This is a genomic window from Parasphingorhabdus sp. (genome assembly GCF_039982415.1).
In the GTDB taxonomy this organism is placed as follows: Bacteria; Pseudomonadota; Alphaproteobacteria; order Sphingomonadales; family Sphingomonadaceae; genus Parasphingorhabdus.
This window is the reverse complement of record NZ_JBDWYL010000002.1, coordinates 115,344-173,014: the sequence shown is the minus strand read 5'-3', so window position 1 is coordinate 173,014 and position 57,671 is coordinate 115,344. Positions and strand designations below refer to the sequence as shown.

Here is a 57,671-nt window from a genome sequence, read left to right as displayed (position 1 = left end):
CATGGCTGTGGTAACTTTACTCATCAATGCCCTTCCACAATTTTCTGTTGTCTTATCGCTGCCGGTATATTCTCATCGAACCATTGCGCCACGGGTGCAAGATCGGGATGCGCCAGATCTTTTTCCAAAAGGCGCCACATTCGCGGAAGAAAATCGAGATAACGAGGCTTTTTGTCGCGCAGACATAGTCGCGTAAAAATCCCGATAATCTTAGTGTTCCGCTGAGCCCCTAAAATCGCATAATGGCTACGAAACAAATCCGCTTGATCATCAGCGAAGTCAGCAAGATAATGCGTCAGCATAGCCGCTTCCAAATCATCGGAAACATCGCGGCGGGCATCTTGCAGCATCGACACCAGATCATAAGCCGCATGACCGGCTAAGGCATCCTGGAAATCCAGCAATCCCAATCGCTGGTTATCGAGCAACATGATATTTTCGGCATGATAATCGCGCAGCACAGTGACCGGCACGGTTTGCGCCGCAAGCACCGGCGCGAGGACGGTTTGCCAAGCCTGCTCAAACGCGTCTTGCGCCACGGTCAATTTTTGCGCCGGGCAATACCATTGCGGCAATAAATTCACTTCGCGCAAATATTGCTCCCAATCATATGGTGGGACGTTAGCAGCGGGTTTCTCATGCAATGTCTTTATCAAATCGACAGTCTGCCGATAGATTGGGATTTCCTCTTCAGGATGCGCATCGAGATGTTCGCGCATCCGATGGTCACCAAAATCTTCCAGCAAGACCAATCCATGTTCGAGATCTTCCCCAAATATCTCGGGCGCGGCAAATTGCTGTGCCTTGAGATGACGCGCAATTTGAATGAACGGACGGGGATCTTCATGCGGTGGTGGCGCATCCATCAAAATGGCTTGGCGGTCTTTAGCGACAACGCGAAAATATCTACGAAATGAGGCATCGCCAGCAACAGGCAATATGTCTGCGCCCGTCCAGCCAAGGCGATCAAGAAACGCCTGTGCGGCGGCGGGCGGTATCATGTTCTGGGCCATCTGTCTTTCCAAGCCGGGCCAGCGGACCAAGTCAACCGGCGAGTGTGATCATTTTCAATCTCAAGCGAAATTTGTAGCGCATCATGCCAGAAGGACGCAGGCATGCGATCGGGCCATTCGGCGACAAGCGCACCGTAACCGAGTATCTCATCGAGGCCCAATTCTGGAATTTCCTCGGCCGCTTCGATGCGATAAAAATCGACATGGGCCAGTGACGACCGCACATCTGGCGGATCATAATGCTGGACGATAGCAAAGCTGGGACTGGGCACATCATCAACAAATCCTAAGCCGCGGATAATGCCGCGGGCAAAAGTTGTTTTTCCCGCCCCCAATGTTCCGGTCAGTGCAACTTTGTCGCCAGGCTTGAGCACGTCAGCGAGCGTCTTGCCCAAAGCCAAGGTTGCGGCTTCATCTTCCAACAGGATCACATTGTTCATATTGCCACCCGCCTATTGCCGCGGAAGGTGAATAGTGACCAGCGTCCCTTGTCCGGGTTCCGAAGTCAATGTCAGTTCCCCGCCATGAGCCAGCAATAATTGCCGCGCCAAGGGTAGTCCCAATCCCCCCACATATTCACCCGATTTTTTGCGGGATCGCGCAAAACTGTCAAAAGCTTTTGATTGCTGTCCCGCGCTCATGCCCGGGCCATTGTCAGAGATGTGAATAACCGCCTGTTTGACATTACCGCTTCCGTTGATCAGCAAGCGGCCGCCCTTGCCGGTATAGCGCAGACTATTGTCAACTACTTGGGTAATGGCTTGTGACAGCCGCTTTTTGTCCGCCAGAGCTGAACCAAGAGTTTCATCCAGCTGCAATTCCATATCAATATTTTTGGATTGCGCTTCCTCAACAAATTGCGCGCTGACATCTTCAACCAGTTTGTTCAGATTCACTTTTTCTTTGGCTATGGGCAATGCCCCAGCTTCGCTTTGACTGAGGTCCAGAACATTATCTATCTGCATGCCCAATCGCTTGACAGATTGCAAAATAGCGCGGGCATATTCGTGGCCTTGCTCGGTCAAAGGTCCGGCGACTTCATTGTCCAACAATTCGGCAAACCCGCCAATTGATGTCAAAGGTGTTCTAAACTCATAACTCATGTTGGACAGGAACGTCGCTTTGATGGAATCCGCCTCGACCAAGGCTTCATTGCGTTCGCGCAAGGCCAGTTCGATCCGGCGACTGTCCGATATATCCAGCATCGTGAACAACGCATTGCCATCTGGTAGCGGAATAGCCGCAAATTCGAAGCGGCGACCATCAGCAAAAGATATCTGACCGCTTTGTTGCTCTCGTTCCGATGTCGCGGTGCGGACCATGGCCCGGACTTCAGAAATACGCGCAGGCTGCTTGAGCTGCGTTGCCATTTTTTGCATGAGCGAATCCACCCGGGGATGTTTGCTCAATTCGTCTTCATCCAAATTCCAATTATTGGCGAATTGGTGATTCCAAATATTGAGTTTGCCATCGGCGGCAAAGACCGCAACCGATTCAAATAAATTATCAAAAGTTGCGGTTCGAACCCGCAACAACGTATCACGGGCACTGGCCAATTGAACCTGTTCGGTGCGATCTTCGATGATGACAAGCAAGCCCCCATCGGGAGTCGGATTGGCGATGACCCGCAAATGCGTTCCATCAGCCAACAGCCAGTTTTCTTCGATCGATCCGGTGGATTGAAACCATTGTGTCCGTTCTTCGCGCCATTCTGGAAAATCACGCACTTCGGGAATGCGATTCATCTCTCGCATCCGATCGAGGACGCGGGGAAATTCTGGTCGTTCTGCAATCCATTGTTGCCGCATCGAAAAAATCCGCTGAAACGGTAGATTGCAAAATTGCAAAGACTTGTCGGCGTCAAACTGAACCACCGCAGCAGATATCTTGTCCAACATATCGCGCTGAGACTCATTGAACCGCCGCTGCTCTTTGCGCGAATCGATCAATTCCTGAATATCAATGGCATAGCCGGCAATGCCTGATTTCCCGAGAGGAACATCAACCACCTGGGTCGTTCGCCTTTGCCCACCTATGGTGGTAGCGACCACGCGCTCAAACGTCTCGCCTTTCTCTTTTGCTTGCGCCGCTGCATCGATGGGACTGACCCCATTGATTGTTTCAATTAATTCAATGCCTTCTTCGACCACTTGAGCCCCGTTTTCAGCATCAACGGCTGAAACATAAGCGCTGTTGACCAAAGTCAGTTTGAGATCAGGAGACCGATGCCACATCGGTACGGGCGCCGCTTCAATCAGTGCAGACAGCGCATCAAATGCAGCTCGTGCCTCTTCATTTTCAGCGCGTAATTTCTCAATCTGCCCTTGGCTATCCGTGGCATCAAATATCCACAATAGCGCACTGCCATTGGGAGCAATTTGCTGATCGGCGAGGCCACCGCGGATAAACAGGGCCTTGTCGGAGCCTGCTACTTTTACCGCTCGTGTAAAACTGCTTCCGGATTTCTGGGCCAGATTGACATCCTGGGTCAGCCCTTCCAAATCTTCGCGACTTATCCCGGCTTGCGGACCATGTAGTTCCGAAATATGCGCCGGTAGATAGTCAAAACCCAGCCAGTGCATGAGCCTTTGGGACGCTTCTAATTTGCCATCAGATCGCACCAATAATGGCAAAGCGGGGGATGTTTCCAACAATCGTCCGAGCCGTCCGGACTGGCGCAATGTCTTTTCAGCCCGGTTTTTCATTGCCATTCCCGACCAGACCGCCCATGCGGACGCCGCCAACCAAGCAGCGAGAATCAAGCCTAATATCACGGCGGTTAAATCAGGAACGTTCGACATTATTACAAGCGATTAGACGGTTACAGCTGCGGCGAAAAGCCCCTATTCTTTATGGCTTAGAAAAGTCCGATAATATGCGCTATAAAGCAGTCGAAATATTAGCGGAGATTATGTATGCCGATCGACGAAAGCCGACCCTTCAAAGCGATAAATATCGCGCTTTTAACCGTATCGGATACGCGGTCGATCAAGGAAGACACATCCGGAGATATTCTTGCAGACCGCATTGCTACAAAGGGGCATATTCTGTTGTACCGCCATCTGATCCGAGATGAAAAATCCAAGATCGTTGCACAGCTACACCAATGGATTGATGATTTATCTGTTGATGCAATCATCACCACAGGCGGAACGGGTTTAACCGGACGGGATATCACACCAGAAGCGTTGGATACGGTTAAAGATAAGGATATTCCTGGCTTTGGTGAACTTTTTCGATGGCTGAGCTATGATAAAATTGGCACATCGACGGTCCAATCTCGCGCCTGCGCGGTGGTATCGCGCGGCACCTATATATTTGCACTACCCGGATCAAATGGGGCAGTTAAAGACGGCTGGGATGGCATTTTGGACACCCAGTTGGACAACCGGCACCGCCCCTGCAATTTTGTTGAATTAATGCCAAGGCTTCTGGAAAAATAATTTTGTTCTTTGTTTGTTCTCATGATAGAGAGAGCAGATGGAACAAGAAAAACCTTCCTCTTTACCACTGCGCAAAGGACGCGGAGCAACATCCAATAGCGACAGTCATCGCTTCAACCATCTTGCCCGTGAAGCTGATGGCGACTGGCTAGACCATTGTGAGAATCTGGATGGAGAATCGCTCCCTCTGCGCACAGAGGTCACCACCGAACATCCAAAATCGATTTTAAGTTTCAACAAGTCACCGGACATTCCATTTGATCGTTCGATCAACGCTTATCGCGGCTGCGAACATGGCTGTGTCTATTGCTATGCCCGGCCAACCCATGCTTATCATGATTTGTCACCGGGATTGGATTTCGAGACCAAACTTTTTGCCAAGCCCAATGCAGCGACATTGTTGAGAAAAACGCTCGCCAAACCCACCTATCGTCCCGAACCGATTGCTATTGGTACCAATACAGATCCTTATCAACCGATTGAGAAACATTATCGGATTACCCGACAAATATTGGAACTAATGCTGGAAACCCGGCATCCCATCGGAATAACAACAAAGTCTAATCGCATCCTGGATGATATCGATCTCTTGTCAGAATTGGCGCGTTATCGGCTGACTGGTGTGGCGATTTCTGTGACTACATTGGATCATCAATTGGCCCGCATTTTGGAACCCAGAGCCCCAACACCTGCCAGACGTCTGGATGCAATTTCTAGGCTGAGAAGCCATAAAATTCCTGTCCATGTCAATATTGCTCCTGTTATCCCTGCCATTACAGATCATGAAATTGAAGCATTGGTCGCCACCGCAGCGGACCATGGTGCGCAAACTGTTTCTGTCATTCCGGTGCGATTGCCTCACGAAGTAGCCCCGTTGTTCGAACAGTGGCTCGAAGCGCATTTTCCCGATCGCAAACAGAAAGTTATGTCGATAATTTCATCCATGCGGCGCGGTAAAAAAAATGACCCGGACTTTTTCAGTCGTATGCGCGGGAAAGGCCCTTGGGCAGAATTACTTCATCACCGCTTAGGCATTGCTGTGCGTAAAAACGGTTTAGATAAGCCGCATTTCCGGCTAAGAACGGATTTGTTCAAACGTCCGGCCGTACGCGGCAGTCAGTTGGAACTCTTCTAAGGCCACCTTCCCAAAGCCTGCCAAGTTGATCCGCTATTCGCTTCCCTTTGTCCAAGGCGGCGGTTACATTCTGGCATGACCAAAAATTCTGATGTGACCTATGCCAGCTATCTGACGCTTGATACGCTACTAAACGCCCAACATCCGCAATCCGACCGCAATGATGAACTGCTTTTTATCATCATTCATCAAACCAAAGAATTGTGGCTCAAACAAATTATCCATGAAATGCATTTTGCGATTGCGCAAATTGCAGAAGATGCCTTGGTGCCTGCCTATAAAGCACTGGCGCGAGTCAGCAGGATACAGGCGGTGATGACGCTGAGCTGGGATGTGTTATCAACGATGACACCCAGCGATTATAGTCGTTTTCGCCATGTTCTTGGCAAGAGTTCCGGATTTCAATCGGATCAGTTTCGTACCGTTGAATATCTGCTCGGCCTCAAGGACAAAAGCTTCTTAAAATATCAAACTGATCGTCCCCACGCGCTTGCTGCTATGGAAACGGCTTTAAATGCTCCAAGCCTGTGGGATCATAGCATCGCCGCTTTGGCACGCCATGGCTTTGAAATTCCACCAGCATTGCTCGAACGTGATTTCAGCGAGAACCATGTCCCCTCTCCCCAAGTCGAGGCGGCTTTTCTTGAAGTTTATCAAGATACGCAACGCTATTGGGAACTCTACCAATTGGCGGAGAAATTGGTGGATCTGGACGACGCAATGGCCACGTGGCGCCATAAGCATGTCATAACGGTCGAGCGCGTTATCGGCGGAAAAATGGGAACTGGCGGCACAGCGGGCGTGTCTTATCTGCAATCGACAATCGCCAAGCGAGCCTTTCCTGAGCTCTGGTCAGTACGAACCGCATTATGACCTGTAAATCACTCTTCTCGAAAAGCCTGACAGCCGATCCCGACCGCCTGCATTTTGCAGCACATAGCCACCATCTTTGGCCCGATGCGGCCTATCATGGCCATATGGCAGCATGTGAAGACGCATTGGCGATGGCCGATCACAAATGGGAAAAAATCATGGGGCCTCTTTGGTCGACGGCCCAGCAGAATATCGCCAACGAGCTGAATCTGCCCGAACCAGACACTGTCGCTTTTGCGCCCAATACGCATGACTTTCTGGTTCGGATCATGTCGGCCATTCCCAAAGCGACCGTTCGTGTCCTGACCACCAATGGCGAATTTCACAGCTTCCGTCGGCAAATGGATCGGTGGATCGAAGATGGGAAGGTAAAATTGGATGCCGTGCACGCTGATACGCTCGCTGCTTCGGCACAGTCGGGCGACTATGATCTAATATTTGCAAGCCAGATATTATTCAATTCCGGCACGATTTTAGGCGACCTTGATGCGCTAGCAGCCCTTGCGCGCCCTGATGGTCCATGGGTTGTAATTGATGGCTATCATGGGTTTATGGCCATCGACACTGATTTATCATCTCTATCGGATCGCATCTTCTACCTGTCGGGCGGCTATAAATATGCGATGTCAGGTGAAGGGGCCTGTTTTTTGCATGCGCCGCCCAGTTTTGCCCCGCGCCCACCGATAACCGGATGGTATGCGGCTTTTGACGATTTGGCGCTCGCCCCGGGCGAAGTCGGTTATGCTCCGGATGGTCGCCGTTTTTTAGGAAGCACATTTGATCCATCAGGCTTGTATCGATTTAACGCGGTACAAGACATGCTGAAAGAGGCGCAACTGACAACAGCAACCATTTCAGATCATGTCGCCATGCTGCAGACTTACTTTCTAGACCAATGTCCACTTGCCGATATGGCTTTGCTCAATCCGCATGATGGTGGGCCCCATGCCCGGTTTCTCGCCTTTCAAGGACAAGCGGCCGCACAGCTCGAATCCCAATTGCGGCAAGCCAATATCGTCACCGATGTCCGCGGTGATGTCATTAGAATAGGCTTTGCGCTCTATCATGACACTGCCGATGTTGATCGGCTGGTTTCTGCCTTGCGGCAATTTTGCACTTAAGGGGCGAAGAAAAAGCCTAGGCGTCTGCCAAGCTTTTCAACTTATAATCCTTATATTCATCGCGCAGTGCCCGCTTCAATATTTTTCCGGTCGCCGTATGAGGCAATTCATCCAGGAAAATCACCTCATCGGGCAACCACCATTTGGCGACTTTATCCCCGAGATAGGCAATGACATCGGCGCCGGACAATTCGGCATCCGGCTTTTTCACGATTAACAATAAGGGGCGCTCGTCCCATTTGGGGTGGTAGACACCAACAGCGGCAGCTTCGGCCACACCCCGACAACCCACGGCAGCATTTTCCAGTTCGATCGAGCTAATCCATTCCCCGCCGGATTTGATGACATCCTTAGCGCGATCGGTAATTTGCATGGTTCCATCAGGATGCAAAACCGCCACGTCGCCAGTATCAAACCACAGATCGTCCTCGACCGCTTCTTCATCTGCACGATAATAGCGTTGAATAATCCAAGGCCCCCGAATCTCTAGGGTTCCGCTTGATTTGCCATCTCGCGGCAGAACATTGCCTTCCTCATCCACTACCCGCAGTTCAACGCCAAATGGCGGTCGACCCTGTTTGCAAATTACATCAACTTGCTCGTCAAAATTCAGTTCATCCCAATTGGCTGGCAAGGAGCCAGCGGTCCCAATTGGAGATGTTTCGGTCATGCCCCAGGCATGGGCCACGCGCATTCCATTTTTCATCAAGCGCTCGATCATCGACCGCGGACAAGCCGATCCACCAATGGTGATTACTCTGAGATCCGCATAATCGCCACCATTGGCATCCATATCTGCGAACATCGAAAGCCAAACCGTCGGCACGCCGGCACTGTGGGTTACCCCTTCTTCGCGGATCAATTTCCACAAAATCGGTGCCTCATTGCTCGCGGAGAAAACCATTTTGGCGCCCACCGCGGCACAAGCGAAAGGCAGCCCCCATGCATTGGCGTGAAACATCGGTACAATCGGAAGCATGACCGACCGCGTTGCCAGGTCCATAATATCTGGCTGGACTTCGGTCAGCGCATGAATGACATTCGACCGATGCTCATATAGAACGCCTTTCGGATTTCCGGTCGTGCCGCTTGTATAGCATAGTCCACACGGGTCATTTTCATCGACGTCGACCCAATCAAAATTACCGTCTTCCGCATCTACCAGTTCCCGAAATGTCGGATAATCGCCTTTTTCACCATCAAACTGAATATAATGTTCCACCGTTTTAAGTTGGGGTTTCAACATTTCGATAATCGGCGTGAACATTTTATCGAACAACAAAATTCGGTCTTCGGCATGGTTGAGAATATAGACGAGCTGCTCTTCAAACAGGCGCGGATTCACAGTGTGGAGAATGCCTCCGATACCAGCTGAGCCGTACCAACTGATCAAATGATGGGTATGATTCATGGCAATGGTGGCGATCCTATCCCCTTTTTTCATTCCCAATCGATGCAAAGCCTGAGAAAATTTCCGCGCTTCTTGACCAATTTCGCCCCAATTGCTGCGTGTAAGTGATCCATCAGCCCAATAGCTGACAATTTCGCGGTCGGTATGCTCGCGCGCCGCATGATCAATTAAATTGGTAATTTTGAGCGCACTGCCCTGCATAGCTCCAGCCATTAAACTCTCCCTATTTTTATGTGCTTGTTTTTCAACCGAAATCGATCAGCTTACAAGCCTTAAATTGGGCGCCCGATGTCGTATCGTTGGTGAGCCGGTTGCTGGTCCCAGTCGAATATTCTCTAATCCGGCAATATGGCTTAAAGATTCGGCGACTTGCGCATCCAATTGAAAATGGCGTCCAAGGCGAACCGGGACGGTTTCACCAACAAAGCTAGGTATAGTTGCGACCAGTTCACTTTTTCCGCCGGATAAGGGGGCGATGAAATTCTTCAATTCCTGAAGAGCGTCTAGATCACGCACCTCCAATTCCATGCGGGTACGGGTTGTTTTCTCAAGACTATTCATCGCTTGAGCTCGGCGAACAGCAACACGCGGACTTTCGTCATCCGAGCGCTGATCCAACTCAACATTCAACAGCGCACAGCTTCCCTCTTTCGCCATTTCTGCCAAAATTTCGCATTGCTCTTCTTCGAAACAACTGCCGGAGAACTGCCCACTGCTATCGGACAGATCAACCAGAACAAAACGTTTCCCACGCTTGCTTTCGCGCCACCGAACGCCTTCAACCAATGCTGCCATGACCGCCGGTTTACGCTGTCCTTCGGCAATGGGGCCTTCTTCACATAAAGATGCGTAAGTCATGGCACCGTGAGACGAGGTGACAGCCTGAAATTGTGTGACCGGATGAGATGCAAAATAAAAGCCGAAAGCGTCTCTTTCTCGCACCATTATTTCGCTGAGGTTCCAGTTGCTATTTGCTGGCAAACGAATGGCTTGCATATCCCCCGAAGCGCCTTCTCCAAACAGCCCCCCCTGCCCGCTATTTCTTGATTCCGCAGCGCTATTGGCGACCGAAAGCAGCATGTCAGAGCCTTCATAAACAGCAGCGCGATTGGATTCTATCGCGTCAAATGCACCGGCAGCGGACAGGCTTTCTATTTGCCGTTTGTTCATGCCCGATGGGTCAACCCGATTGGCAAAATCATCCATCGATTCAAATGGTCCGTTGGCCGTCCTTTCGTCGACCAATGCTTGCATCGCTTTTTCACCGACATTTTTAAGCCCGGCAAGTGCATAGCGTACTGCCAATAACGAGCCTTCCTGTTCTTCTACGGCAAAGGATGGACGGCTTTTGTTGATCGACGGGGGCAATATTGTCACCCCAAGGCGTTTAATATCATCGACAAAAATACTGAGCTTGTCGCTTTGGTGCATGTCAAAGCACATTGACGCAGCATAAAATTCATGCGGGTAATGGGCCTTCAACCATGCGGTTTGATAGGCCAACAAGGCATAAGCAGCCGCGTGGCTTTTGTTAAAACCATAGCCGGCAAATTTATCGATCAGATCAAAAAGCTCATTGGCTTGTTGACTATTCACATTATTTTTAGCCGCGCCTTCGACAAAAATGCTGCGTTGCGCATCCATTTCGGCTTGGATTTTTTTGCCCATGGCCCGGCGCAGCATATCCGCCTCACCAAGAGAATAGCCGGCAATCACCTGCGCGGCCTGCATCACCTGTTCTTGATAAACGATTATCCCGTAAGTTTCTTTGAGAATATCTTCCAACAGTGGATGCGGATAGGCCAGCTGAGCCCGTCCATTTTTGCGATCGCCAAAAAGAGGAATATTATCCATCGGTCCAGGACGATAAAGCGATACCAGTGCTATAATATCGCCAAAATTGGTGGGTTTCACAGCCGCTAGCGTCCGGCGCATACCTTCCGATTCCAGCTGGAACACACCCACAGTATCGCCGCGCTGGAGCAGTTCGAAAACTTTCGGATCGTCCCATGCTAAAGTGGACAGATCGACATGGATATCGCGTTCAGCAAGAAGCTCGACCGCCTTTTTTAGCACGGAGAGCGTTTTTAATCCGAGAAAGTCAAACTTCACCAAACCGGCTTGTTCAACAAATTTCATATCAAACTGTGTGACCGGCAAATCGGAGCGCGGGTCGCGGTAAAGCGGAACCAATTCATCCAATGGCCTGTCACCAATGACCACGCCCGCGGCGTGGGTTGAACTGTGTCGCGGCAATCCTTCCAATTTCATCGCCAAATCGAATAAGCGCTTCACGTCAGCCTGCTTATAATCCTGCGCTAATTCCGAAATGCCGTTGAGCGCTCTTTTTAAATCCCACGGATCAGTCGGATGGTTCGGAACCAATTTGGTCAGGCGATCAACTTGACCATAAGGCATTTGCAATACCCGGCCCACATCGCGCAGCACCGCTCGAGCTTTCAACTTTCCGAATGTAATGATTTGCGCCACTTGTCCGGAGCCGTATTTTTCCTGAACATAGCGAATGACTTCACCGCGCCGGGTCTCACAAAAGTCGATATCAAAATCAGGCATCGACACCCGTTCTGGATTAAGAAAGCGCTCAAACAGCAGACCCAATTTTATCGGATCCAAATCTGTTATTGTTAGCGCCCATGCGACAACCGAACCGGCACCTGATCCGCGCCCCGGTCCGACCGGAATATCCTGATCTTTGGCCCATTTAATAAAATCGGCAACGATTAGAAAATAGCCCGGGAAGCCCATGTTCACGATGACGTTAATTTCAAAATCAAGGCGATCAAAATAAGCTTGTCTTTCTGCGCCTTCTATACCGCCAATATGATCAAGCCGTACTTCCAGACCGGCGACAGAATCGCGCCGTAACTGCTCTGCTTCGCCCGCTAAATCACCCGCAAGACTGGGTAAAATAGGATCACGTCGCGGCGGAGAATAGGCACAGCGTTTCGCAATAACCAACGTATTTTCAATCGCTTCGGGCAAATCGGCGAACAGATCTTCCATGACCATCGCACTTTTGATCCACAAATGCGGCGATGGTTTATCGCGATCATCATTTTCAACATAGGCCGATCCAGCAATACACTTCATCGCATCATGGGCTTCATGAAAATCGGGTTCGGCAAAACAGCTCGGATTGGTCGCAACCAACGGCAGATTTCGTTCCATTGCTACTGCAATAAGCCCGGCCTCAGCTGCGGTTTCAACGGGATCATCGCGGCGCGATAATTCGATATAGAGACGATCCGGAAAATAATCCTGCAGACGGGATAAATAGGCTTCCGCTTCGCTTTGTTGTTCTTCGGCAAGGAGCCGCGCGATAGCCCCTTCGCCACCGCCGGTCAAAGCCAGTAAGCCCTCATTATGCTGAGCCAGCATTTCAATTGGAATATGGGCATCCAGTTCTGCGGGCCGTTCCAAATGCGATGCCGAAACCAATCGGCACAGATTTTGATATCCGGTTTCATTTTGCGCATAAAGCGCTAGCCAATCCAATTGCGGCTGGTCTCCTGACGCGTTCGCAGAGCGCGTGACGCGCAAGAAGCAGCCCGTAATTGGCTGAATACCATTAGCCCGGCATCCATCATCAAAAGCCATGGATGCAAATAGTCCAATCCGGTCGGCCAAAGCGACGGCTGGAAATCCGCGTTCTTTCACAGCGGCGCCAATAGCCTTCGGTTCCATCGCACCATCCAAAATGGTGTAGGCTGAAAAGGAACGGAGATGAACGAAAGGGATTTCCGGCATAGTCTAATGCCTAGCGTGCAGCGAACGAAAACGCCATAAACAGTTGCGCTTTAGCCCAATCTATCGACTGGTTGTCCACAACATCTTATTGATTAGAGCAGCGCCTCAATTTCCTTTGTCAATTGCGCTGGTTTGACGGCTGGCCCATGACGCGCGACGACATTTCCTTCGCGGTCCACGAGAAATTTTGTGAAATTCCATTTGATTCGCGATCCCAAAAGGCCCGATTTTTCGGACTTGAGATAATCCCAAAGCGGATCCGCATCCTTCCCGTTCACGTCAATTTTTGCCATTAACGGAAAGCTGACATCATAGTTTAATGTGCAGAAATTTTTGATTTCTTCAGCATCGCCAGGCTCCTGACTACCGAATTGATTGCAGGGGAAAGCCAATATTTCCAACCCCTTGTCGGCATAATCCTGATGGAGCTTTTCTAGCCCTTCATATTGCGGCGTAAAGCCACATTTCGATGCGGTGTTCACAATAAGAAGCACCTTGCCTTTATATTTCGAAAGCCCTTCTTTCGAACCATCTGCCTGTTCAATTTCAAATTCTGTGATTTGCATAGACTAGCCCCATTCTTTGCAACAATGCCCCCAATTACATATCAAATTGATATTCGCCCGCGAAATGTCAAAGCCTATCTGCATTCCTTTTTGAAAAGGCTAGCTTAATAATCCGTCATGAAGACGGACGACGCGGTCCATTTTGGCCGCCAACCGTTCATTATGGGTCGCGATAAGCGCAGCGCTTCCTTCTTCGCGGACCAACGCCATGAGCTCGGCCAGCACGATATCGGCGGTCGATTCATCCAGATTGCCGGTTGGTTCATCGGCCAAGACCAGCTTTGGTGCATTGGCTAAGGCCCGTGCAACCGCGACCCGTTGCTGTTCGCCGCCGGATAATTTGCTCGGCTTATGATCTAGTCGTTCTGACAGTCCCAGGCTGCACAGCAGGGATTCGGCGCGAATCTCCGCTTCCGATTGGGATGTACCGGCAATTAATTGCGGCATGATAACATTCTCAGCCGCCGAAAAATCCGGCAGTAAATGATGAAATTGATAGACAAACCCGAGCAGCTCACGGCGCACTCTGGTATGCCCGCTAGCAGACATTTGTGCGGTTTCTTCGCCGTTCAGTTTGATCGAACCTTCAAAGCCGCCCTCTAGCAAACCCACAGCCTGCAATAAGGTCGATTTGCCGGAACCGGATGGACCCAACAGCGCCACAATTTCATTGGAACGAATGTCGAGATTGACGCCCTTGAGAACGTCTATCCGAACATCGCCCTGCTTAAAGCTTCGTTTGACATCACGCAATTGGACGACGTTGCTATTCAAATCATTCATAACGCAAGACCTGCACTGGATCGGTGCTCGCCGCCTTAAAAGCCGGATAGAGCGTCGCCAGGAAACTGAAAAGCAAAGCCAGCATGGCAATGCCAAGAACTTCCATAGGATCAGTCCGCGCGGGCAATTCGGTTAGAAAGCGAATAGAAGGATCCCATAAATTTTGTCCGGTTATCGTTTGAACAAAATTGATGACATTTTGTCGAAAATAAATGGCAATCAGTCCCAATATAATTCCAGCGGCAATGCCCAAGGCGCCGATTGATGTGCCCACAGTCACAAAAATCCGCGTCAGCGAGGCCCGTGAAGCGCCCATTGTCCGCAATATCGCAATATCTCGGGTTTTGGCACGAACCAGCATGATCAAAGAGGAGAGAATATTAAACACCGCCACCAATATGATGATCGATAAAATGACGAACATGACCACCCGCTCAACCTGGAGCGTTTCAAACAAAGAGGCGTTCATGGATTTCCAATCGGTTATCACCGCCCGATCCACCACCTTAGGATAAATGGGCGCAATAATTTCATCGACATTGTCCGCATCATTAGTTTTAATTTCGATCATCCCGATCTGATCGCCCAAGAGCATCAAAGTCTGCGCATCCTCCATCGGCATAATCACAAAAGCTTTGTCGTAATCGTAGACCCCCACTTCGAAAACAGCCGCCACTTCGTATGATATTTCGCGCGGCACCGTCCCAAATGGAGTCGATCGTCCTTGCGGATTTATCACCGTTATCCGGCTGCCCACTTGTGCCCCCAATGTGGTTGCAAGACGACTGCCAATCCCTACGCGGCCGGCTCCTGGTTCCAATCGCGCTAAATCGCCGGCGACGGTTTTGCCATCCAAAGTTTCATTCTCGAGAATATCGGGCACGAGCATGCCGCGCACCAAAATAGCTTCCACTCGTCCGTTAAAGGTGGTCAGCAAAGGCTGCTCGATTAGCGGTGATGCTGATACCACCCCTTCGGTATTGCGCGTGTCTTCAAGCAAATCGCGCCAGTCGGGAAGACGCCCACCATAGCCCTGCACCACCGCATGGCCATTTAGTCCGACAATTTTGTCGAATAATTCCGCACGAAAACCGTTCATCACGCTCATCACAACAATCAGAGCGGCCACGCCTAGCATCACTGCGATCAAACTGATGCTCGCAACCAGGAAAATAAACCCTTCTCCCTTGCCGGGAAGCAAATAACGTTTTGCGATGACCCATTCATATCGGGATAGAAGCATAGGCGTTTGATCTTCCTCAAAAACTATTGTGGCTTTAGGGTTGCAAGACCGCGCAGGCAAGAGCGATACTGATCAAAATGCTGTTGCCATTATGACACAAAGCTGAACCAATATTGCACATTTGTGAAAAACTGCATGACAATAGCGGTCATCCCGATCAGAGATAGCGACAGAATCAATTACCGCTAACAGGTCATGGTTCAGGGATCCTTTCTGGTTCCGCCGAATGTTGGGGGACAAACGGCGTTGAATAAGACAGGAAAACAGGGGGACGATATTATCGTCACCATTTTCGCCCGAAGTCAGAAATGGCTTCGGGCGTTTTTGTTGAACACCCATAGGTGGATCTGCAAAAGACTTGAAATCCCAAAATCTGATAATATCTTGGTTAAGTGCGATGCCTCTTTGGATCGTACACCACGGAACCGGACGCCATTTTTGGGTCCATAATTTTAATTGCTCTTATGAGGATAAAGATATGAACCGTTTTGATTTTACCCCCTACCGCCGCTCCACTGTCGGATTTGATCGGCTTTTTGACTTGCTCGAAAATAATGCACGAGCACAACATTCCGAAAATTACCCCCCCTTTAATATCGAACGCAATGGCGAAGATCATTATCGCATCACGGTAGCCGTTGCCGGATTTAAGGATGATGAAATAGAAATTACAGCGCAACAAAATTTGCTGCTCGTCGCTGGCAATAAGGACAGTGATGAAAATGAAGGAAAGCAATTTCTCCACATGGGTATTGCCAACCGAAATTTTGAACGGCGCTTTGAACTGGCGGATTTCGTCCGCGTTGACAATGCCGTGTTAAGCGATGGCTTGCTGGTGATCGATCTGGTTCGCGAGATACCAGATGCCATGAAACCGCAGAAAATTGCGATTAACACCGGTGATAATGTTACAAAAATCGATCATAAACCGGATAGTTCCGAAGATCAGGCGGCGTAAAAGCCACCACCGATTAACAGAAGGCAGCCTGACTTTGGGCTGCTTTTTTTTGCAAAAAAATGGGGCAGCCAGATGAGGATCCGACTGCCCCTGACACCCGCGTGGTGTCACTCTTGACGAAATTAGCCCGGGTCGCAAATGGCCAACTTCGTTCAAGAATCCGCATTGGCAATATTGGAAAGCGTAGCGTGATTTAAAATCCGTACTTTCCCACTTTCAACCGAAACAATGCCATCTTCTGACCAGGTTGAAAGTTGCCTGTTAATATGTTCCCGCGACATCCCGGCATAGTTGCCAAGTTCGCTCTGACTCAAATCCAATTTTAGTCGACCTTCTTCGGCGCCGACTACTGATAATCTCAATAGGTAACGGGCCAATCGAGGGCCTGACGTATACGCACGATCGCCTTCGATCATGGTATTGGCTGTTCTAATCCGGTTTGCCATCACCTTTAGCAGCCGTAATGCCATATTTTTATGGTTTTTCAAAATTTCTTCAAAAGCTATCCGCGTAATGGTTAAGGCCGTTGTCGGTTCAATAGCCGTTACACTTGCCGTGCGCTCGCCACCATCGAGCAAGGCTATCTCGCCAATAACTTGACCGGGTTCTGCATAATCCAAGACAATTTCGTGGCCATTGCTCGCGATCATGCTGGTCCGCGCATTGCCTGACAATAATATCAACAATGAGTTTCCAGGATCGCCTTGCATGATCAATTCATCCCCTTTGTCATATTGCACAAAATGCCCGCGCAATATCAAATCCGCGAGTTCCGCTTCGTCACAGTCAGCAAACAGACTGTGCTCAGCCAATATGCCAGCAAGTTCTTCGGCTTTCACTCGATCTGCTCCATCCCAAATCGCTTGCAACTGTTAACTGGTTGATAACCAATTCTCATTGCTTGGATGTGACAATAGTCACTTTCTGTAAAAAGGATTGGATAAATTAGACAAGTCGGCTTTGTTTTACCGCAGCTGCGATGAATGACGCGAAAAGCGGATGCGGCTCAAATGGTTTGCTTTTGAGCTCAGGATGATATTGCACGCCGACAAACCAGCTGTGATCGGGCCGCTCCACGATTTCTGGAAGCTCCCCGTCCGGTGACATTCCAGAGAAGATCAAACCGGTTTTTTCGAGCCGCTCAACATAGCCCTTATTCACTTCATACCGGTGACGATGCCGTTCGCTTATCATATCCGCACCGTAAATTTCGCCGACTTTGGACCCTTGCTGCAAGCGCGCATCATAAGCGCCAAGTCGCATAGTTCCGCCCAAATCACCGCCAGACTCGCGTTTTTGCAACCCCTCTTCGGTCATCCATTCCGTAATCAAACCAACAATCGGCTCATTAGTCTCGCCAAATTCCGTGGTTGATGCGGCATCAATGCCGGCTTGATTGCGTGCGGCTTCAACACAAGCCATTTGCATTCCCAAACAAATACCGAAAAAGGGCACATTATGTTCCCGGGCAAATTTTACGGAACCAATTTTGCCTTCGCTGCCCCGCTCACCAAATCCGCCGGGAACCAAAATCGCATCAAGCGGCTCCAGATTAGCGGCAAGGTCACTATCATCTTCAAACAGCTCCGCATCCAGCCAGCGGATTTGAACCTTTACCCGATTCGCCAATCCGCCGTGAAAAAGCGCTTCCTGTAGTGACTTATAGGCATCTTGCAGGCCGACATATTTTCCCACGACGCCAACGATCACCTCGCCTTCGGGATTATCGATCCGTTCCATGACATCGGTCCAACGGCTCAGATCCGGATCCGGAGCGTTGATTATCCCAAAGGCATTGAGCACTTCGCGATCCAGGCCTTCTTCATGATATTGCAGCGGAACATTATAGATACTGCTCGCATCCAGAGCAGGAATGACCGCTTCTTTGCGGACGTTGCAAAATTGCGCGATTTTCGCGCGCTCTCCATCAGGCAGATCATGTTCTGTCCGGCACAATAATATGTCCGGCTGAATGCCTAATGACGTGAGCTCGCGCACGCTATGTTGCGTTGGCTTGGTTTTCAGTTCGCCGGCGGCTGCGATATAAGGAACGAGCGTGACATGGACGGAAATCGCATTGGCGCGACCCACCGTGTTGCGCAATTGTCGAATCGCTTCGATAAAGGGCAAGCTTTCAATATCACCGACCGTCCCGCCAATTTCACACAGGACAAAATCTATCCCGTCCAGTTTGTCCTGAGCGAATTCCTGAATCGCGTCGGTGACATGCGGAATGACTTGTACAGTCGCTCCCAAATAATCTCCGCGGCGCTCTTTGGTAATTATCGACTGATAGATTCGTCCCGATGTCACATTGTCGGATTGCATCGACGGAACGCCTGTAAATCTCTCATAATGCCCAAGGTCGAGATCGGTTTCGGCGCCATCATCGGTGACATAGACTTCGCCATGTTGATAAGGAGACATGGTCCCCGGATCGACATTTAAATAAGGATCCAACTTACGGATTCTTACAGAATATCCGCGTGCTTGCAGAAGCGCGCCGAGGCTCGCTGCCATGAGACCTTTGCCAAGTGAGGAGACCACACCGCCGGTAATAAAAATATATCGCGCCATGGGAGGAAAGGCTTAAGACCTATCGAACCGAATTGGCAAGCGTGCGAATCCGAAAAAGCGAAATTTATTTTCATTCGCTACTAAAATTTACGCCAAGTGCGAAAAGAATCCAGCGCCAACTATTGGTCTAGTGGCACGGCCCCATCCGCTGCAGGCTCTTCATTGGACGCGTCGGCTTGCGCCGCTGCTGCGGCCAATGGATCATCCCCCACCAACGGCACAGCATCTGCCGGTGCGGCTGGTGCTGTTGGAATGCTAGTGTCCCGGTCCAAGGATTGATCAATCGTGGATGGCTGACCTTCTGAAGCCGCCAAGAACGCCAGAGAAACTGATAATGCGACAAACAAAACCGCCAAGACCGTCGTGGTTCTTGTAAGCAGGTCGGCGGCGCCGCGCGCAGACATCATGCCGGAGGGGCTTCCTCCGACACCCAATCCGCCGCCTTCAGAGCGCTGCATCAGTATAACGCCCACAAGGGCAGCTGCGACAATCGCTTGAACAACGGTGAGAAATAGGAACATGACTGGATCCGAACATTTTGATTTAACTGTGAGCAGCGCACATAGCGATTGCATCTGAGGAGTTCAAGCGGTGATCCCGTCACAAGAGCGACAATTTTCACTGCAGTTTTTCGCTCAAGCTATGTAATTTCGCGCTGGGACGGACCAATTGCTATCTCGCACAAGAACGGTTGGGGTTTAACTGGTAACCGCCGCTTCAATAATCGGACCAAATTTTTCAGCGGTGAGACTGGCGCCGCCAACAAGGCCGCCGCCGACATTGGCCACAGCGAGCAATTCCGCCGCGTTCGCACCGTTCATTGACCCGCCATAAAGAATTCTCACTGCGTCGGCCCCACTATTCATCAGGGTTTTGAGCTTTTCTCGGATCGCGGCATGCATTTCCTCAACATCTCTGGCCTGCGGTACGCGCCCCGTGCCGATCGCCCAAACCGGTTCATAGGCAATGGTTAGCCAGGAAGGATCGGCATGATCCGGAAAGGATCCAGCCAACTGTCCGCAAACCACTTCAACCGCCTTGCCTGCATCGCGCTCCGCTTCAGTTTCTCCCACGCAGATAATTGCGCCCAGTCCCAACGCATGGACAGCTTCCGCTTTGGCTTTGATTTCTGCATCGGTTTCGTGTTGGTCAGCGCGGCGTTCGCTATGTCCTAAAATCGAAAAACTCGCGCCTGCCTGCTGGATCATGGCAGCAGAAATGCAACCAGTATGCGCACCTTTTTCGTTAAAATGGCAATCTTGCGTTCCGATAGAAAAATCAGGATTTTGAGCCGAAGCGGTCGCAACCAAGGTAAGGGGCGGACAAATAGCGACGTCGACCGAAGAATGAGCAGCAGCGATTTGAGCAATAGCGGCCATGTCGGAAAGCTCGGATTGCAAACCGTTCATTTTCCAGTTTCCGACGATATATTTGCGATTGGCCATAATTTTGTATCCCTCGTTGCTTTGGTTCAACCGCTAACAAATAAGTTCCCGCCTGCCAAACATCTTAACCTGATCGAACAATCCGGCCCGACTGTTGCCTTTTGCTTGAACGAAAAACTGAAGCCGACTAAAGCGACAGCACGTTTATTCGCTCAACAGAAATGCAGTTTTTTCATGATCACATTTTTCCGTAATATTTTCTCATCGAAAATCGGTCTATTTTTCACCATGGCCTTTGTTGCGCTAATTGCGGTGGCTTTTGCATCTGCCGATGTTTCGGGTTCCGGTGCATTTGGCGGTGTCACAGGGTCGGGAACTGCTGCTAAAGTGGGCGACGCAACACTGACAACTTCAGAGCTCAACCAATCGATCAACAATGCTTTTCGGGCAGAACAGCGCGAAAATACTGGCCTCGATCTAAAAACCTATGTGGAAGGTGGCGGTTTCGACGGCATATTGGACCGGCTGATCAATAGCTTTTCGATCGCCGCTTTTGGCAATAAATATGGAATGACCGCCGGCAAACGACTGGTCGACGGTGAAATTGCAGATATCCCGTCCTTTCAAGGCGCAGACGGCCAGTTTAGCGAAGAAAATTTTCGTCGCGCGCTCCAGCAACAGGGCATTAAAGAACAGCAGCTGCGCGATGATTTTACTAGAAATCTTTTGGCAGATCAGCTTTTGACAACAGCAGGTTTTGGTGCGTCCGTTCCCCAGAAACTGGTTACGCCCTATGCTTCACTCTTGCTCGAAGCGCGGCAGGGACAGATTGCGATTGTTCCCTCAGCCGCCTTTGTCCAGAATATCAAACCGGCAGACGCGGCATTGGCAGCTTTTTATAGTCAGAACGGATCGCGTTACACGATACCTGAACGCCGCACTATCAACTATGCGCTCTTTTCGAAAGAACGGTTTGATGATCAAATCAAACCAACTGAAAAGGAAATTGAAGGCCAATATAATCTCGACAAAACCAAATATGCGGCTAGCGAAACCCGCAATATTGATCAGGTAATCTTACCGACAGAAGCCGCAGCCAAAGCACTGGCAGAGAAAATAAGCAGCGGCATGTCGATTGATGCGGCCGCTGAATCGGTGGGTTTATCTGCATCGGAAATGGGTTCGATCACCAAGACAGGAATATCTGGCACGGCATCCCAAGCCGTTGCGGACGCCATATTTGCAACCACATCTGGCGGTGTATCACCTCCTGCACAAAGCGCCTTGGGTTGGCATATTGCGAAGGTAAATGATGTTCAGACAATTCCCGCGCAAAGCCTCGACCAGGTGCGCGCCGAGATTACGGCACAGCTCACTCGTGAGAAAACTGATGAAGCCTTGGCTGAATTGACGGTTGGTATTGAAGATGAATTTGCGGCCGGTTCGTCGCTCGCGGACATAGCCAATGCCGAGGAACTCAAAATAGAATCCACGCCAGCTCTGCTCGCCAACGGCCAAAATCCCGATGATCCAAACTATCGCCCCATTCCAGAAATGCAGCGCATTCTGCCGGTCGCCTTTACATTGGAAGACGATTCCGACCCACAAGTGGTCGAGATAATTCCCGGTCAGCAATATGCAATCATGAGTATTGGCGAAATAACGGCTGCGGCGCCCCCACCTCTTGATGCCATTAAGGACAGAGTGTCGCGCGACTATATTTTGGAAGAAGGTTCCAAAAAGGCAAAAGAAATTGCCGACAAAATCGCCGAACAAATTAGTGGCGGCGCAAGCTTGAGAAAGGCGGTTGCGGATTCAAAAGTGACGCTGCCTCCCATCCAACCCGTGCAAAGCACACGCGCGGACTTAGCGCGCCAAAGCCAGCAAGGACAAGTGCCGCCGCCCTTGACGTTGATGTTCAGCATGGCGGAAGGCACCGCAAAGACCTTGAAGGCGCCGCAAAGCCAAGGCTGGTTTGTGGTCAATCTCAATAAGATTGATCGCGGTGATGCTTCGAAACGCAGTGACTTGATTTCCGCGACATCTGCCCAGTTTAAGCAGGTCTTCGGTAATGAATATACCGAACAGTTTATCAATGCGATGAAAGCTGATGTCGGTGTGGAAAGAAATGAAGACGCCCTCACCGCCCTTCGAAACCAACTTACTGGCCGGAACTAATATGCCTTTGCGCCGCCGCGGTTTAGCTTAATGGCGCATAGTTTTAGCGTCTCTCCCGCAGTTACGGCTTTGCAGAACGGCAAACCGGCGCTGATCTGGCGCAAGCAAGTGGCCGATACCGAGACGCCTGTTTCCGCGGCACTGAAACTGATGGAGGCCGAACGCGGCGATTTTCTGCTCGAATCTGTCGAGGGTGGCGAAACCAGAGGGCGCCATAGCCTTATCGGCCTTGCACCGGATCTTGTTTTCCGAGCCGATAATGACCAGGCCCAGATCAACGCGCAATGGTTGCATGATCGCGAAGCCTTTGTGCCGCAAACGGACCAAAGTTTGAGCGCACTTCGCGCCTTGGTGAAACGTTGCCAAATGGACGTACCAGACGGTTTGCCGAGCGCGCTCGCCTGCCTGGTGGGATATTTCGGTTATGAAACCATCGGTCTGGTTGAAAAGCTGCCCCGTGCGCCTCAATCTCAACTGGACCTGCCCGACATGCTTTTTGTACGTCCCACAGTCATTGTCATTTTTGACCGGTTAGCCGATGAGATGTTCCTGGTCGCGCCCGTATGGCCCGAAACTGACGGTGACATTGATTATAAAATAGCCACGGCTGAAGAACGGCTCGATGAAGTAGAGCGTCAAGTCGCGGCTCCCGTCCCAAGCAGCGCCGAGCTTCCAGCCCACGGGGATCCCGATGATCTCGTCTACCAACCCCAAATCCCCGCCGTGCAATATGAAGATATGGTGCTGCGCGCAAAAAATTACATTGAGGCGGGTGATATTTTTCAGGTGGTATTGGCGCAGCGGTTCACCGCAAAATTTACGTTGCCGCCTGTCGAACTCTACCGTGCGCTGCGCCGCATAAACCCCTCACCCTTTCTTTTCTTTCTGGATTTACCGGAATTTGCCCTTATCGGCTCCAGCCCGGAAATTTTGGTGCGCGCGCGCGATGGTCAAGTGACGATCCGGCCGATTGCAGGCACACGTCCTCGCGGTGCCAATGCGGCCGAAGATATAACCAATCGAGACAGCTTGCTGGCAGATCCCAAAGAACGGGCTGAGCATTTAATGCTCCTCGACCTTGGCCGAAACGATGTGGGCCGGGTTAGCGCGGCGAACAGTATCGAAGTAACCGATAGCTATACGGTCGAATTTTACAGTCACGTCATGCATATAGTGTCCAATGTGGTTGGCGAATTGGCCCCCGACAAAGACGCTCTGGACGCCTTATTTGCTGGTTTTCCGGCTGGCACCGTAAGCGGCGCCCCGAAAGTCAGAGCCTGCGAAATTATCGCCGAACTCGAACCGGAAACCCGCGGCGCTTATGCTGGCGGGGTTGGCTATTTCTCACCCGATGGCAGCATGGACAGCTGCATTGTTTTGCGCACCGGGATTGTCAAAGATGGCATGCTCCACGTTCAAGCAGGCGCAGGCATTGTCGCTGACAGTGACCCCGCTTATGAACAACGCGAATGTGAAGCCAAGTCCGGAGCCTTGCTTGCCGCCGCAAAAGAAGCTGTGAAACTGGCGCAAGATATTGGATTTGGGCAATAACCGGACTGGGTTTTTGCACATGGCTTGGCATGTCTGAAAATTTCCGCCATGATTACTGATCAATTTACGCCTTGATGGACAGAAAGTTAGACATACTTCTGTGGCACCTATTGGGAGTGAATGGATAAAAATTGATAATTTCAATCCCGCCGGGGAGCGCAATACTATTAACCTTCAAACACAAATACGCCCGAACACCAAAACGAGACTGCTTCATGCAGGTATAAAAGTATTTGGCGATCATGGTTATATTGGCGGTTCAGTCCGGAGTATCGCCAAACTTGCCGACGCCAATATTTCGGCTGTCAAATATCACTACAATTCCAAAACCGAACTTTGGAAAGCGGTTGTAAGCTATTTATATCGCGAATTGGGTCAGGAAATTCTCAAAGATGAGGATCGATGGGCGAACATGACCCCGCGAGAACGGGTGGTCAACACAACTGGAAATTACATTAGGTTTTCAGCTGAGAATCCGGAACTCTATCGCATCACATTATTTGAAATGATCCATCAAGGGGAACGGCTTGAATGGCTCAGCAAAAATCACATGCGCGAATTTGCTGAACGCTCCATGGCTTGGATTTCTATCGCCCAGGATAATGGCGTTTATCCACCAGGAATCTCACCGCTCAACATGTTGCATATCACCATGGCGTCTTGTCAGACTATTTTCCTCATGGCACCTCAAATCGATCATAGCTTCGGCGTCAATGTCTTCGACAAAGCAGAGGTTGAAAAACATATTGACGCCGTCATCCGCGTCCTGCTTTCAAATGAAGTTGACAATCCAGACGCTGGATAGCGACTAACGACGCCAATTATACCACCCTGAACCAACGGAAAAATCAAAGATGCGCAGGCGGAAAAAGCCCCGTTTCCATCGGCAGCGCCATCTTATCTTCAATTATGCTGGCAGGAAAAACCCCATTTTTCTAGCCTTTTAGGGTGAAAGTAAAAAATTCAAACGACCGTACTAATTTTGTTAGTTCTCATTGCGAGCCGCCGCGTTAGCTTGTCTTCCCATGGTCGAATTGGTGACAAAAAGTCTCCACGGTTTCAGCGACCCAGCCAAATATGGTGACGCGCTGACACATACGGGCCAATATTTGGGAGGAGGACTATCATGGCAGTTCCGGCGAAGAAATTATCGGGTTCGTTAAAATTTATCCTGTTGGGGGCGACCACTTTATCGGGCTTAGTCGTCGCGAATCCCGCGTTAGCACAAGAAACCTCTGTTGAAGAAGACGGTAATACTATCGTTGTGATTGCCCGTAAACAGGAAGAAACCCTACAAGATGTTCCGGTAGCCGTGACGGTTATAAACAGCGAGGTTCTCGACGATTTTCGGATTGATGAAGCCACTGACCTGGTGAGCCGAGTTCCCGGCCTTACGGTTCAAGTTGGCGGATCCGGAGCGAGCGCGTCCGTCGCCCTTCGCGGCGTCGGTTCTTCCGGCATTTCAAACGCGTTTGATTCTGCGGTTGCGCTAAATATTGATGGTATTGCGGTAAGCACCCAAAGACTCCTCCAAGCCGGCTTTTTCGACGTTGCACAAGTTGAAGTCTTGAAGGGGCCGCAACCGCTTTATTTCGGAAAATCAGCCTCTGCTGGCGTTTTGTCATTACGGTCGGCCAATCCAACCCCCACTTGGGAAGTCGCTGGCAAAGCCTCTTATGAATTTGAAGAAGAAGGCTATACGGTCGGTGGATATATTTCGGGACCTTTGTCAGACACATTAGGCATTCGCGTTGCAGCAGAATATCAGGATATTGAAAAATATTCCCAATTGCAGCCCAATGTACCTGCCCTTGATCGCGACAAAGGACTGACCAATTTTATTGGCCGCGTCACTTTGGCGTGGGAGCCAACCGACAATTTCAATGCCAATTTGAAATTAAACTATAATCGCCAACGATCAGAATCTCTCAACGCCTTTACAGATGTGTTCTGCGGTGGAGACGGAATTGCTGACCCTTCTGTTTTGGCAGTTTTTGGGGTTACCTTCGCAGCAACACATGATTGTAATATTGAAGATAATCTGTTCCCGACTCCCGATGGCGATGCGCGCATCAATACCGTACCGACCGGTTCTCCCGGTGAGGGCCGAGATATTACGCAGGCGTTTAATGACACGGATTTGTTTTTTGCCAGCTTGGCCTTTGACGTTGGCCTTACGGATGACCTGACTCTGTCTTGGATTTCCGGCTATGTAGACATGGAAAATGAATATAATGATTCCTTCAATTCCACGGGCCAAAATCCCGATGGCAGCGCTGCCGGACTGACCGCACCGTTCCGCAATACATTACAACAATTCACTCAAGAAATTCGGCTTGCCAGCGATTTTGACGGGATGTTCAATTTCCAGATTGGCGGCTTTTGGGAAAGCCGCGAAAGCGGTCTTATTACCGCGCAAAATGCCTTTAATCCGGCCATTGTTCTGGGCCCGGATCCGGTGACTGGATTCACTTTTGACTGGTTGGCAGACCGCCCGTTATCGGCTGAAGCCCTGTCCTTTTTTGCCAGCGCATCGATTGATTTTACTGACAGTGTGAACCTGTCCGGCGGTCTGCGCTGGACCGATGAGCAGAAAAGCACAACAATTGCCTTTCCGTTTGTGAATTCATTTGTCACAAATGTACTGGGCGCGGTTCCTTCAGGCTTTTTTGCCGGACCCATCCGATTTAGTGATAGCAACCTCTCACCCGAGCTGGTTTTAAAATATACGCCAAATGACGATTTAAACATTTATGCCGCGTTTAAGACGGGTTTCAAATCTGGTGGTGTCGATAACAACACTCTTCCCACGGGCAGCGTTTCCTTGTTGAACAGCGCCGATCCGGCCTTAGTTGCGGCTGCAGCCGACGCGCTTCGCTTTGAATCAGAAACGTCGATCGGCGGAGAAATTGGGGTCAGATCACAATTGGCCAATCGCACACTGACATTGAACGCTACCGCTTTTTACTATGTGTTTGATGATCAGCAGATCCAGAATTTTGATGTGAATATCTTCAACTTTGACACTACTAATGCCGGTGAGTTGACGACCAAAGGCATTGATATTGATTGGCGGTGGTCAACGCCGGTTGAGGGCCTTTCCTTATCAGGAGCCGTTTCTTATCTTGATGCTGAATTTAGCGATACGTTCATTACGATTTCGGGTTTTGATCTGGATGGCAGAGACGCATCACGGGCGCCCAAATGGTCGGGAAATATCGCCTTTGACTGGAATGTTCCGCTCGGAGATTCCCTGGAATTGGGATTGAATTCGGTGGTGAGCTATACCGATGATTATTTTACCACCAGCACCAATCCAACGGCGTTTAACCCCGCAGATAATAGCGGTGATCTGGTGCAAGATTCCTTTGTTACCATCGACGGATCAATTTCTATCGGCGATCCGGATGGAAAATGGACACTTTCACTCATTGGAACCAATTTGACTGATGAGATTTTCATTACCACATCCGCACCGGCTCCCTTTGGTGCTGGAACGGACGATCGCCTTGTCACGCTTAATCGCGGGCGCCAAGTTTTTGTGGAAGTCGGGTTCAAATTTTGATCGACAGCTCCCGTTGATCATCCTGGGTCGGAACCATAATAATTGGCTCTGACCCTTTTTGTTGTCGGCCTATTTCTTTGCGAAGATTCTGGCCGAACCGACTTATGGAGATAAGTAATGACCCGAATGGAACAACAAGCCCAACCCAAACCCTTTTGGCTGGATGGAAATTTTGCTCCGGTATTTGAAGAGCAAACGGCGTTTGATTTGAAAGTCACGGGTAATATTCCGCCAGAACTCAATGGTCGTTATTTTCGCAATGGGGCCAACCCTCCTTCTGGGAAAAGCCATGATTGGTTCCTGGCCTGTGGGATGATCCACGGGGTGGAGCTCAAACACGGCAAGGCCATTTGGTATCGCAATCGCTATGTCCAAACAGCGTTACTTGAGGAAGACACGCCCAGTCCGGAATCCCGATCAAAACTCGAAAATTCCATCGCCAATACCCATATTATTGGCCATGCTGGCAAGATCTTCGCTTTGGCGGAACTGAGCCTGCCGATTGAAATGTCTTCCGAGTTGGAGACTGTGGGACCCTATCGTTTTGATGGGCATTTGAACGGAAATATGACCGCTCATCCGCGCATCTGTCCAATTACGGGCGAGCTTCTGTTCTTTGGCTACGGCCTTCGGCCTCCATTTTTGACCTATTATCGCGCATCCGCGGACGGTCAATTGGTCCAGCAAGAACAAATCGCCGTCAAAGGCGCAACGATGATGCATGATTTCAATATCACCGAAAATTACGTGATATTCATGGATTTGCCGATGGTTTGGGATTTTGGCGAACGAGAAAGCGGTGGTCTGGGTGTGAAATTTGATCCTGATTATGGCGCCAGATTGGGAATCATGCCAAGAACGGGTAACAATAAGGACGTCATCTGGTTCGATATTGAACCATGCTATGTCTATCACACCATGAATGCCTACGAAGCCGGCGATGAAATCGTCCTCGAGGGATGCCGAATGGTGGGTTACATGGCAGAAGGAATGACCAAACCGCCGTTACCCAAATTGCATCGATGGCGAATGAACCTAGTAACAGGCAGTGTGCGGGAAGAACAGATTGATGATCTTGGCGTCGACTTTCCTCGCGTCCCCGATCATTTGGTAGGCCAAGCCCATCGCTATGGATATACGGCTGAATTCGGACAAGATGCACCCACTGTTGATGCGTTCCATAAATATGACATGCATAGTGGCAACAAGAGCTCACATTATTTGAAAGATGGACGCACCGGCAGTGAAGCGGTCTTTGTGCCTGCCGCAAACGCAAGCAATGAAGATGATGGTTATTTGATGAGCTTTGTCTTCGATCCAGCAGAAAATAAAAGCGAATTGGTGATTTTCGACGCCAGCAACATGGCGAACGAACCGGTTGCACGTATTCATTTGCCAGCGAGAGTACCAGCGGGCTTTCATGGCAGTTGGATCGCCAGTTCAGGCGAGTAAATAACGCTTCTCATTTTGGAACGAAAGTTGCGGCTTTGCGACCGCAACCGCCGCGATTAGACCCACCTATTCCAGCATTTTGGGTGCTTCTTTTTGAAGCTTTTCCTTAAATTTATTTGCAAAAAGCGCGAGCAAAGGTGGCAAATCAAATATGGCATATACTTCGTCTTCACGTACGTGCATCTCACCACCAATGCGCTGCCCCATAGCTTCCAACGTGCAATGCATTATATCGCCATCCCAATGATGGTCAGTGATCGTTGCGCCGGGTACGGATTCCCCCAAACTGTGTACGCCGTTGCCAATACGGCTACGGGCCTCTGCCAACCCTAATTTATGTGCGATTGTAACGGTGACGGGTTGCCCCATATTCCATTCTCCCTCACGCCGACATTATCATTCCTAAGATCGCCGTCAATTCATCTCCCAAAACAGGTGCAGAAAAACTTGGCCTAGCGCCGTTTTATCATTAGGCAGCAACCCATGATCCTGGTTATTGACAATTATGACAGCTTCACTTTCAACCTTGTCCATTATCTCATGGAACTGGGGGCAGATGTTCAAGTGGAACGCAATGATGCGATCAGCGCGGACGAAGCCTTGGCAACCGGTGCCGATGCCTTCTTAATCTCACCAGGTCCATGCACCCCGAATGAAGCCGGTATTTCAATCGATCTTGTCGCTGCTTGTGCGGCAGCCAAAAAACCCTTGCTGGGCGTTTGTTTAGGACACCAGAGCATCGGCCAATATTTTGGCGGTAAAGTCGTTCGCGGCGGTTTGATGCATGGTAAGACATCGCCGATAACCCATGACAATAGCGGTTTATTCGCCGCCTTACCCTCCCCTTATACCGCCACGCGCTATCATTCCCTGATTGTCGAAGAGATACCCGATGTTCTGAAAATCAACGCCACCGCACAAGACGGCTCGGTGATGGGCTTTCGGCACCAGCATCTGCCGATCCACGGGGTACAATTTCATCCTGAGAGCATCGCCACCGAACATGGTCATGCGCTGCTCGCCAATTTCATGCGATTAGCAGAACTTTCCCCAAAGTCGATGCCATGACAGAAAAACTCACCTTCACGCCAAATGAAGATGATCTGCGCGCCGCCTACGGCCTGCATCTCACTCAAATGGGGTGGAAGCGGCTAGGCTATTTGCTCGCATTTGGTTTTTTCATTGGTTTTGCCATGGCCGCCTATGACGGGTTTGAAAATATCAATGCCGCAATTGGTCTGATTGCGGGAATGACGATATGGGCGGGTATTGTGGCGCTGGTCATGCGGATTTTATTGCCGATTTGGTGGGTTCCTCGCTTGGCCAAGAAAATCTACAAGCAGCAAAAAGACTTACGTTTGGAAACAACCAGCTGGTGGGGTGACGAAAAATTGCATTCCACCAATGCGCAAGGTGAAGCCCATTTGAATTTTGCTGATATGGTAAAATGGCGAGCAGACGATAAAGTAATCTTGCTCTATCGGTCCGATCATATGTTCAATTTCTTGCCCGCACGTATATTTGTCGACAGCTCCCACCGAGACGGACTCATCCGCCGTTTGCAGGATGCAGGGGTCCCTGGAGAAGAACAAAAATGATCGATCTGCCCGAGCCCAAGGAAGCGCTGTCCAAAGCCCAAGCGCGTGAAATATTTGCCGCTATTTTGGATGGCAAAACCAAGCCCGATGCCATTCGGCAATTTCTTGTACAATTGGCCGCACGCGGCGAAACGTCCGATGAAATTGCCGCCGCCGCCGAGGAAATGCGCGCGCGTATGATCGTTGTTGCCGCGCCGGAAAATGCAATTGATGTATGTGGTACTGGGGGCGATGGGAGCCATAGCCTCAACATTTCAACTGCAACGGCCCTGGTCGTGGCGGCTTGCGATATTCCCATGGCAAAGCACGGCAACCGCGCCGCTTCAAGCAAATCTGGCGCTGCCGACACGTTAGAAGCATTGGGTCTTGATCTGCAAAAAGCCGCCACCGGCGGTGAAGAAACTCTGCGCGAAATTGGCATAGCCTTTTTCTTCGCGCCTAATCACCATCCGGCCTTGGGCGGCTTGGCCGCCATTCGCAAGGCTATAGGCAGTCGAACCATTTTCAACTTGCTGGGTCCATTGTGCAATCCGGCCCAAGTGAAGCGCCAATTGATCGGCGTCGCATCTCTGGATCTGGTGACCACTTATGCCGAAGCGGCCGCGCAGCTGGATTATACAAAAATTATGATTGTCTCCGGCGAAGAAGGGTTGGATGAGCTCAGCATTTCTGGACCTTCTAAAGTAGCCATAGTTGAAGGTTCAACAATCACCTACAGCCGCATCGCGCCAGAGGATTTCGGCCTGCCGCGCCATGATGCAGAGGCCATTCGCGGCGGAGATGCAGTTTATAATGCAGGCGCCTTAAAGGCTTTGCTCGAAGGAGACACGTCCGCATATCGCGATTCTGTCCTGCTGAACAGTGCCGCTGCTTTAATGGTTGCCGGAGAGGTGGACAATTGGGAAGCGGGTATCGAAGAGGCGGGCGAAGCGCTTGATAAAGGGCTCGCCAATGCGCTTCTCAATTGCTGGATCGCCAATCAATGAAGGATCGCACATGAACAAATTGACCGAAATTTGTGCGGCGAAAAAATTGCATGTGCGCAAGCGGCGCGCGAATATTTCAACGTCGGCCATGCATGATCAAGTGCGCCACCAGGCACCGCCACGCGGCTTCATCAATGCCATCAAGGATAAAGCAGATACCGGTTTTGCGCTAATTGCAGAAATCAAAAAAGCCAGCCCTTCCAAAGGTCTTATCCGCGAGGATTTTGATCCCCCTACCCATGCCCGCGCCTATGAAGCCGGCGGCGCAGCGTGCCTGTCCATTCTCACCGACATGCCCTATTTTCAGGGCGCAGATGAATATCTTGTGGCCGCACAAACGGCCTGCAACCTCCCCTGTTTGCGCAAAGATTTTATGATTGATCCATGGCAGATCGAGGAATCCCGGGCGTTGGGAGCTGACGCGATTTTGATCATCATGGCAGCATTGGATGATAGTCTGGCACAGGAGATCGAAGCGGCTGCTATAGAATTGGGTATGGATTCCTTGATCGAAGTCCATGATGAAATGGAATTGGAGCGGGCGCTCCGACTGAGGTCTCCATTGCTCGGCATCAACAACCGCAATCTCAAAACATTTGAGACCAGCTTGGAGCAAACCGAAACGTTATCACAATTGGTTCCGGATGATCGGATCATGGTCTCGGAAAGCGGGATATTCACGCATCAAGACTGCGAACGGCTGGCGCAATCTGGCGCGCGGACCTTTTTGGTGGGCGAATCTTTGATGCGGCAAGAAAATATTGAGCAGGCAACCCGATTATTGCTGACGGGCGATCAGGAGCAAATATGAGCAAATTGACCCATATTGACGGTGATGGCGCGGCCCATATGGTTGACATATCGGCGAAAGACGACACGGTTCGCGAGGCCCATGCCGAAGGCTTTATTGCGATGAAACCGGAGCTGTTGGAAGCGATAAGAGCCAATAGCATGAAAAAAGGTGATGTCTTGGCCACCGCAAGAATTGCGGGAATCATGGCGGCCAAGAAGACCAGTGACCTAATTCCGCTATGTCATCCGCTGGCGCTCAGCAAAGTTTCGGTTGAATTTGAAATGACTGATTCCGGAATCAAAACCCGAGCGATGGCTCGCTTGACGGGAAAAACAGGCGTAGAAATGGAGGCGTTGACCGCCGTTTCTACCGCTCTCCTCACCATTTATGATATGTCCAAAGCGATGCAAAAAGATATGACCATCAGTGGCATCCGCTTGCTCTCTAAGTCCGGTGGAAAATCAGGAGACTGGAGCAATATATGAAACCGCTTTTGCCCTTGGAAGAAGCGCAAAAACGGCTGATTGCTATGGCCCAGCCCATGGCTGCGGAGACTGTCTCCGTTGATCAGGCTTTCGGCCGTTATATCGCAGAAGATATCATCGCCCAGCGCGATCAACCGGCGGCCAATATGTCGGCCATGGATGGCTATGCAATCCGATTTGAAGACCGCAATGGCCCATGGAAAGTTATCGGTGAATGCAAGGCCGGAAGCCCGCCTTGTTCGGCTATTGCAGCGGGCGAAGCCGCGCGCATTTTCACTGGCGCTTTGCTCCCGGAGGGCGCGGATACCGTCGTGATGCAAGAAAATGTTGATCGCAACGACAATGAGTTAAAATTGATTGACGATCCCTCACCAGTCAAAGGCCGGCATGTTCGATATCAAGGCGGCGATTTTGCTGCGGGATCTGTTGTTTTGAAAGCTGGAACGCTTTTGAACGCGGGGGCTTTAGGGCATATCGTAATTGCCGGACATGGAGAGCTGCGCGTCGGAACCCGTCCCAAAATTGCTATTCTGTCAACCGGCGACGAATTGGTTCCGCCCGGGGCGACCTCACTCCCCCACCAAATTCCGGCTAGCAATGATGTCATGATTGCCGCCATGCTAGCCGCTCTTCCGGCACAATCGCGATCAATAAGCCGCATTCCAGACAATCTTGACAGTCTCTGCGCTGCTCTTGAAAATGCACAAGATTGCGATGTCATTGTGACAATCGGCGGGGCCTCGGTCGGCGATCATGACTTAGTTGCCCCTGCTTTCAAGAAAATGGGCGGTCAAACCGATTTCTGGAAAATAGCGATGAAACCGGGCAAGCCTCTTATGGCCGGAAAATTGAGATCGTCACTGGTAATCGCATTGCCTGGTAATCCCGGTTCAGCCTTTGTCACGGCCACATTGTTTCTTTTGCCGCTTATTCGCTATCTCGCCGGAGCGAACCACTATATGCCCATCTTGCAATCAGCTGTGACCAGCACGCCTTTGCCCGCAACTGGAACACGCGCTGAATTTTTGCGGGCAATGGTTCAGGACGGACAGATTACAGCATTTGACAGTCAGGACAGCGCACAGCTTTCCATATTGGCCGCCGCCAATGCATTGCTCTACCGGCCTGCAGAGAGCGGGCCGCAGCCTACCGGATCAACTGTTTCTTATTTGAGCATTTGAAAATGCTTGACTTGACATGGTTTGTTTCATAATTGTTCCTTATTCGTTCCCGATAAGGACATGAAATATGCTCACACCGAAACAACATGAACTGCTTTGCTTCATCCATAATCGATTGGAAGATTCCGGCGTTTCGCCTTCTTTCGAAGAGATGAAAGATGCATTGGGCCTGAAATCAAAATCTGGTGTTCATCGGTTGATCAGTGCATTGGAAGAGCGTGGTTTTTTGCGGCGGCTCCCAAACAGAGCGCGGGCTTTGGAAGTCACAAAACTGCCGGAAGGCGGCACCGCTAAGCCAACAGCCCCCAATATTGTTAATATTGCACCTGACCCAGAGCCTGCTCCTGCCATGCGGGAAATACCGGTGGCTGCAAATGATGTTATTGAAATCCCCCTTCACGGCAAAATTGCGGCTGGTGTTCCGATTGAAGCGCTTGAAGGGCAATCAGCTCTCAGTGTCCCCGCCGCGCTTTTGGGATCGGGAGAGCATTATGCCTTGGAAGTATCCGGCGATTCCATGATTGATGCTGGTATTTTGGATGGCGATTATGCGCTGATTCAGCGAACCGAAACAGCGCGCAATGGTGAAATTGTTGTGGCCTTGGTTCATGACGAAGAAGCAACCTTGAAATATCTTTTCAAAGATAATGGTCAAGTCCGCCTGGATCCCGCAAATCCCGCCTATGAACCGCAATTATTCGGCGCTGGGGAAGTTCGCATTCAAGGCAAAATGGCCGGTCTGTTGCGGCGTTATAATTGATATAAAAGCCATTTTGTCGGGATCATCGAGACTTTTCCGGCGTCTTGAAGCGCATCCATTTGTGGTTTCCGGAACGACCCAAAACAGTCCTGACTTTTTGCTTAGATAAATCGATGGTTATCCCACCAAAGCGGCCTAAAAATGGCCGGTCCGCTTTCAGCCAGCGCGGCTGACAGCTGGCCGGTAAGCGACGCTCACTTATGACAATATCAGCCCGCTCGCAGGCAGCCGACAAAGCAATAGCGGGAATATAGTAAGAGCTGCGTATGGCGACGATGGTCCAACTTCTTTCCTCCACGGTCATCGTGACCGTACAGCTATCGCCATTGCAGTTTGCCTGAGACCAATGGTCAAAGCTTCGCATATCGCCTGCGATACCTGCGTTTTCCTGTATCATATCACGGACAAATTCACCGCTGCGCTGACGCAGCATGATGAGTTGATCCTGACCATTGCGGATCGCAACATGACGGCCATCACCAGTGATATAAATATCCGGTGCCCGTGCAAGCAGGATCATCGCTACCCCCAGACATATCGGAATCAGCCCCCAAAGGCGCCAGCTTTGGCTCCAAAGCGAAAACCACAGTCCGCCGGCGATAATCATAGCAAAAACACCCATTGCAACTGTTGGCATTAGAGTTACCGAACCTGGGCTGCTCGATACAAAATGGGCCAAGTGCAACAAGCTTTGTAGGGCCTGTTCGCATAACCACCAAATTGGAGCGCCCAGATCAAAAAGATCCAATATCAGCGCCAACGCTTCCAATGGCATGATTACAAATGTCGTTAGTGGAATTGCAATTATATTGGCCAAAGCCCCATAGATTCCGGCTTTGTGAAAGTGAAATAGCGCAATAGGCATTAGGGCCAGTTCGACGATAAGCCCAGTGAGAAACAGGCCGAAAATCAGGCGGCCCACGCGCTTTAAAAATCGCTCATCCCTCCGCGCCAATAGCGACATTATTCTGGGATGCTCATGCATGGCGATAATTGCGGTAACAGCAGCAAAACTGAGTTGAAAGCTAGGGCCAAAAAGCGCTTCGGGCCAAATGATCAATACCATGAGGGCGCCCGCCGCGACCATTCGCAAGGTAATCGCGCTGCGTCCCATTGCCAGCGCCAACAAAATCAACAAAGCCGCAATGCAGGCACGGATGGTCGGCACTTGTGCGCCAGTCATCAGCGTATAGCCCACAGCCGCGAAGGCCGCGCAACCGGCGGCAAACAGTGGCAAACGGAAACGAAGTGCCAATGGCGGGAATAATGCCAACAGGCGCAAGACAAACAAATAGCTAGCCCCCACAATCGCTGTGACGTGTAGTCCGCTAATCGATAGCAAATGGGCCAGACCGCTACGCCGCATCGCTTCGGCATCCGCATCATTAATCGCGCCGCGATCACCCGACGCGAGCGTTGCGCCAATCGCCCCTGCCCCATTTGCCATCTTTGATTGAACATGGCGCGATAATTTTTGCCGAATATCGTCCATCGGCGGGAGCAATATTAATGGTGCTGGAGGAGTTTCGACAATGGCAATTGGTCCGATTGCTTGACCCGTTGCTCCTAAACCCATGAACCAGGCCCGCTGCGAAAAATTATAGACCCCGGGCAGGCTCGGCATAGCAGGCGGCATTAATCGGGCTCGCACGCTTATGATCATGCCTGATTGCAATGCAGTAGGTATTTTGCTGATCGGGACGTTGACACGCACGCGCGGCGGCAAATTTTGTTTGCTGCCCGTCACGAGCGTCAAGCGCACTATCTGACGCGACCGCAATTCTTCCATACCATCGACTTTGGCATAGAAGGATGTGACCACCGGTCTGTCGAGAACCGGCTGGGCCACCGTCAACGCGCGTTGCCACATATTCGCGCAGCCCAATGCTGACAGCAGCATGACGCAAAACACCAGTTGGCAGGACCTGCGCCTGTTGGGGTATAGTTTGACACTTAAGGCCACAGCCCCACAAACGGCGATAAAACCAATCCAGAAGGCTGGTTCCGCAAACAAAAACCACGCGGCGATTCCCGAACCAAACGCGACCGGAACCCATAATGCCAAGCGATCGCTCTCGCGCTCCAACTGATTTTCTAGGCGTAGAATTATTTCTGAATTGGCAAGATATTCAAGCAATTGTCGTGCGCGAAACAGCATGCTAAGGGCCTTGCGACCTGATCCGGAATCGGCGAATTTCCCGATATTTTCGGATTGCGCATTTCGGCTGTTTGGATCCGCGCCACTTTGCATTTTTTTGGCTTAACATGGGGAATTACAAAGCGTGACTTTTAATGAAACCGATCCCGTTGTCACACGGTTCGCGCCATCTCCAACGGGATTTTTGCACATTGGCGGCGCACGGACTGCAATGTTTAACTGGCTATTCGCTCGCCACCATGGCGGCAAAGCCTTGTTGCGGATTGAGGATACCGACAAGGCGCGATCAACCCAGGAAGCCATTGATGCAATTTTGGAAGGCCTCGACTGGCTGGGCCTCAATTGGGATGACACTCCTGTCTTTCAATCGGCACGCGCGGAACGCCATGCCGCCGTAGCCCATGAACTGCTCGCGGCCGGAAATGCCTATAAATGCTTTGCCACACCAGAAGAGCTTGCGGCGATGCGCGAACAGCAAAAGGCTGAAAAAAAACCCATGCGTTATGACGGGCGTTGGAGAGACCGCGATCCGTCCGAAGCTCCGGATGGCGCTCCTTATGTCATTCGGCTGAAAACGCAGACGAGCGGCAAAATGACCATTACCGATGCGGTTCAAGGCGACGTATCGGTTCAAAATAGTGAGATAGATGATTTTATTCTGCTGCGTTCTGATGGCAGTCCAACCTATATGCTCGCTGTCGTTGTCGATGATCATGATATGGGCGTCACACACTTGATCCGCGGTGATGATCATCTCAACAATGCGTTCCGGCAATTGGCCATGATCCAAGCCATGGGTTGGAAAGAACCAGTATATGCGCATATCCCGCTTATCCATGGCAATGACGGCGCTAAATTATCGAAAAGACATGGCGCTTTGGGGGTCGAAGCCTATCGCGATATGGGGATCATGTCAGACGCGATGTTCAATTATCTGCTGCGTCTGGGCTGGGGTCATGGTGATGATGAATTTATCTCGCGGGCGCAAGCCATATCCTGGTTTGGGCTGGACGGTGTAGGAAAATCTCCTTCCCGATTTGATACGAAAAAACTGCAGAATCTCAATGGGCAATATATTCGCGAAGCGCAAGATTCGCAGCTTGTTGGATTGACAACGCCGTCGATTGAACAAGGTTTGGGCAGGAAATTAACCCTAGAAGACAGTGAATTATTGGGCCGCGCCATGCCGGTTTTAAAAAGTCGCGCAAAAAACTTGCTCGAATTGGCCAATAATAGCCTTTTTCTCTATAAAAAACGCCCACTTGACCTCGACGAGAAGGCACAATCTCTGCTAGATGATCCCGCACGGCAGATGCTTGAATCGATTCACGCAAATTTGGCAGTTCTCGACAATTGGACGATCGAGGCTACCGAGGAGGCGGTCAAGGCGATAGCAGACGCCGCCGAATTGGGGTTAGGAAAGCTTGCACAACCTATGCGAGCCGCCCTAACGGGAAGTACCAGTTCACCAGGAATTTTTGACGTGCTGATTCTCTTGGGCAAGGAAGAGTCATTGGACCGTCTTTTAGATCAGACAAAATAACCTGAATTTCTCAGGAGCAGAAAGGACAATATTGTGGGCAACAATAGCGCATCATTCGGCCTCGGCGGCGAAAATTACGAATTTCCCGTCATGCAAGGCACCGAAGGACCGGATGTCGTAGATATTCGCAAACTTTACGGACAGACTGGTGCCTTCACTTATGACCCGGGCTTTAAATCAACAGCAAGCTGTGAATCAGAACTCACCTTCATTGACGGCGGTGAAGGCGTGTTGTTGCACCGCGGTTATCCCATTGGTCAGCTCGCTGAAAAAAGCACGTTCATGGAAGTTGCCCATTTGCTACTGCGCGGCGAGTTGCCATCCGCAGATGAATATGCCGACTTTACCAACACGATCACGCGCCACACGATGTTGCACGATCAATTTGCCACATTCTACAACGGCTTCCGGCGCGATGCCCACCCTATGGCAATTATGTGCGGCGTGGTTGGAGCGCTCTCAGCATTTTATCATGACAGCACGGATATTAGCGATCCCGAACAACGGATGATCGCGAGCCACCGGCTCATCGCCAAAATGCCTACAATTGCAGCCATGGCCTATAAATATGCCGTTGGTCAGCCGTTCATGCACCCAGATAACAGCTTGTCTTATACGGGCAACTTCCTGCGCATGACCTTTGGCGTTCCTGCCGAGCCCTATGAGGTGAATCCGGTTATCGAAAAGGCAATGGATCGGATTTTCATCCTCCACGCTGACCACGAACAAAATGCATCGACGTCAACCGTACGGCTTGCCGGTTCATCTGGTGCCAATCCCTTTGCCTGCATCGCCGCCGGCATAGCCTGCTTATGGGGCCCTGCCCATGGCGGCGCCAATGAAGCGGCTTTGAACATGTTGCATGAAATCGGTCATCCTGATCGTATTCCAGAATATATTGAACGCGCAAAAGACAAAAATGACCCCTTCCGTCTCATGGGCTTTGGCCACCGGGTTTACAAAAACCATGATCCGCGGGCGACAGTAATGGAAAAAACCGTACGCGAAGTTTTTGATGCGCTGAAAGTGTCTGATCCAGTCTTCGAAGTGGCTTTGCAATTGGAAGAAATGGCGCTGAACGATCCATATTTCATCGAGAAGAAGCTATTCCCCAATGTCGATTTCTATTCTGGCATCATTCTATCAGCCATTGGTTTCCCGACATCCATGTTTACCGCGCTCTTCGCCTTGGCAAGAACCGTCGGTTGGGTTGCCCAATGGAACGAAATGATTTCTGACCCCGGTCAGGTTATCGGTCGTCCGCGGCAACTTTATACTGGCCCCTCGCAACGAGACTATGTTGAAATAGGCAAGCGGTAAATTTGCGACAAATTTAGGATTGCAGAAAAGGGGAGCGGTTTGCTCCTCTTTTTTTGTCTATTCGGTGCGGGACGGCAAGCTTAGCTTGAAGGTTGCCCCCTTGCCTATGGCGCTTTCGACAACCAGATTGCCGTCCATCGCATTGGCCAAACGCCGGGATATGAACAGACCTAATCCACTGCCGCCATCACCGGAACGACCCAATCTTTCAAATTTTTCAAAAATCCGTTGCTGGTCGTCCTCCGCAATACCGTCGCCTTGGTCGCGAACCGAAATCACAGAAAAATCCGCACCAGCTTTGACTTGCAATTTGATCACAGAGCCATCGGGTGAATAGCGAATAGCATTACCAATGAGATTGACCAATATCTGTAAAACCCTGCGAAACTCGCCTTTGGTGGGGACTTTTAAATCCTTGTCCGGCAAATCAATTCTCATCTGATGATCCGCGGCTTTGACTGCTAGCAGACCGGCGGCGCGATGCGCCAAGTCGACCAGATCAATATCATCAGCCGCGACCGAGAAGCTGGTCCGTTGAATGGCTTCCAAGTCGGAAAGATCGTTGACCAGATCCATGAGATGACGGCCAGCGGAAGCAATATCTTTGGCATAGTCGGAATAATCGCCTCGCAGCGGTCCTTCCAATCGATTGCCGATTGTTTCCGCATTCGCAATGATTTTACCCAGCGGCTGACGCAAGGCTGGACCCAATTGCGAACCAAATAAGGAGTCGCTGATCAATTCGCCCTTTTCAATCGGCAAAGCCTTGGGATCTGGATTATGCGCGACTTCCTTTTCCTCATCCCGTTCCAGAGAAAAGCGATAGCCAGAAAAAAGTCCATCATTGTCGATCAAAGGCTGTCCCGACATTGTATAATAGGATTTTTTGCCATGTCGCTGCCGAACATGCTGACCGCGAACCGGCTGACGCTCTGAAATATTTTCAACAAGAATGGATTGTTTTGAAGGTGCAACAAAGTCGAATATTTCCAACAAGGATTGCCCGGCATATTGTTCAGCTGCATTGAGATCACCCGGCAAGGACAGAGCCATAACTCTCAATGATGCATCAGTTCGGATCGATCCTCGGCCATTCAGCCGATCAAAGTCACGTTGGCGATCGGGCATCGCATTACTATCTGCCGGTGCGGGGGCTTCCTTCCAATCCACAATGCTGATGGTGATATAGTCTTGATCATCATTTTTTTGCAGACGGATTTCCACCCACATATTGATCAAATTATGATCGTCCGCCGCTTGGACGGGACGGGACAAGTTCATATCCAGCTGACGACTCAATCGGCACAGGCTAGACAATTGAGGGATCGCTAAAGGTCCACCCTCATAGCCGCCGCAATGCAGGTGCAATCGCAACAAGGGTGGATCTGCAGAGACCAATCGCCCTTCGCGATCCACTTGCCCGCGAACCGGTTCGGCAAGGTTGCCAGTTATCGACATTAGTCGGTCAATCCTGCAGCGCTTCTGTTGAGCCGTTGTTGGGCATCTTGAAACAAACTGTTGCTGGAAAGGTCCGAGATAAGATCAACGGCATGATCATAATCTATCTCATTATACGATGCGGGCGTCAGCAATTGGCCGCCGGTTTCCAGCAATCCGAAAATACTCAATGCGCGGTCCATCGGCAAATCGATTGCCCGCATCGCGACAATGAGGCGGACCATATTGGGTTCGGCCGAGAATATCGTCAATTGGTCTGCGGTCAAACCGGTGCGCTGCGCCATGCGCGCAAGGAACAAATCCAATCCATCATGCAACGGATGCATTTGGTTTTCATCGCCAGGATTGGCATCAACCAATTGCGCCAACCGTTGCGCCCGGCTTTGGATCGTAGCACCTTCGTCATGCCGACCCAGCAATTTTTCAGCTGCTGTCTTGAGCGTACCCCCTTCATAACCGGACAATTTTTCGACCGCAGCCGTAATAGGCCAAGTCAAAGCGTATAAAATTTCCGCCGGAAGATTGGTGATGCTCGCGCGGATAGCTGCGGCTCCTGCATTGTCTCGGCTTTGGGCTACGAGCAATGCCATGGCGGCATCGGCAATCTGACTATCGTCATGATCGAGATAGCGGGTCAACACCGATTCAAGATCAGCCTGAGATGCTTTTTGCGACAAACGCCCCTTAAGCTCAACCCGCTGCACATTGGAGAAAATATGCTCCAGCACAGCTTTGCCTTGCAACAGACCGGAATTTTGCAACATCGAGAAACTATGTCCGCGATCGCTATTGCCGATTTCCACAATCATGTCGTGAGACAGTCCAAAATCCTCAACTGCTATGCGGCACAATTCAGTTTCAATTTCCTGCACGATGGATTGCAAATATTGCCGGCCATTGGACAACATCCGATCTGAAAAAAATATATCGGATTTCGGGAATAATACCGCAGCGAGATCATAAGAAATATGCGCACTGGAACCACTTAATGCAGCCGCTTGCTGCACAAGGCTCACACCTGGATTTTGATCCATCAAAAAATCTCGCTTCACCATGACCTTAGCCATAAAACAATGTGGTTAATATCTGGCTAAGTGCAATATGTTCTACGCCACGTCCTGTTGCTCAGAAATCTGCGAAAAACGGTCGCGCGAAACCAAGACCAAATAAGCCATTGCGTAAAGCGTGAGAAGATAGAGACCCACAGCGAAGAAACCAGCGATAGAAAAAAGAAAAAAGAACAATAATATCAATTGCCTATCAGGTTTTATAAGGGTAATTTTTCGACCATCAGGCGCTTTGTCAACAAGCCACAAAATACAACTTAACAAGATTAGCAAGGACTGTTCCGCTCCAAATATTGGTGATGGGGCGTGATGCCAAATCACGACCGCCAAGGTGGCAATCGCGAGTATATTGAACAGCAAATTGCCCCAATCCAATCCTTTCGCGCTGTGTCCGAAAATAGATATGCGTTGGTTCAAGTTTAAGACCAATGCGCTAATGAGTAAAAATGCAAGCGCCAGTATCGGCCAACCAACCAGACCCATGGTCAGCGCAATGATATTGCAGGCCAGAGCGGCAATTCCGGTATATTTTTTTGCATCTGGTGCCCGCCATAAGAGCGGTATGAGCTTGCGCGTTGCGGGCCATACCAGAAAACGATCCAAAAAATTCTGTTTGGGAATTTCAGCTTTTTCCAACCGTCTTTGGGTATATTGCTGGACATTAACTTCGGTAAGCAATTGCACCAGATTATCGGCTTTCATGCGATCATCTGAGACAATATCCCGCCTGCAATCTGATTGCACCGCCGTACGCAACAGAGCCGATCCGATATCCCAGTCTTCTGGAATATCACTGATTTCAGCCAATCGACTAGCTTTTAACAGAGCAATGCCTAGCCATCGATGATTGAGGTCAATACGTTCGAAACTGGAATAATCGTCTGCATTTCCAACGACTTGGATCATTTCTGCGGACTCTTCTCGCACGGCCAGCGCCATCACTTCTCCCGGCAATATCCCATCACCCAAGTAAAGCAGTTCATCCTCATCTGTGGCATATTGCTGCAAGTGATCAGAATTGCGGGCAATTTCGGCGTCGATATTCTGAATTTTCAGCGCGTCGACATATTGCAGCAACGCCCCATGCATAGTTGGACTTAACAGGACAATCTTATCCGCGCCCATTTGCTGTGCCGAGCGCACCTGCCGCTGAACAATGGTTTCATCAAATAAAGGCAACAGACCGACAGGACCCTGGCTGGGTGCCTGCTCAATCGATACGGAGATAAGCGCAAGTCTCAACAAAAAATCCTATTGCACCAGTTTACTAATCCGGGCCGAGTATAGGATTTAGAATGCCAGCATCAAAGGACTATCTTCGCGCAAAACGTGATAATGTAAAAAATTAATCGCGATGATTTTCGATCGCCGCGATGGCACGTTCCAATTTCTTCAAAATGGTCGGTTCGCCGGGAGCTGAAATAATCGCTTCTTCAGCCAAACGCAAAACTTGCGTTGCACCAAAGCTGGCCGCCAACCCTTTTAAGCGCAAGGCAGCATATTCCCAATTGGCGTCGCAACGGGCGCGATGAAGCAGATCTACCTGCCGTTTTGCGCTTTCCAAAAATGCTGCACGCAATTCTGCGATGAGTGACTGATCGTCACCTACTGCAGCGGTTAGGGCTGCGTCGAGCGCTCCATAATCAAATGACATGAGGGTTTCTTAGGACGCCATGGTTAACTTATAGTTTCTCTCAGCGAAAAATATGGTAAAACCGACTCATGACAGGTGGATCTAAAATTATCGGAATCAGGCGTGACCGGGGCGAGGAACCTCATATGGAGCATGTCGAATTTGACGAAACAGAGAGCGATGCTGCCGAAGAGCCAGCAAAGGCGGAACAAGAACATCTAGAGGAAAGTGAAGCGGATCAAGCGGTTGACGAAAGCAGCAGCGATGACGAGTGGAGCCATTACACGGATGAAGAAAGCTTCGCGACGCCGAAATCGCAATTTGTTGCACCCACATTGCTCGGACTATCCATAGCCCTGTGGACGGGCTTTTTTGCCTGGGCCAATCGCGACATTTTTACAACAATTCCGACAATGAAAGCCGCAATAGACCTGCTTTCTCAATTTTGCTTGCCGATCGCAACCTTTGCCATTCTCTATTTGCTCTATATGCGCAACAGCACGCGGGAAGCCAAACGGTTTGACGATGTAGCTTCTTCTTTGCGGATCGAATCGGAACAATTGGAATTTCGATTGAAAACCGTGAACAACGAACTGGCAATGGCCCGGGAATTTCTGGCCGGCGAAACGCGGGAGCTGGAAACATTAGGTTCGCAATCATCCGAAAAGCTGAACAAGGCCGCTAGCAATATCAAAACTGCGCTCAGCGATGGTCTATCCAAAATGAAGAAATTGGACGATGTCGGTAGCGCGGCTTATAAAAATCTTGAACAGCTTCGCGAACATTTGCCGGTGGTGATTAACACGGCAAAAGATGTCACCAATCAAATCGGCAATTCCGGTCGCTCTGCGCAAGCAGAAATTGCAGCAATGGTAAGCACCTTGAAGCGAGTTGGCGATGTCGGGACGGCAGCAAAACAAAGTTTGGAAGAGCTCACCCAAAAATCGGAAGACGCGCTGGTCAATCTTGAAAATACGGCCGCGGATATCAAAGAAAAATTTGCCGTACAGCTGACCGAAGCGGAAAGCGGGTCTACCCGCATTGCCACCGTTTTGAAAGATGCCTCTTCCGAAGTCATTGCAGCATTGGGCAAAACCCGAAGCGAATTGGCCAGTGAAACAGCCGAGAGTTCGGAGACGATAAAAGCGGAACTTGCCTCTCTCGAAGAGACAATCAGCCTGGTGGGTAAAGCCGCTGATGATGAAGAATCCCGCCTCAAAACGCTGGTGCAGGATTTGCACGAGAATATCACCGAGATCACCAAGACCGTACAAACCTTGGACAATGAAAGTGGAGAAAAAACAGCCAAGCTCGCTTTTGCCATGACCGCGTTGGAACAAAATAGCGACGCGCTTAGAAAGTCGATCGAAGACGGCCATGGAACGGCCGATACGATGATCGCACGGATCGAAAATCTCCTTGAAGCGCTCGACAGTGGTGCGCGGGAATTGGATGAAACCCTGCCTGCCGCATTTGACCGCATGAACGAAAAATCGGAAGAAAGTGCGGCGGTGTTTAACCGGATGGTCGAAGAAGCCGGAAAAGTGGGCGCTGTCTCGGACGAAGTTTTTGCCAAGATTGAGAAATCGGACGAAGCCATTGAAGAGCAGCGCGCAATGCTCGCCAAGCTCAGCGATGACGGAGATATCGCAACCGACAATGTTCTCAACAAGATTGATGGCCTCGCCAAGGAATTGCGCGATGTTCGGGAACAGAATGAAGCCTTGGCCGAGAGCGCGGGTGAGAAGCTGATTAGCGCCCTTCTCCGGGTTAAGGAAACGGCTCGTCAGGCATCAGAACATTCCCGCGATGCGCTTGAAAAATCCATTGCAGGATCCGCCGAAACATTTGAAAAAGTGAGCGAAGAAGCCCTCAGCAAAATTATTGATGAGAAAATTTCGTCCATTGCTCCCAAGCTGGAAAGCGCTGTTTCCAAAGCTGTTGCAACGACGGAATCAACCGCTGGCCATTTGACCAGCCAGCTTACCGCCATTGAAGATATGACCACTCAGCTGGAACAGCGGATCCTGTTTGCTAAGGAAAAAGCCGAACAAAGCAGCGACGAAAACTTCACACGGCGCGTAGCTCTACTGACGGAATCGCTCAACTCGACAGCTATTGATGTGACGAAGCTGCTTTCCAATGAAGTAACCGACACCGAATGGGCTGCCTATCTGAAAGGCGATCGCGGCATTTTTACCCGCCGAGCCGTGCGCTTGCTGGATGCGGGCGAGGTTCGCGAAATATTGTCGGAATATGATAGTAATTCCGAGTTTCGCGAGCATGTGAACCGCTATATCCACGATTTTGAGACCATGTTGCGCGGCGTATTGGCGACCCGCGATGGTAGCGCCATCAGTGTGACCTTATTGTCTTCGGATATCGGCAAGCTCTATGTCGCGCTAGCCCAAGCGATCGAACGTCTGCGCAACTAACCCAAACGCCCCACTCACCCTTAGCGCTGGTCGAGTTTTCCCCGGCTATCGAATAAATCAATATCGTCAACCGTGATCCATTGCTGGGTGTAGTTAAAGTAAAAGAGCAAAAAGGCGCCCGTAGCCAATAATGTGGTGTTGCGCAAAATACGGCCCGGCTTGAAATTGACCGGCGCCCCATCGGCTTGCCCTTTGACCAATTCTGTGCCGGTTTCACTGTGATTGCGGATACCGATGGGTAGGATAATAAAGGCCGATAAGACCCAAAACAGCACGTATATGGCTATAATTGATGTCCAATCCATTGCGCTTACGCCTCGACTATGAGCACCGATACAATCGGCTTTTTGCCGGTCCATTCAGTAGCACTGCGCCGAACTAACAATCTCAATTCTTCGGAAAAGCGATCCATATCACCAATTGGCTTTTTAAATTTATCGATAATCATATCGCCCATTTCATCGAGAAATTCTTCTTCATCTTCCTCCAACGGAACGCCCAATAGCCGCAGCACGGGCTGGCCGGATATCTTGCCCTTGTCATTCAGCCCAACAGCAACCGAAATCGTTCCATTATATCCAATTTTCCGGCGTTCGTTCAAGGTCTTGCCATCGGCAGTGATGATGACATCACCATCGAGAACCAATCGGCCCGTGCGCTCTTGGCCAATAATTTTTGGGCCATCAGGCGCCAATCGCACGACATCTCCATTTTGCTGAAAAATATTCTTGGGCACGCCTTGCTCGGCAGCAAAGCGGGCCTGTTCTTTCATATGACGGATTTCACCATGGACCGGTACGATAATTTCAGGACGGATCCAGTCATACATTTTCGCCAGCTCTGGGCGTCCGGGGTGGCCTGAAACATGTATATGCTCCTGCCGATCGGTAATCATCACAACGCCTTTGGCGGCCAGTTGATTTTGGATACGCCCAATGGCGATCTCATTGCCGGGAATCTGCTTGGATGAAAAAAGAACATTGTCGCCTTCGGTCAATTTGATCTTGTGCGAATCTCCGGCGATACGGCCAAGAGCAGCCCGCGCCTCTCCCTGCCCGCCTGTGGCGATGATCATGATTTCATCGCGCGGAATATGCATTGCATCTTCAAAATCAACCGTGGCTGGGAAATCTTTCAAATAGCCATTTTCTCGGGAATTTTCGATCATCCTATCGAGCGATCGCCCCGCGACACATAATTGCCGCCCACTATGTTTTGCCACTTCTCCCAATGTCTGCAAACGCGCCGCATTGGACGCAAAAGTGGTTACCAATACCCGGTTTTTCAAACCATCGACCACGCGCATCAGATTGCGATAGACATCGCCTTCTGATCCCGATCCTTCTTTATTGAAAACATTGGTGGAATCACACACCATCGCCAAAACACCATCATCGCCAATCGCGGAAAGCTGTTCCGGCGTCGATGGCGTTCCTAACATCGGTTCGTCATCAAGCTTCCAATCGCCAGTATGGAATATCTTGCCATAGGGCGTGTCAATGAGAAGCGCATTGCCCTCGGCGATGCTGTGGGCAATCGGGAGATAACGAAACCCAAAGGGGCCCAATTCGAAACTGCCTTCATTGGGTATGATGCGCAATTCAACATCATTTTCGAGCCCCGCTTCAGCCAATTTGCGCCGGATTAATCCCGCAGTAAATGGCGTTGCAAAAAGCGGCACGCCCAATTCCGCTGCAAAATACGGAACCGCTCCTATATGGTCTTCGTGACCATGGGTCAGCACAATGCCGAGAAGATTTTTCGATTGCTTCTCGATAAATTCCAGATCCGGCAAAATAAGATCAATGCCGGGATAAGCGGGGTCTGAAAAGGTCATGCCCAAATCGACCATCACCCATTTGCCATCACAGCCATATAGATTGACGTTCATGCCGATCTCTGCCGACCCGCCAAGAGCCAGGAAGAGAAGTTCGTTTTTTGGTTTTATCATGCGGTTTGGGTTGCTCTCTGATAGAGGATGAACAGTCCGCGCAGCGTCAAATCGGACTCAAGATGGTCGAACACATCTGTATGTTCGTCAAACAAGACAGACAATCCCCCCGTGGCGATAACCGTCGTCGGACGACCAATTTGCGCCTTGGTTCGCTCCACCAACCCTTCGATCATTCCGATATAACCCCAGAAGATTCCGATCAGCATCTGGCTTTCGGTGGTGCGGCCGATAACATTATCCGTATCCGGCGCTTCGAGCGCAATGCGAGGTAATTGTGCGGTTTTGCCGACAAGGGCATCAAGAGACAGATTGATTCCTGGCGCGATCACGCCGCCTTTATAGGCCCCGTCATAATCGGCCACGTCAAAAGTCGTGGCGGTACCAAAATCAATAATCACTACGTCTTGCTTATATTTTTCATGGGCTGCGATGATATTCAATACGCGATCGGCCCCAACCGTATCCGGTTGCGCAACATCCAGAGCCACGCCCCATTGTGCATCTCCGCGCCCCGCAACATACGGCGTAACGCCAAAATATTTTTCCGACAATACAGTCAAATTGTGCAGCGCACGAGGAACCACCGTCCCAATAATAACGGCATGAATATCATCCACGCTCCAGCCATTGAGATCCAGCAACTGCCGCAACCAGACAACATATTCGTCCGCTGTTCGTCGCGGATCCGTGGCTATGCGCCAACGGGCCTTGACCTCTTCGCCATCGAACAGCGCAAACACGACATTGGTATTACCGGCATCTATTGCGAGCAACATGGTTGACCCTTTCTTCTAACCGACATGAATATCACCGGCATGTATCTCGATAAGCGCTCCGTCAGCCTTTCTCAAGCGTAGTGCGCCATCATCTGACAATCCGGCATATTCGCCTTCCACTCCTATGCCCTTTTCATCGACTCTAGAAAGCCGTGTGCCTTTCGGATGGGCCCGTTGCTGCCAAGCAGACAATATCTCTGAAAGGCCTGAATGCCGCCAAGTTTTCAATCGATCTTCAAAATTTTTAGCCAAATTTTCTAGCATGATCGCAGCCGTTACATCCCGATCACATCCTTCTTCATGCAGGCTGGTGACTGTCCGTTCAGCAACAGCTGGCGCGACAGCGACATTCACTCCGATGCCTACAACTACATTATCGGCTGTGCTTTCGAGCAAAATACCGCAAATTTTCGAACCCGATACCAATATGTCATTCGGCCATTTGAGCAGCATGTGATCATGCGGCAAATAATATTCTATAGTTTCATAAACGGCCAATGCGGCGACAAAGGAAAGAGACGAAGGGGCCGGATCATTGGCCTGAGTTACCACCAAAGTGCTGCAATATAAATTACCCTTGGGGCTTTCCCATTTTCGACCTAAGCGCCCAACACCGCCGCTTTGCTGCTCAGCGCGCAACCAGAGCCCTTCCTGCGCCCCGCTCGCCGCACGCGCCTTCATATCCGCATTGGTAGATGCGGTTTCGGCGATTGTTTCTATATTGATGGTCAGAATAAGGCCTGAGCTGCCGTTGCCGTTACTGGTGCCAAAAATGGTATGGTCAGATAGCCGAGCGGCGATACTACCAATGCCAAGAGCGCAATCAGAGCATTTTCTGTTTTGTGACCGGTGTGAACAATCTCGTTCGCAGCTTCATCAAAGAACATGATCTTGACGATTTTGATATAGTAAAATGCGCCGATCACCGAAGCAGCAATACCAATGACAGCAAGCGGCAACATGCCCGCAGCTACCGCTGCGTTGAAAACAAGAAACTTGCCCCAAAATCCAAATAGAGGGGGGATGCCCGCCAAAGAGAACATGAAAAACATCATAGCCCAAGCCAGAGCGGGTCTGGTTTTGGCCAGACCGGAGAGGCTCGACAGCGATTCCAGTGGCTTGCCTTGTGCATCGCGCATTTCCATGACGCAAATGAAGCTGCCCAAGGTCATCACCAAATAGATGACAAGATAAAAAAGCATCGCTGAAATACCCTCGGCGGTCCCGGTTGCTAAACCGATAAGCAGAAACCCGACATTGTTGATCGAGCTATAGGCGAGCAAGCGTTTGATATTCTGCTGTCCAATCGCAGCCACAGCGCCCAGAACAATGGAGGCCAAAGCGACAAACACGACAATTTGCTGCCAAGTGGAAGTCTGACCGCCAAAGGCATCGATAATGACGCGGACGGTGAGTGCAATAGCAGCGACTTTGGGAGCGCTGGCGAAAAAGGCGGTAACCGGCGTCGGTGCCCCCTCATAGACATCAGGCGTCCACATGTGGAATGGCACCGCACTGATCTTAAAGGCCAGTCCAGCCAATACCAGCACAACTCCAATAAGCGGTCCGGTTGATAATTTGCCCGTCAGCGTATCCCCGATGACTGAAAAGTCGGTCGAGCCAGCAAAACCGTAAACCAAAGATATACCGAATAAGAGCATACCGCTGGCTAGCGAACCGAGAACGAAATATTTCAAACCAGCTTCCGAGGAACGCACGTCATTGCGAACGATACTGGCCAAGACATAGGCAGACAGGCTGTTCAATTCTAATCCAATATACAGCGTCATCATGTCGCCAGCGGAAACCATCATCCCCATACCGACACAGGCGAATAAAATCAGCACCGGATATTCGGGCCGGTAGGAGCCATTATCCTTGAAAAAACGCGGAGCAATGATCAGGGAGATAATCGCCGCAAAATAGATCAACAATTTTGCAAAACTACCAAAACTATCCAATTTATAGAGGCCATAAAAAGCACTGGCGCCTAGATCATAAGACGAGTTTGTCAAGAATTCAGATGCCACAAACGTCGCAGCAAATAACGCCACAACCGCCAATATACTGATCACACGCGCGGATTTAACACCGCCCCATGCTGCAAAAATCAGCAGGAACATGCCGCTAACCGACAGAATAATTTCGGGTAAGGTGAAAAATAGTGAACGTCCGTAATCCATTAGTGCGACTCCCCGTGACCCGCTTGGGCCTGATCAACATTGGACGTCGCTTTGGCTTGCCCCATTTTCAATTGTGCATCCCCTGCCGGCGCGGCGCGATCAATGCGGGCAACAATTGCCCCGACATCGCCGCGGATCGGCGCCATGAAACTTTCCGGATAAACACCCATCCACATTACCGCGGCCGCGATCGGTGCCAATAATGCCATTTCCCGAGCGGACAAATCTGGCATGGCGCGCACATCATCATGGACCAATTCACCAAAGGCGACCCGGCGGTAGAGATAGAGCATATAACCTGCACCCAAGATAATACCGACGGTACACACTAAGGTGACCCAGCTGTTGACCTTATACAATCCGATCAGCGACAAGAATTCCCCGACAAAACCACTGGTTCCAGGAAGGCCTATAGAGGCCATTGTAAACAGCAGGAACAAAATCGCATATTTCGGCATATTCACTGACAACCCGCCATAGCGGTCAATGTCTCTGGTGTGCAGGCGATCGTAAATCACCCCTACGCAGAGGAATAATGCGCCAGAGACAAGACCGTGGCTGAGCATCACGATAATAGCGCCTTCGATGCCCTGACGGTTAAAGGCGAATAGCCCCACTGTCACAATCGCCATATGCGCAACCGAAGAATAAGCGATGAGCTTTTTCATATCCTGTTGCACAAGTGCGACCAGCGACGTGTAGATTACCGCAACCATCGACAAGGCAAAGATCAGCCAGATAAATTGTTCGGATGCTTCCGGAAACATGGGGATCGAAAAACGCAAAAATCCGTAGCCGCCCATTTTGAGCAAGACGCCCGCTAATATCACAGAACCGGCAGTCGGTGCTTGAACATGGGCATCGGGCAGCCAGGTATGGACCGGCCACATTGGCATCTTGACCGCGAAGCTGGCGAAAAAGGCGAGCCAGAGCCAGGTCTGAGCTTCGGGCGCAAAGTCATAGTTGAGCAATGTTGGAATATCGCTCGTGCCAGCATCTTGCACCATCCACAGCATGGCGATGAGCATCACGACCGAACCCAGCAATGTGTACAGGAAAAATTTGTAACTGGCGTAGATGCGATTGGCTCCGCCCCAGATCCCGATGATCAAATACATGGGGATCAGGCCCGCTTCGAACAGGATGTAGAATAGGAAAATATCTTGAGCGGCGAACACCCCGATCATCAGCACTTCCATGAACAGGAAGGCTGCCATATATTCGCCGACCCGGTCCTTTATCGCTTCCCAGCTCGCCCCAATACAGATGGGCATCAAGAATACGGTGAGCATGATCAGCATCATCGAAATGCCGTCTATGCCAAGCGCCCAAGCGAAATTGCCAAAAAGATCAACTCGCTCAACATATTGCCATTGTGGGCCGCCAATATCGTAGTTGATCCACAATATCACACCCAGAACAAACAGCGCCAAAGTTGTCGCAAGCGCCAGCAAACGGGCGGCATTGGCTCCGATGAACAAGCAGATAATCGCCGCCAGCATGGGCAAGCCCATCATCAACGACAATATGGGGAAATCAAGCTGGTTCATCCGTTTGCTCCCCGCACAATTAACCAGGTGACGGCAGCCACTAGTCCCAGCAACATCACCAGCGCATAGCTATACAAATACCCGCTTTGGAATTTCTTGGCGACGCCAGCCCCGCTAGCAACCACCGCAGCCACGCCATTGGGACCGAAGCGGTCAATTGTGCCTTCATCACCGGCTTTCCAGAACAGCCGACCAAACCAAAAGGCTGGGCGCACGAAAATCAAGTCGTACAACTCGTCAAAATACCATTTGTTGAAGAAGAAATTATAGACCGGCTGGAAGGTTGCCGCGAGACGCGCTGGACGATCTTTGCCGCGGAAGTACATCAAGAACGCGGTTGTCAGTCCGATGAGCATTGCGAATGTCGAAGACAATTTGACCCAATAAGGAACCTCATGGATCGCATGCATCAAGTTACGATCAAACGCCAAGCTGCCCGCCCAGAAGCGATATCCATCAGTTGCATCGATAAAGCTGTAGTGGAAAATATAACCCGCCGCGATTGCACCCAACGAGAGAACGCCGAGTGGGATCAACATCGAAATTGGGCTTTCGTGAGGATGGTAACCACCGGTTGAATCTTCAGCGGTTTCCGGCGTCTTGTGAACACTATGTTGAATATGCTCGGACTGTATCCAGCGCGGTGTGCCCCAGAAGGTCAGGAACATCAGTCGCCAGCTATAGAAGCTTGTCAGCAATGCTGCGAGCACGCCAATGGCAAAGGCGAATTGGCCGGTACTCGTGCCACTTGCATAAGCCGCTTCAATAATCGCATCTTTTGAGAAAAAACCTGCGAAACCCAGTGCCGGGATAGCACCAACATGAATAATACCAACGCCGGTAATCGCCAATGTTCCTGCCATCATTGCCCAGAAGGTCAGCGGGATTTCTTTCCGCAACCCGCCATAATAGCGCATGTCCTGCTCGTGGTGCATGGCATGGATCACCGAACCGGCGCCGAGGAACAACAGCGCCTTGAAGAAAGCGTGGGTAAACAGGTGGAACATGGCCGCGCTATAGGCGCCGACACCGGCGGCAAAGAACATATACCCGAGCTGTGAGCAAGTGGAGTAAGCGATAACCCGTTTGATATCATGCTGGACCAGCCCAACCGTCGCAGCAAAAATCGCGGTACAGGCACCAACCACGGTCACAACCGTCAAAGCCACTTCGCTGGTTTCAAACATGGGCGACAGGCGGCAAACCATGAACACCCCTGCGGTCACCATTGTCGCGGCATGGATCAGCGCCGACACAGGCGTCGGTCCCTCCATCGCATCCGGCAGCCAGGTGTGCAGGCCTAATTGCGCAGACTTACCCATCGCGCCGATGAACAGCAGCAAACAGAGGATGGTCATCGTATCAAGCCGCATTCCCGCAAAGGTGATGGTGGAGCCCGCCATTGCCGGTGCTGCTTCCAATATTTCCGGAATAGAAACGGTCCCAAAGACGAGGAACGTTCCAAAGATACCGAGCATGAAACCCAAATCACCCACCCGGTTGACCACAAAGGCTTTAATCGCCGCAGCGCTTGCGCTTGGCTTTTTGAACCAGAAGCCGATGAGCAGATAGGATGCGAGACCAACCCCTTCCCATCCGAAGAACATCTGCACCAGATTATCCGCGGTCACGAGCATCAACATGGCGAAAGTAAACAGCGACAAATAGGCGAAAAAGCGCGGTTGGTCGGGGTCTTCATCCATATAGCCCCAGCTATAAAGATGGACTAGAGCGGAAACCGTCGTAACAACAACCAACATGACCGCGGTCAAGGCATCCACCCTGAGTGCCCATTCAAAATTGAGATCACCCGATTGCACCCAAGTCAGCACCGGCACGACTTCAGCGGCCCGCGACAGCAGGATATAATCGATAAACACCGGCCAACTCAGCGCGCATGATACGAACAAAGCCAGAGTTGTGATCAATTTTGCCGGGACATTGCCAATCATGCGATTGCCAAAGCCTGCCACTATAGCTGCCAACAAGGGCAGGAAAACGATAAGCTGGATCGTCAAGTCCTTAACCCTTCATCCGATTGACATCATCGACGGCAATAGTACCGCGTTGACGGAAATAAATGACCAAAATGGCAAGCCCGATCGCGGCTTCGCCGGCAGCAACGGTCAGCACAAACATAGCAAATATCTGCCCAGTCATATCTCCCAGAAAGGCGCTAAACGCGACCAGGTTCAAATTGACCGAAAGCAAAATCAATTCAATCGCCATCAAAATGATGATGATATTCTTGCGGTTGAGAAAAATGCCCAACATGCCCATCACAAATAAGATGGAACTGACCACCAGATAATGTTCAATGCCGATCATAGCTCGACCCCCTTACCCACTTCGGGCTGTTCATTACGCGTTGCATCTTGCGGACGCCGCCGAACTTGCTCTTGAATATTTTGGATCCGGACACCGCCCCTTTTGCGATTGGTCAAGACAATCGCCCCGACCATCGCCACCAGCAAAATCAGACCTGCGGCCTCGAAAAGAAATACATATTTAGTGTAGAGCAATGTACCCAGCGCTTCGATATTTGAGGGACCGCCCTCTTGCGGTCCGACCACGGCAGTCGCTTCACCCATGCCACCAGCTGTCCATGCACCAATGCCAAATATAATCTCGGCCATCAGCACCAGAGCAAGCAACAATCCCAAAGGTAAGTTTTTCATGAAACCAGCACGCAATTCTGCAAAATCAATATCCAGCATCATCACAACAAACAGAAACAGCACCGCAACCGCGCCGACATAGACAATGACGAGCAAGGCTGCGATAAATTCCGCACCGACGAGCAACATCAAGCCAGCAGCGTTGAAAAACGCCAAAATCAGCCACAAAACACTGTGCACCGGGTTGCGCGCAAATATGCAAAAGGCACCGCTTGCGATGACAATGGCTCCGAATAGATAGAAAGCAAATATTTGCATTATAACGGTTTCCGTAACCCCCTTAGAATCCTGTCAGCGCCTTAACGATAGGGCGCGTCGGCGGCAAGGTTGGATGCGATGGCTCGCTCCCATTTGTCACCATTTTCAAGCAGTTTTGCTTTGTCATAAATTAGTTCTTCCCGTGTCTCGGTCGAATATTCAAAATTCGGCCCTTCCACGACAGCGTCCACGGGACATGCTTCCTGACAAAATCCGCAATAAATGCATTTTGTCATGTCAATATCATAGCGGGTGGTCCGGCGACTGCCATCGTCACGGGGCTCCGCTTCAATTGTGATAGCCTGCGCCGGGCAAACCGCTTCGCACAATTTGCACGCAATGCAGCGTTCCTCACCATTGGGATAGCGGCGCAGCGCATGTTCTCCGCGAAAGCGCGGAGAAATGGGGTTTTTCTCATAAGGATAGTTGATCGTTTTCTTCTTCTTGAAGAAATATTTCAGCGTCAGCAAATGCGCCAAAACAATCTCATAGAGCGAGAACGCTTTTATGATTTCTGTAATTCTCATAGCGGCATTCCAAACTTGTCAATCATTACATATCCGCTGACCAAACAGACCCAGAAAATACTAATCGGCAGGAACACTTTCCAGCCCAGACGCATGAGCTGGTCATAGCGATAACGCGGAACCGTTGCCCAGGCCCAACTGAAGATGAAAAAGATCAAGAACATCTTCAAAAACAACCAGACAATCCCCGGAACAGCATAAAGCGGTTCCCAATCCACCGGCGGCAACCATCCGCCCCAGAACAGGATCACATTAAGCGCGCACATCAGCAGGATATTGGCATATTCGCCGAGCCAAAATAGCGCGAAGGACATGGATGAATATTCCGTCTGATAACCCGCCACCAACTCACTTTCCGCTTCGGTCAAATCAAACGGAGCCCTCGCCGTTTCCGCCATGGAACTGATCAAAAACATCACCGCCATGGGGAAAAGTAAGGGATTGAGTCCATAAGCGCTTATGGCTCCGAAAATATGGCCTTCTTGCGCCTTGATAATCTCGTTGAGATTAAATGTACCGGCAAATAGCACCACTGAAATCAGGATGAAACCGATGGAAACCTCGTAAGAGATCATCTGCGCTGCGGCTCGCATGGCCGAGAAAAACGGATATTTGGAGTTACTCGCCCAACCGGAAATCACCACACCATATACTCCCAGCGAACTGATCGCGAGAATATACAGCACCCCTATATTGATGTTCGCGAGAACCATTTCCTCACTGAACGGGATAACCGCCCAGGCCAGCAAAGCCACCGTGAAGGTGATGATCGGTGCCAACAGAAACAGACCTTTATTGGCCCCAGACGGAATGATTGTTTCCTGAAGAAACACTTTCAAACCGTCGGCAAAACTCTGCAACAGACCAAAGGGTCCGACCACATTGGGACCGCGGCGCAGCGCCACAGCGGCAATAATTTTGCGATCAACGTAGATGATCATCGCCACAGCCAGCAGCAGCGGTAGCGCGATCAACAGGATCAGCGCCAAAGTCGCCACAAACCAGCCAATTTCAGGGCCCAGAAAAGTGGATTGGAGATATTCGGTCATTCCGCCGCCTCCAGCATATCGTCACCGTGCAGCAATTCTGCCGAACAGCGCTGCATCGTCGCGCTGGCGCGGGTGATGCTGTTGGTCAGATAAAAATCTCTGATCGGGTGCACGCCCTGCCCTTTGGGTTTGTCCGGCAATCCTGATGGCGGAGCCCAATCAAAAGATACCAAACCTTCTTGGGCCATGACCGGATGATCCTTAAACATCTTGCCGCGCAACTCGTCAAAGCTGTCAAAGGGCAGTGTCTTGCCCAT

At 50.6% G+C, this 57,671-nt stretch carries 51 protein-coding genes (2 of these 51 cut by a window edge); 20 read left to right on the top strand and 31 right to left on the bottom strand.

The genetic code is table 11. The annotated features are described in order from the left end of the window. The 4 genes in view from ABJU74_RS03510 to ABJU74_RS03495 are tightly spaced (at most 12 nt apart) and all read right to left on the bottom strand, a layout consistent with a single transcriptional unit that may run on beyond the window. Positions 1–24 carry the 5' end (the start) of a nucleotidyltransferase family protein gene (locus ABJU74_RS03510; protein WP_348382733.1) on the bottom strand. Its footprint begins 693 nt before the window's first position, so only the first 24 of its 717 coding nucleotides appear in the window; its start codon is at positions 22–24; the stop codon falls past the left edge of the window. After that, positions 24–1,001 carry a phosphotransferase gene (locus ABJU74_RS03505; protein WP_348382835.1) on the bottom strand — a complete coding sequence of 326 codons (978 nt, stop codon included), beginning with the start codon at positions 999–1,001 and terminating at the stop codon, positions 24–26. The genes ABJU74_RS03510 and ABJU74_RS03505 overlap by 1 nt, the downstream gene beginning before the upstream one ends. After that, positions 998–1,453 (bottom strand): tRNA (adenosine(37)-N6)-threonylcarbamoyltransferase complex ATPase subunit type 1 TsaE, encoded by a 456-nt coding sequence (gene tsaE / locus ABJU74_RS03500; protein WP_348382732.1) that lies wholly within the window; start codon positions 1,451–1,453, stop codon positions 998–1,000. Before tsaE ends, ABJU74_RS03505 begins: the two co-directional genes overlap by 4 nt. A gap of 12 nt (positions 1,454–1,465) precedes the next feature. Beyond that, positions 1,466–3,814, bottom strand: a complete 2,349-nt coding sequence (locus ABJU74_RS03495) for a PAS-domain containing protein (RefSeq protein ID WP_348382731.1) — start codon at positions 3,812–3,814, stop codon at positions 1,466–1,468. A gap of 114 nt (positions 3,815–3,928) precedes the next feature. Here ABJU74_RS03495 and moaB point away from each other — a divergent pair, with 114 nt between their 5' ends. The 4 genes from moaB to ABJU74_RS03475 all read left to right on the top strand — a co-directional run bounded on the left by moaB (position 3,929) and on the right by ABJU74_RS03475 (position 7,585). After that, a complete protein-coding gene (moaB, locus tag ABJU74_RS03490; protein WP_348382730.1) occupies positions 3,929–4,456 on the top strand; it encodes a molybdenum cofactor biosynthesis protein B in 528 nt (175 codons plus the stop codon). Between the two features lie 37 nt (positions 4,457–4,493). Further along, positions 4,494–5,591 (top strand): PA0069 family radical SAM protein, encoded by a 1,098-nt coding sequence (locus tag ABJU74_RS03485; protein ID WP_348382729.1) that lies wholly within the window; start codon positions 4,494–4,496, stop codon positions 5,589–5,591. Between the two features lie 75 nt (positions 5,592–5,666). After that, on the top strand, positions 5,667–6,464 hold the full coding sequence (locus ABJU74_RS03480) for a tryptophan 2,3-dioxygenase (protein ID WP_348382728.1): 798 nt from the start codon (positions 5,667–5,669) through the stop codon (positions 6,462–6,464). Then, positions 6,461–7,585 (top strand): class V aminotransferase, encoded by a 1,125-nt coding sequence (locus ABJU74_RS03475; RefSeq protein ID WP_348382727.1) that lies wholly within the window; start codon positions 6,461–6,463, stop codon positions 7,583–7,585. Before ABJU74_RS03480 ends, ABJU74_RS03475 begins: the two co-directional genes overlap by 4 nt. 16 nt (positions 7,586–7,601) lie before the next feature. On the opposite strand, the gene ABJU74_RS03470 is transcribed toward ABJU74_RS03475, so the two are convergent. From ABJU74_RS03470 to ABJU74_RS03450, 5 genes are all read right to left on the bottom strand, one after another. Beyond that, positions 7,602–9,209: a long-chain fatty acid--CoA ligase gene (locus ABJU74_RS03470; RefSeq protein ID WP_348382726.1), complete on the bottom strand. Its 1,608-nt coding sequence runs from the start codon at positions 9,207–9,209 to the stop codon at positions 7,602–7,604. Positions 9,210–9,254: 45 nt separating this feature from the next. After that, positions 9,255–12,764: a DNA polymerase III subunit alpha gene (gene dnaE / locus ABJU74_RS03465; RefSeq protein ID WP_348382725.1), complete on the bottom strand. Its 3,510-nt coding sequence runs from the start codon at positions 12,762–12,764 to the stop codon at positions 9,255–9,257. A 92-nt stretch (positions 12,765–12,856) separates the two neighbouring features. Then, positions 12,857–13,330 (bottom strand): glutathione peroxidase, encoded by a 474-nt coding sequence (locus tag ABJU74_RS03460; RefSeq protein ID WP_348382724.1) that lies wholly within the window; start codon positions 13,328–13,330, stop codon positions 12,857–12,859. 99 nt (positions 13,331–13,429) lie between these two features. Continuing rightward, complete coding sequence (locus tag ABJU74_RS03455) at positions 13,430–14,113, bottom strand: ABC transporter ATP-binding protein (protein ID WP_348382723.1); 684 nt, start codon at positions 14,111–14,113, stop codon at positions 13,430–13,432. Further along, positions 14,106–15,356 (bottom strand): lipoprotein-releasing ABC transporter permease subunit, encoded by a 1,251-nt coding sequence (locus ABJU74_RS03450; RefSeq protein WP_348382722.1) that lies wholly within the window; start codon positions 15,354–15,356, stop codon positions 14,106–14,108. Before ABJU74_RS03450 ends, ABJU74_RS03455 begins: the two co-directional genes overlap by 8 nt. A 478-nt stretch (positions 15,357–15,834) precedes the next feature. Between ABJU74_RS03450 and ABJU74_RS03445 the strand changes: the two genes are divergently transcribed. Beyond that, entirely contained in the window at positions 15,835–16,314 is a 480-nt protein-coding gene (locus ABJU74_RS03445) for an Hsp20 family protein (RefSeq protein WP_348382721.1), read from the top strand. A 152-nt stretch (positions 16,315–16,466) separates the two neighbouring features. Here the strand turns inward: ABJU74_RS03445 and ABJU74_RS03440 are convergent, their stop codons facing one another. From ABJU74_RS03440 to tpiA, 4 genes are all read right to left on the bottom strand, one after another. After that, the gene (locus ABJU74_RS03440; protein ID WP_348382720.1) at positions 16,467–17,153 is read right to left on the bottom strand and encodes a Crp/Fnr family transcriptional regulator; all 687 of its coding nucleotides are present in this window, start codon (positions 17,151–17,153) and stop codon (positions 16,467–16,469) included. A 106-nt stretch (positions 17,154–17,259) separates the two neighbouring features. Beyond that, on the bottom strand, positions 17,260–18,891 hold the full coding sequence (locus ABJU74_RS03435) for a CTP synthase (RefSeq protein WP_348382719.1): 1,632 nt from the start codon (positions 18,889–18,891) through the stop codon (positions 17,260–17,262). 119 nt (positions 18,892–19,010) lie between these two features. Continuing rightward, positions 19,011–19,412, bottom strand: a complete 402-nt coding sequence (gene secG, locus ABJU74_RS03430) for a preprotein translocase subunit SecG (RefSeq protein ID WP_348382718.1) — start codon at positions 19,410–19,412, stop codon at positions 19,011–19,013. A gap of 177 nt (positions 19,413–19,589) precedes the next feature. Further along, positions 19,590–20,336 carry a triose-phosphate isomerase gene (gene tpiA, locus ABJU74_RS03425; RefSeq protein ID WP_348382717.1) on the bottom strand — a complete coding sequence of 249 codons (747 nt, stop codon included), beginning with the start codon at positions 20,334–20,336 and terminating at the stop codon, positions 19,590–19,592. Between the two features lie 174 nt (positions 20,337–20,510). Between tpiA and ABJU74_RS03420 the strand changes: the two genes are divergently transcribed. The 5 genes from ABJU74_RS03420 (at position 20,511) to ABJU74_RS03400 (ending at position 29,022) form a co-directional block, all read left to right on the top strand. Beyond that, positions 20,511–22,454, top strand: a complete 1,944-nt coding sequence (locus ABJU74_RS03420) for a SurA N-terminal domain-containing protein (protein WP_348382716.1) — start codon at positions 20,511–20,513, stop codon at positions 22,452–22,454. 30 nt (positions 22,455–22,484) lie between these two features. Then, on the top strand, positions 22,485–24,005 hold the full coding sequence (trpE, locus tag ABJU74_RS03415; RefSeq protein WP_348382715.1) for an anthranilate synthase component I: 1,521 nt from the start codon (positions 22,485–22,487) through the stop codon (positions 24,003–24,005). Positions 24,006–24,105: 100 nt separating this feature from the next. Beyond that, on the top strand, positions 24,106–24,810 hold the full coding sequence (locus tag ABJU74_RS03410) for a TetR/AcrR family transcriptional regulator (protein WP_348382714.1): 705 nt from the start codon (positions 24,106–24,108) through the stop codon (positions 24,808–24,810). A gap of 321 nt (positions 24,811–25,131) precedes the next feature. Next, on the top strand, positions 25,132–27,570 hold the full coding sequence (locus tag ABJU74_RS03405; protein ID WP_348382713.1) for a TonB-dependent receptor: 2,439 nt from the start codon (positions 25,132–25,134) through the stop codon (positions 27,568–27,570). A 117-nt stretch (positions 27,571–27,687) separates the two neighbouring features. Continuing rightward, the gene (locus ABJU74_RS03400; RefSeq protein ID WP_348382712.1) at positions 27,688–29,022 is read left to right on the top strand and encodes a carotenoid oxygenase family protein; all 1,335 of its coding nucleotides are present in this window, start codon (positions 27,688–27,690) and stop codon (positions 29,020–29,022) included. 66 nt (positions 29,023–29,088) lie between these two features. On the opposite strand, the gene ABJU74_RS03395 is transcribed toward ABJU74_RS03400, so the two are convergent. Continuing rightward, positions 29,089–29,391: a polyhydroxyalkanoic acid system family protein gene (locus tag ABJU74_RS03395; RefSeq protein ID WP_348382711.1), complete on the bottom strand. Its 303-nt coding sequence runs from the start codon at positions 29,389–29,391 to the stop codon at positions 29,089–29,091. A 114-nt stretch (positions 29,392–29,505) separates the two neighbouring features. Between ABJU74_RS03395 and ABJU74_RS03390 the strand changes: the two genes are divergently transcribed. From ABJU74_RS03390 to lexA, 7 genes are all read left to right on the top strand, one after another. Further along, positions 29,506–30,090, top strand: coding sequence for an aminodeoxychorismate/anthranilate synthase component II (locus ABJU74_RS03390; RefSeq protein WP_348382710.1), 585 nt, complete (start codon positions 29,506–29,508; stop codon positions 30,088–30,090). After that, positions 30,087–30,620, top strand: coding sequence for a YcxB family protein (locus tag ABJU74_RS03385; protein WP_348382709.1), 534 nt, complete (start codon positions 30,087–30,089; stop codon positions 30,618–30,620). Before ABJU74_RS03390 ends, ABJU74_RS03385 begins: the two co-directional genes overlap by 4 nt. Further along, positions 30,617–31,606: an anthranilate phosphoribosyltransferase gene (gene trpD, locus ABJU74_RS03380; RefSeq protein WP_348382708.1), complete on the top strand. Its 990-nt coding sequence runs from the start codon at positions 30,617–30,619 to the stop codon at positions 31,604–31,606. Before ABJU74_RS03385 ends, trpD begins: the two co-directional genes overlap by 4 nt. 10 nt (positions 31,607–31,616) lie before the next feature. Further along, the gene (gene trpC / locus ABJU74_RS03375) at positions 31,617–32,417 is read left to right on the top strand and encodes an indole-3-glycerol phosphate synthase TrpC (RefSeq protein ID WP_348382707.1); all 801 of its coding nucleotides are present in this window, start codon (positions 31,617–31,619) and stop codon (positions 32,415–32,417) included. Next, a complete protein-coding gene (gene moaC, locus ABJU74_RS03370; RefSeq protein WP_348382706.1) occupies positions 32,414–32,884 on the top strand; it encodes a cyclic pyranopterin monophosphate synthase MoaC in 471 nt (156 codons plus the stop codon). The genes trpC and moaC overlap by 4 nt, the downstream gene beginning before the upstream one ends. Beyond that, positions 32,881–34,065: a gephyrin-like molybdotransferase Glp gene (gene glp / locus ABJU74_RS03365; protein ID WP_348382705.1), complete on the top strand. Its 1,185-nt coding sequence runs from the start codon at positions 32,881–32,883 to the stop codon at positions 34,063–34,065. The genes moaC and glp overlap by 4 nt, the downstream gene beginning before the upstream one ends. 67 nt (positions 34,066–34,132) lie before the next feature. Beyond that, positions 34,133–34,825, top strand: coding sequence for a transcriptional repressor LexA (gene lexA, locus ABJU74_RS03360; protein WP_348382704.1), 693 nt, complete (start codon positions 34,133–34,135; stop codon positions 34,823–34,825). Positions 34,826–34,847: 22 nt separating this feature from the next. Here lexA and ABJU74_RS03355 read toward each other — a convergent pair whose 3' ends face one another. Continuing rightward, positions 34,848–37,076 (bottom strand): ComEC/Rec2 family competence protein, encoded by a 2,229-nt coding sequence (locus ABJU74_RS03355; protein ID WP_348382703.1) that lies wholly within the window; start codon positions 37,074–37,076, stop codon positions 34,848–34,850. Positions 37,077–37,107: 31 nt separating this feature from the next. On the opposite strand from ABJU74_RS03355, the gene gltX reads away from it, so the two are divergent. Continuing rightward, positions 37,108–38,526, top strand: a complete 1,419-nt coding sequence (gene gltX / locus ABJU74_RS03350; protein ID WP_348382702.1) for a glutamate--tRNA ligase — start codon at positions 37,108–37,110, stop codon at positions 38,524–38,526. A 33-nt stretch (positions 38,527–38,559) separates the two neighbouring features. Next, a complete protein-coding gene (locus ABJU74_RS03345) occupies positions 38,560–39,846 on the top strand; it encodes a citrate synthase (RefSeq protein ID WP_348382701.1) in 1,287 nt (428 codons plus the stop codon). A 57-nt stretch (positions 39,847–39,903) separates the two neighbouring features. Here ABJU74_RS03345 and ABJU74_RS03340 read toward each other — a convergent pair whose 3' ends face one another. The 4 genes from ABJU74_RS03340 to ABJU74_RS03325 all read right to left on the bottom strand — a co-directional run bounded on the left by ABJU74_RS03340 (position 39,904) and on the right by ABJU74_RS03325 (position 44,025). Further along, a complete protein-coding gene (locus ABJU74_RS03340; RefSeq protein ID WP_348382700.1) occupies positions 39,904–41,304 on the bottom strand; it encodes a HAMP domain-containing sensor histidine kinase in 1,401 nt (466 codons plus the stop codon). Next, positions 41,304–42,338 carry a hypothetical protein gene (locus ABJU74_RS03335; RefSeq protein ID WP_348382699.1) on the bottom strand — a complete coding sequence of 345 codons (1,035 nt, stop codon included), beginning with the start codon at positions 42,336–42,338 and terminating at the stop codon, positions 41,304–41,306. Before ABJU74_RS03335 ends, ABJU74_RS03340 begins: the two co-directional genes overlap by 1 nt. 72 nt (positions 42,339–42,410) lie before the next feature. Further along, positions 42,411–43,613 (bottom strand): hypothetical protein, encoded by a 1,203-nt coding sequence (locus ABJU74_RS03330; RefSeq protein ID WP_348382698.1) that lies wholly within the window; start codon positions 43,611–43,613, stop codon positions 42,411–42,413. A gap of 103 nt (positions 43,614–43,716) precedes the next feature. Continuing rightward, on the bottom strand, positions 43,717–44,025 hold the full coding sequence (locus tag ABJU74_RS03325) for an Hpt domain-containing protein (RefSeq protein ID WP_348382697.1): 309 nt from the start codon (positions 44,023–44,025) through the stop codon (positions 43,717–43,719). A 125-nt stretch (positions 44,026–44,150) separates the two neighbouring features. Between ABJU74_RS03325 and ABJU74_RS03320 the strand changes: the two genes are divergently transcribed. Next, positions 44,151–46,439 carry a hypothetical protein gene (locus ABJU74_RS03320; RefSeq protein WP_348382696.1) on the top strand — a complete coding sequence of 763 codons (2,289 nt, stop codon included), beginning with the start codon at positions 44,151–44,153 and terminating at the stop codon, positions 46,437–46,439. Positions 46,440–46,459: 20 nt separating this feature from the next. Here the strand turns inward: ABJU74_RS03320 and ABJU74_RS03315 are convergent, their stop codons facing one another. The 12 genes in view from ABJU74_RS03315 to nuoG are tightly spaced (at most 38 nt apart) and all read right to left on the bottom strand, a layout consistent with a single transcriptional unit that may run on beyond the window. Next, the gene (locus ABJU74_RS03315; protein ID WP_348382695.1) at positions 46,460–46,744 is read right to left on the bottom strand and encodes a DUF1467 family protein; all 285 of its coding nucleotides are present in this window, start codon (positions 46,742–46,744) and stop codon (positions 46,460–46,462) included. A 5-nt stretch (positions 46,745–46,749) separates the two neighbouring features. Next, positions 46,750–48,387, bottom strand: a complete 1,638-nt coding sequence (locus ABJU74_RS03310; RefSeq protein ID WP_348382834.1) for a ribonuclease J — start codon at positions 48,385–48,387, stop codon at positions 46,750–46,752. Continuing rightward, positions 48,387–49,169: a type III pantothenate kinase gene (locus ABJU74_RS03305; RefSeq protein ID WP_348382694.1), complete on the bottom strand. Its 783-nt coding sequence runs from the start codon at positions 49,167–49,169 to the stop codon at positions 48,387–48,389. The genes ABJU74_RS03310 and ABJU74_RS03305 overlap by 1 nt, the downstream gene beginning before the upstream one ends. A gap of 15 nt (positions 49,170–49,184) precedes the next feature. Continuing rightward, positions 49,185–49,880: a biotin--[acetyl-CoA-carboxylase] ligase gene (locus ABJU74_RS03300; RefSeq protein ID WP_348382833.1), complete on the bottom strand. Its 696-nt coding sequence runs from the start codon at positions 49,878–49,880 to the stop codon at positions 49,185–49,187. A 17-nt stretch (positions 49,881–49,897) separates the two neighbouring features. Further along, positions 49,898–51,352: an NADH-quinone oxidoreductase subunit NuoN gene (nuoN, locus tag ABJU74_RS03295; RefSeq protein ID WP_348382693.1), complete on the bottom strand. Its 1,455-nt coding sequence runs from the start codon at positions 51,350–51,352 to the stop codon at positions 49,898–49,900. Beyond that, complete coding sequence (locus tag ABJU74_RS03290; RefSeq protein WP_348382692.1) at positions 51,352–52,902, bottom strand: NADH-quinone oxidoreductase subunit M; 1,551 nt, start codon at positions 52,900–52,902, stop codon at positions 51,352–51,354. The genes nuoN and ABJU74_RS03290 overlap by 1 nt, the downstream gene beginning before the upstream one ends. Continuing rightward, positions 52,899–54,920: an NADH-quinone oxidoreductase subunit L gene (gene nuoL, locus ABJU74_RS03285; protein WP_348382691.1), complete on the bottom strand. Its 2,022-nt coding sequence runs from the start codon at positions 54,918–54,920 to the stop codon at positions 52,899–52,901. Before nuoL ends, ABJU74_RS03290 begins: the two co-directional genes overlap by 4 nt. A gap of 4 nt (positions 54,921–54,924) precedes the next feature. After that, positions 54,925–55,230: an NADH-quinone oxidoreductase subunit NuoK gene (gene nuoK / locus ABJU74_RS03280; RefSeq protein ID WP_108809875.1), complete on the bottom strand. Its 306-nt coding sequence runs from the start codon at positions 55,228–55,230 to the stop codon at positions 54,925–54,927. Next, positions 55,227–55,841, bottom strand: coding sequence for an NADH-quinone oxidoreductase subunit J (locus ABJU74_RS03275; RefSeq protein ID WP_348382832.1), 615 nt, complete (start codon positions 55,839–55,841; stop codon positions 55,227–55,229). Before ABJU74_RS03275 ends, nuoK begins: the two co-directional genes overlap by 4 nt. Positions 55,842–55,879: 38 nt before the next feature. Further along, the gene (nuoI, locus tag ABJU74_RS03270) at positions 55,880–56,365 is read right to left on the bottom strand and encodes an NADH-quinone oxidoreductase subunit NuoI (protein ID WP_348382690.1); all 486 of its coding nucleotides are present in this window, start codon (positions 56,363–56,365) and stop codon (positions 55,880–55,882) included. After that, positions 56,362–57,414 carry an NADH-quinone oxidoreductase subunit NuoH gene (gene nuoH, locus ABJU74_RS03265; protein ID WP_348382689.1) on the bottom strand — a complete coding sequence of 351 codons (1,053 nt, stop codon included), beginning with the start codon at positions 57,412–57,414 and terminating at the stop codon, positions 56,362–56,364. Before nuoH ends, nuoI begins: the two co-directional genes overlap by 4 nt. Beyond that, a protein-coding gene (gene nuoG / locus ABJU74_RS03260) for an NADH-quinone oxidoreductase subunit NuoG (RefSeq protein ID WP_348382688.1) crosses the window boundary here: on the bottom strand, positions 57,411–57,671 show its 3' end. 1,752 nt of this gene lie beyond the right edge of the window; only the last 261 of its 2,013 coding nucleotides appear in the window; the start codon falls outside the window, past its right edge; its stop codon occupies positions 57,411–57,413. The genes nuoH and nuoG overlap by 4 nt, the downstream gene beginning before the upstream one ends.

Excerpts from the sequence above, each read along its gene's own strand:
- ABJU74_RS03445 (WP_348382721.1), top strand. The coding sequence starts at position 15,835 with ATGAACCGTTTTGATTTTACCCCCTACCGCCGCTCCACTGTCGGATTT.
- nuoK (WP_108809875.1), bottom strand. The coding sequence starts at position 55,230 with ATGATCGGCATTGAACATTATCTGGTGGTCAGTTCCATCTTATTTGTG.
- moaC (WP_348382706.1), top strand. The coding sequence starts at position 32,414 with ATGAGCAAATTGACCCATATTGACGGTGATGGCGCGGCCCATATGGTT.
- ABJU74_RS03420 (WP_348382716.1), top strand. The coding sequence starts at position 20,511 with ATGATCACATTTTTCCGTAATATTTTCTCATCGAAAATCGGTCTATTT.
- ABJU74_RS03460 (WP_348382724.1), bottom strand. The coding sequence starts at position 13,330 with ATGCAAATCACAGAATTTGAAATTGAACAGGCAGATGGTTCGAAAGAA.
- moaB (WP_348382730.1), top strand. The coding sequence starts at position 3,929 with ATGCCGATCGACGAAAGCCGACCCTTCAAAGCGATAAATATCGCGCTT.
- ABJU74_RS03480 (WP_348382728.1), top strand. The coding sequence starts at position 5,667 with ATGACCAAAAATTCTGATGTGACCTATGCCAGCTATCTGACGCTTGAT.
- ABJU74_RS03505 (WP_348382835.1), bottom strand. The coding sequence starts at position 1,001 with ATGATACCGCCCGCCGCCGCACAGGCGTTTCTTGATCGCCTTGGCTGG.
- ABJU74_RS03290 (WP_348382692.1), bottom strand. The coding sequence starts at position 52,902 with ATGAACCAGCTTGATTTCCCCATATTGTCGTTGATGATGGGCTTGCCC.
- ABJU74_RS03390 (WP_348382710.1), top strand. The coding sequence starts at position 29,506 with ATGATCCTGGTTATTGACAATTATGACAGCTTCACTTTCAACCTTGTC.
- ABJU74_RS03470 (WP_348382726.1), bottom strand. The coding sequence starts at position 9,209 with ATGGCTGGAGCTATGCAGGGCAGTGCGCTCAAAATTACCAATTTAATT.
- nuoH (WP_348382689.1), bottom strand. The coding sequence starts at position 57,414 with ATGACCGAATATCTCCAATCCACTTTTCTGGGCCCTGAAATTGGCTGG.
- ABJU74_RS03405 (WP_348382713.1), top strand. The coding sequence starts at position 25,132 with ATGGCAGTTCCGGCGAAGAAATTATCGGGTTCGTTAAAATTTATCCTG.
- secG (WP_348382718.1), bottom strand. The coding sequence starts at position 19,412 with ATGTTCCTATTTCTCACCGTTGTTCAAGCGATTGTCGCAGCTGCCCTT.
- glp (WP_348382705.1), top strand. The coding sequence starts at position 32,881 with ATGAAACCGCTTTTGCCCTTGGAAGAAGCGCAAAAACGGCTGATTGCT.
- tsaE (WP_348382732.1), bottom strand. The coding sequence starts at position 1,453 with ATGAACAATGTGATCCTGTTGGAAGATGAAGCCGCAACCTTGGCTTTG.
- trpD (WP_348382708.1), top strand. The coding sequence starts at position 30,617 with ATGATCGATCTGCCCGAGCCCAAGGAAGCGCTGTCCAAAGCCCAAGCG.
- ABJU74_RS03385 (WP_348382709.1), top strand. The coding sequence starts at position 30,087 with ATGACAGAAAAACTCACCTTCACGCCAAATGAAGATGATCTGCGCGCC.
- ABJU74_RS03320 (WP_348382696.1), top strand. The coding sequence starts at position 44,151 with ATGGAGCATGTCGAATTTGACGAAACAGAGAGCGATGCTGCCGAAGAG.
- ABJU74_RS03315 (WP_348382695.1), bottom strand. The coding sequence starts at position 46,744 with ATGGATTGGACATCAATTATAGCCATATACGTGCTGTTTTGGGTCTTA.
- ABJU74_RS03325 (WP_348382697.1), bottom strand. The coding sequence starts at position 44,025 with ATGTCATTTGATTATGGAGCGCTCGACGCAGCCCTAACCGCTGCAGTA.
- ABJU74_RS03485 (WP_348382729.1), top strand. The coding sequence starts at position 4,494 with ATGGAACAAGAAAAACCTTCCTCTTTACCACTGCGCAAAGGACGCGGA.
- nuoN (WP_348382693.1), bottom strand. The coding sequence starts at position 51,352 with ATGGATTACGGACGTTCACTATTTTTCACCTTACCCGAAATTATTCTG.
- ABJU74_RS03400 (WP_348382712.1), top strand. The coding sequence starts at position 27,688 with ATGACCCGAATGGAACAACAAGCCCAACCCAAACCCTTTTGGCTGGAT.
- dnaE (WP_348382725.1), bottom strand. The coding sequence starts at position 12,764 with ATGCCGGAAATCCCTTTCGTTCATCTCCGTTCCTTTTCAGCCTACACC.
- ABJU74_RS03455 (WP_348382723.1), bottom strand. The coding sequence starts at position 14,113 with ATGAATGATTTGAATAGCAACGTCGTCCAATTGCGTGATGTCAAACGA.
- ABJU74_RS03475 (WP_348382727.1), top strand. The coding sequence starts at position 6,461 with ATGACCTGTAAATCACTCTTCTCGAAAAGCCTGACAGCCGATCCCGAC.
- ABJU74_RS03335 (WP_348382699.1), bottom strand. The coding sequence starts at position 42,338 with ATGGATCAAAATCCAGGTGTGAGCCTTGTGCAGCAAGCGGCTGCATTA.
- lexA (WP_348382704.1), top strand. The coding sequence starts at position 34,133 with ATGCTCACACCGAAACAACATGAACTGCTTTGCTTCATCCATAATCGA.
- ABJU74_RS03395 (WP_348382711.1), bottom strand. The coding sequence starts at position 29,391 with ATGGGGCAACCCGTCACCGTTACAATCGCACATAAATTAGGGTTGGCA.
- trpE (WP_348382715.1), top strand. The coding sequence starts at position 22,485 with ATGGCGCATAGTTTTAGCGTCTCTCCCGCAGTTACGGCTTTGCAGAAC.
- trpC (WP_348382707.1), top strand. The coding sequence starts at position 31,617 with ATGAACAAATTGACCGAAATTTGTGCGGCGAAAAAATTGCATGTGCGC.
- ABJU74_RS03355 (WP_348382703.1), bottom strand. The coding sequence starts at position 37,076 with ATGCAAAGTGGCGCGGATCCAAACAGCCGAAATGCGCAATCCGAAAAT.
- ABJU74_RS03340 (WP_348382700.1), bottom strand. The coding sequence starts at position 41,304 with ATGTCGATAACTGGCAACCTTGCCGAACCGGTTCGCGGGCAAGTGGAT.
- ABJU74_RS03495 (WP_348382731.1), bottom strand. The coding sequence starts at position 3,814 with ATGTCGAACGTTCCTGATTTAACCGCCGTGATATTAGGCTTGATTCTC.
- ABJU74_RS03435 (WP_348382719.1), bottom strand. The coding sequence starts at position 18,891 with ATGGCGCGATATATTTTTATTACCGGCGGTGTGGTCTCCTCACTTGGC.
- ABJU74_RS03305 (WP_348382694.1), bottom strand. The coding sequence starts at position 49,169 with ATGTTGCTCGCAATAGATGCCGGTAATACCAATGTCGTGTTTGCGCTG.
- tpiA (WP_348382717.1), bottom strand. The coding sequence starts at position 20,336 with ATGGCCAATCGCAAATATATCGTCGGAAACTGGAAAATGAACGGTTTG.
- nuoI (WP_348382690.1), bottom strand. The coding sequence starts at position 56,365 with ATGAGAATTACAGAAATCATAAAAGCGTTCTCGCTCTATGAGATTGTT.
- ABJU74_RS03450 (WP_348382722.1), bottom strand. The coding sequence starts at position 15,356 with ATGCTTCTATCCCGATATGAATGGGTCATCGCAAAACGTTATTTGCTT.